The organism is Planctomycetaceae bacterium (assembly GCA_041398825.1).
Classification (GTDB): Bacteria; Planctomycetota; Planctomycetia; order Planctomycetales; family Planctomycetaceae; genus F1-80-MAGs062.
In genome coordinates this window covers 519,041-576,711 of the sequence record JAWKTX010000001.1, presented here as the reverse complement: position 1 = coordinate 576,711, position 57,671 = coordinate 519,041, and the positions used below count along the sequence as shown (strand labels likewise).

The 57,671-nt window shown below is 53.9% G+C and carries 37 protein-coding genes (2 of these 37 running past the window's edge); 17 read left to right on the top strand and 20 right to left on the bottom strand.

Annotation, left to right across the window (positions count from 1 at the left end):
- From R3C20_02035 to R3C20_02025, 3 genes are all read right to left on the bottom strand, one after another.
- Nucleotides 1-839 carry the 5' portion of a hypothetical protein gene (locus tag R3C20_02035; protein MEZ6039256.1) on the bottom strand. The gene continues 1,120 nt to the left of window position 1, outside the view, so 839 of the gene's 1,959 nt are visible here — the first part of the coding sequence; its start codon is at nucleotides 837-839; the stop codon falls past the left edge of the window.
- A 240-nt stretch (nucleotides 840-1,079) separates the two neighbouring features.
- Nucleotides 1,080-1,517: a hypothetical protein gene (locus tag R3C20_02030; protein ID MEZ6039255.1), complete on the bottom strand. Its 438-nt coding sequence runs from the start codon at nucleotides 1,515-1,517 to the stop codon at nucleotides 1,080-1,082.
- A 71-nt stretch (nucleotides 1,518-1,588) separates the two neighbouring features.
- A complete protein-coding gene (locus R3C20_02025) occupies nucleotides 1,589-2,890 on the bottom strand; it encodes a prolyl oligopeptidase family serine peptidase (protein MEZ6039254.1) in 1,302 nt (433 codons plus the stop codon).
- Between the two features lie 430 nt (nucleotides 2,891-3,320).
- Between R3C20_02025 and lepA the strand changes: the two genes are divergently transcribed.
- The gene (lepA, locus tag R3C20_02020) at nucleotides 3,321-5,123 is read left to right on the top strand and encodes a translation elongation factor 4 (GenBank protein ID MEZ6039253.1); all 1,803 of its coding nucleotides are present in this window, start codon (nucleotides 3,321-3,323) and stop codon (nucleotides 5,121-5,123) included.
- 136 nt (nucleotides 5,124-5,259) lie between these two features.
- Nucleotides 5,260-5,712 carry an FHA domain-containing protein gene (locus tag R3C20_02015; GenBank protein MEZ6039252.1) on the top strand — a complete coding sequence of 151 codons (453 nt, stop codon included), beginning with the start codon at nucleotides 5,260-5,262 and terminating at the stop codon, nucleotides 5,710-5,712.
- A gap of 118 nt (nucleotides 5,713-5,830) precedes the next feature.
- On the opposite strand, the gene R3C20_02010 is transcribed toward R3C20_02015, so the two are convergent.
- From R3C20_02010 to R3C20_02000, 3 genes are read right to left on the bottom strand one after another with little or no spacing between them, the layout of a single operon-like run.
- Nucleotides 5,831-6,622, bottom strand: coding sequence for a hypothetical protein (locus R3C20_02010; GenBank protein MEZ6039251.1), 792 nt, complete (start codon nucleotides 6,620-6,622; stop codon nucleotides 5,831-5,833).
- A complete protein-coding gene (locus R3C20_02005) occupies nucleotides 6,619-7,806 on the bottom strand; it encodes an AAA family ATPase (GenBank protein ID MEZ6039250.1) in 1,188 nt (395 codons plus the stop codon). The genes R3C20_02010 and R3C20_02005 overlap by 4 nt, the downstream gene beginning before the upstream one ends.
- On the bottom strand, nucleotides 7,803-8,456 hold the full coding sequence (locus R3C20_02000; GenBank protein MEZ6039249.1) for a hypothetical protein: 654 nt from the start codon (nucleotides 8,454-8,456) through the stop codon (nucleotides 7,803-7,805). The genes R3C20_02005 and R3C20_02000 overlap by 4 nt, the downstream gene beginning before the upstream one ends.
- Nucleotides 8,457-8,528: 72 nt before the next feature.
- Between R3C20_02000 and R3C20_01995 the strand changes: the two genes are divergently transcribed.
- The 3 genes from R3C20_01995 to R3C20_01985 all read left to right on the top strand — a co-directional run bounded on the left by R3C20_01995 (nucleotide 8,529) and on the right by R3C20_01985 (nucleotide 15,026).
- Nucleotides 8,529-9,119 carry a sigma-70 family RNA polymerase sigma factor gene (locus R3C20_01995; GenBank protein ID MEZ6039248.1) on the top strand — a complete coding sequence of 197 codons (591 nt, stop codon included), beginning with the start codon at nucleotides 8,529-8,531 and terminating at the stop codon, nucleotides 9,117-9,119.
- 7 nt (nucleotides 9,120-9,126) lie between these two features.
- Complete coding sequence (locus R3C20_01990; GenBank protein MEZ6039247.1) at nucleotides 9,127-10,584, top strand: protein kinase; 1,458 nt, start codon at nucleotides 9,127-9,129, stop codon at nucleotides 10,582-10,584.
- A 113-nt stretch (nucleotides 10,585-10,697) separates the two neighbouring features.
- Nucleotides 10,698-15,026, top strand: coding sequence for a thioredoxin domain-containing protein (locus R3C20_01985; protein MEZ6039246.1), 4,329 nt, complete (start codon nucleotides 10,698-10,700; stop codon nucleotides 15,024-15,026).
- A gap of 92 nt (nucleotides 15,027-15,118) precedes the next feature.
- Here the strand turns inward: R3C20_01985 and R3C20_01980 are convergent, their stop codons facing one another.
- Nucleotides 15,119-17,212, bottom strand: a complete 2,094-nt coding sequence (locus R3C20_01980) for a prolyl oligopeptidase family serine peptidase (protein ID MEZ6039245.1) — start codon at nucleotides 17,210-17,212, stop codon at nucleotides 15,119-15,121.
- Nucleotides 17,213-17,580: 368 nt separating this feature from the next.
- On the bottom strand, nucleotides 17,581-18,339 hold the full coding sequence (locus R3C20_01975) for a site-2 protease family protein (GenBank protein ID MEZ6039244.1): 759 nt from the start codon (nucleotides 18,337-18,339) through the stop codon (nucleotides 17,581-17,583).
- 186 nt (nucleotides 18,340-18,525) lie between these two features.
- Here R3C20_01975 and R3C20_01970 point away from each other — a divergent pair, with 186 nt between their 5' ends.
- Nucleotides 18,526-19,518 (top strand): hypothetical protein, encoded by a 993-nt coding sequence (locus tag R3C20_01970; protein ID MEZ6039243.1) that lies wholly within the window; start codon nucleotides 18,526-18,528, stop codon nucleotides 19,516-19,518.
- 52 nt (nucleotides 19,519-19,570) lie between these two features.
- Here the strand turns inward: R3C20_01970 and dnaA are convergent, their stop codons facing one another.
- Nucleotides 19,571-21,448 carry a chromosomal replication initiator protein DnaA gene (gene dnaA, locus R3C20_01965; protein ID MEZ6039242.1) on the bottom strand — a complete coding sequence of 626 codons (1,878 nt, stop codon included), beginning with the start codon at nucleotides 21,446-21,448 and terminating at the stop codon, nucleotides 19,571-19,573.
- 516 nt (nucleotides 21,449-21,964) lie between these two features.
- Here dnaA and R3C20_01960 point away from each other — a divergent pair.
- Nucleotides 21,965-23,233 carry a protein-L-isoaspartate(D-aspartate) O-methyltransferase gene (locus R3C20_01960; protein MEZ6039241.1) on the top strand — a complete coding sequence of 423 codons (1,269 nt, stop codon included), beginning with the start codon at nucleotides 21,965-21,967 and terminating at the stop codon, nucleotides 23,231-23,233.
- A gap of 106 nt (nucleotides 23,234-23,339) precedes the next feature.
- On the opposite strand, the gene R3C20_01955 is transcribed toward R3C20_01960, so the two are convergent.
- Entirely contained in the window at nucleotides 23,340-24,635 is a 1,296-nt protein-coding gene (locus R3C20_01955; GenBank protein ID MEZ6039240.1) for a hypothetical protein, read from the bottom strand.
- 510 nt (nucleotides 24,636-25,145) lie between these two features.
- Here R3C20_01955 and R3C20_01950 point away from each other — a divergent pair.
- Nucleotides 25,146-25,472, top strand: a complete 327-nt coding sequence (locus R3C20_01950) for a hypothetical protein (protein MEZ6039239.1) — start codon at nucleotides 25,146-25,148, stop codon at nucleotides 25,470-25,472.
- Here the strand turns inward: R3C20_01950 and R3C20_01945 are convergent.
- Nucleotides 25,469-27,649, bottom strand: a complete 2,181-nt coding sequence (locus R3C20_01945) for an Hsp70 family protein (GenBank protein MEZ6039238.1) — start codon at nucleotides 27,647-27,649, stop codon at nucleotides 25,469-25,471. The two genes, R3C20_01950 and R3C20_01945, sit on opposite strands and share 4 nt — an antisense overlap.
- Nucleotides 27,650-27,740: 91 nt before the next feature.
- Entirely contained in the window at nucleotides 27,741-29,147 is a 1,407-nt protein-coding gene (locus R3C20_01940; GenBank protein ID MEZ6039237.1) for a neutral/alkaline non-lysosomal ceramidase N-terminal domain-containing protein, read from the bottom strand.
- 1,291 nt (nucleotides 29,148-30,438) lie between these two features.
- Between R3C20_01940 and R3C20_01935 the strand changes: the two genes are divergently transcribed.
- The 9 genes from R3C20_01935 (at nucleotide 30,439) to R3C20_01895 (ending at nucleotide 45,295) form a co-directional block, all read left to right on the top strand.
- Nucleotides 30,439-30,786: a hypothetical protein gene (locus tag R3C20_01935; GenBank protein MEZ6039236.1), complete on the top strand. Its 348-nt coding sequence runs from the start codon at nucleotides 30,439-30,441 to the stop codon at nucleotides 30,784-30,786.
- Between the two features lie 1,484 nt (nucleotides 30,787-32,270).
- Entirely contained in the window at nucleotides 32,271-32,606 is a 336-nt protein-coding gene (locus R3C20_01930; GenBank protein ID MEZ6039235.1) for a hypothetical protein, read from the top strand.
- Nucleotides 32,607-33,727: 1,121 nt separating this feature from the next.
- Nucleotides 33,728-34,090, top strand: coding sequence for a hypothetical protein (locus R3C20_01925; protein ID MEZ6039234.1), 363 nt, complete (start codon nucleotides 33,728-33,730; stop codon nucleotides 34,088-34,090).
- 29 nt (nucleotides 34,091-34,119) lie between these two features.
- Nucleotides 34,120-34,356, top strand: coding sequence for a hypothetical protein (locus R3C20_01920; GenBank protein MEZ6039233.1), 237 nt, complete (start codon nucleotides 34,120-34,122; stop codon nucleotides 34,354-34,356).
- A gap of 2,661 nt (nucleotides 34,357-37,017) precedes the next feature.
- The gene (locus R3C20_01915; protein MEZ6039232.1) at nucleotides 37,018-37,260 is read left to right on the top strand and encodes a hypothetical protein; all 243 of its coding nucleotides are present in this window, start codon (nucleotides 37,018-37,020) and stop codon (nucleotides 37,258-37,260) included.
- Between the two features lie 484 nt (nucleotides 37,261-37,744).
- Nucleotides 37,745-38,224, top strand: coding sequence for a hypothetical protein (locus tag R3C20_01910; protein MEZ6039231.1), 480 nt, complete (start codon nucleotides 37,745-37,747; stop codon nucleotides 38,222-38,224).
- Between the two features lie 15 nt (nucleotides 38,225-38,239).
- Nucleotides 38,240-39,154 (top strand): hypothetical protein, encoded by a 915-nt coding sequence (locus R3C20_01905; GenBank protein ID MEZ6039230.1) that lies wholly within the window; start codon nucleotides 38,240-38,242, stop codon nucleotides 39,152-39,154.
- A gap of 34 nt (nucleotides 39,155-39,188) precedes the next feature.
- Entirely contained in the window at nucleotides 39,189-42,221 is a 3,033-nt protein-coding gene (locus tag R3C20_01900) for a hypothetical protein (GenBank protein MEZ6039229.1), read from the top strand.
- Nucleotides 42,218-45,295, top strand: a complete 3,078-nt coding sequence (locus R3C20_01895; protein MEZ6039228.1) for a hypothetical protein — start codon at nucleotides 42,218-42,220, stop codon at nucleotides 45,293-45,295. The genes R3C20_01900 and R3C20_01895 overlap by 4 nt, the downstream gene beginning before the upstream one ends.
- 422 nt (nucleotides 45,296-45,717) lie before the next feature.
- Here R3C20_01895 and proB read toward each other — a convergent pair whose 3' ends face one another.
- The 8 genes from proB to R3C20_01855 all read right to left on the bottom strand — a co-directional run.
- Nucleotides 45,718-46,854, bottom strand: a complete 1,137-nt coding sequence (gene proB / locus R3C20_01890) for a glutamate 5-kinase (GenBank protein MEZ6039227.1) — start codon at nucleotides 46,852-46,854, stop codon at nucleotides 45,718-45,720.
- A 110-nt stretch (nucleotides 46,855-46,964) separates the two neighbouring features.
- Entirely contained in the window at nucleotides 46,965-48,617 is a 1,653-nt protein-coding gene (locus tag R3C20_01885) for a hypothetical protein (protein MEZ6039226.1), read from the bottom strand.
- Entirely contained in the window at nucleotides 48,614-51,178 is a 2,565-nt protein-coding gene (locus tag R3C20_01880; protein ID MEZ6039225.1) for an ABC transporter substrate-binding protein, read from the bottom strand. Before R3C20_01880 ends, R3C20_01885 begins: the two co-directional genes overlap by 4 nt.
- On the bottom strand, nucleotides 51,178-54,207 hold the full coding sequence (locus R3C20_01875; GenBank protein ID MEZ6039224.1) for a PQQ-binding-like beta-propeller repeat protein: 3,030 nt from the start codon (nucleotides 54,205-54,207) through the stop codon (nucleotides 51,178-51,180). The genes R3C20_01880 and R3C20_01875 overlap by 1 nt, the downstream gene beginning before the upstream one ends.
- 94 nt (nucleotides 54,208-54,301) lie before the next feature.
- Nucleotides 54,302-55,816, bottom strand: a complete 1,515-nt coding sequence (locus R3C20_01870; protein MEZ6039223.1) for a protein kinase — start codon at nucleotides 55,814-55,816, stop codon at nucleotides 54,302-54,304.
- A gap of 8 nt (nucleotides 55,817-55,824) precedes the next feature.
- On the bottom strand, nucleotides 55,825-56,256 hold the full coding sequence (locus tag R3C20_01865; GenBank protein MEZ6039222.1) for a biopolymer transporter ExbD: 432 nt from the start codon (nucleotides 56,254-56,256) through the stop codon (nucleotides 55,825-55,827).
- Between the two features lie 67 nt (nucleotides 56,257-56,323).
- Nucleotides 56,324-57,025, bottom strand: a complete 702-nt coding sequence (locus R3C20_01860) for a MotA/TolQ/ExbB proton channel family protein (protein MEZ6039221.1) — start codon at nucleotides 57,023-57,025, stop codon at nucleotides 56,324-56,326.
- 52 nt (nucleotides 57,026-57,077) lie between these two features.
- Nucleotides 57,078-57,671, bottom strand: the 3' portion of a protein-coding gene (locus R3C20_01855; protein ID MEZ6039220.1) for a hypothetical protein. The gene runs 315 nt beyond the window's last position; 594 of the gene's 909 nt are visible here — the last part of the coding sequence; the start codon falls outside the window, past its right edge; the stop codon is at nucleotides 57,078-57,080.

Below are 57,671 nucleotides of genomic sequence, written 5' to 3'. Positions count from 1 at the left end.
TCTTTCTCTTGCTTCAGGTATTCGACCCAGATTCCGGCGGTTGAAGAATCCTGCGCGACCTGATTCGCGATCAATGCCCAGCGTCCTTCCATGTCCCTCGCATTCCATTCTGACCGACTCACGGGTTCCCTGGCCGTTTCCACGGACGTCAGAACCGTTTTCCCTGCAGCCGTGTCGTCCATCGGTAATTCGCTATGTGGGTGCCGCAAGGTCTTTTGTTGTACAAGAAGACCGTGTCCACCAAGACTCTGCACTTCCAGGTTGCGAATCTGACCATCGACGATGTTGTAGAGACACCGTAAGCGAGGGCGACCATTCAGCATCACAATGGTCCGCCGAAATCCTGTGGATTGAGTCTGCGGGTCAATCGTAATTTCCAGTGGAAACATTTCTGTTGTTGTTGCCAGAAAATCGATCCTGTTATCGGACCCCAGTTTCCGCTCCGGAATTCTGCCCCAGCGTCCTTCCAGAACTCGCCCCGTGACAACGGTGCCATTATCGAATTCCGTGACAACTCGGACAATATGTTGACCACTGAGGATCAGTCCCAGTTCCTCAGCGGTGTAGCGGTTGCTTCCCTGAATTCCCCGGTAACCGCCAATTGGTTCGACGTTCGCGCCGGTCGCAGAGATCCTTATCTTCAGGTTTTGAGACTGTTCTTTGTCAATACGGAACCCCAGATCAGCAAGCGATCGCCGATCGTCGTCGTCGATGTAGGCATACCCCATACCATCTGCGGGTCGCTCATCTGACGCCGAATTGTCAGGTGCCTGAGCGTTCGATGACGGGACAATGTTTCCAAGCAAGCAACCAGCAAGCATCAGTGACAGGTAACGCATCTTCTTTTCCCCCAGTGTCAACTCTTCGGAACGACTGCACGATAGAGTTCTCGTACGCAGCCTCAAAGATCAGGAGGAAATGAAACGGACTGCTTTACAATTGTTTTACAACGTCCGGCTTTACAGGGTCCGATATTGCGGGGTCCCTTATCGCGGGGTCCGGCTCTACAGGGTCGCGAACCATGCAGGCATGCAACAGGGGTAATCTGGGTGTCTGTCCGTGCCGAGGGCCCGGATACTTTAATAGTTAAACAGATCGCTGCGTTTTCGATGCTGCCCGGAAGCAGAATTGAATGCCTGAATCACTTTGTTCATTGTGTTGCGAGTCAGCCATCGCCCCTTCATCGCTCGCGAAACCATCTTGTGCGTGATCTGTTCGGTTGAAGCTGCCACCAGATCGTGAGGTTTAATGCCGAGTTCTTTCATCAGATCAGCAATTGGCTGTGGGCCGAGGTCTCTTTCCCGGACCATTCGGGACGGTTCCGCCGATGCATCATCCTCCGGGGGCACCTGATGCGGTTCGTTGCCTGAAACTCCCGTGGTGAGACCATTCAATTCTTTTGGCGCAGCGTCGCCCGATTCGTCACAGGGACGAAACTGGTGGGTGCTTGCAGTTACTTCTTCGGTCACTGGCTTACAATCGTCTGTGGCCACAAAGTCGTCCCGGCTGGATGTCATGAACAAATTGGATGGCACGCCTGGTGTCCCGTGAGGTTTGCACCAGAGCATTCGAAGTGACGCGATGATTATTATTTGCAGAAAATCACTTCGGTTGAAACCATAGCCCCACGATTGTCAGTCGCTGAAAGCAATGCAACGGTGGCAGAATCCGGGAGCTTCGCTGTCACCTCATTCCTGTCAGCCTGAAATTGCGCGTCGACCGATTGCCACTTTCGACCTGACAGCAACCCATCGTCCGTCGTGTAGTGAAGTTGCACTCGATCGATTGGTACGACGCTCGACAGTTGAACAATGACTTCGCTTCCCTTCTGGACAGGTTTCCCGAATGTCGGCAAGGCTTCTGTTCCCAGCAGATGATGGTCGATAAAAACACCGATTTCCTTTGGTTCCCATCCCGGTGGATGACCGTGACGCATATCGACTTCAATTCGAATCTGCTTTGAGCCTGGCACCAGATCGAAACTGCGAGAATAGCTGTTCAAGGGATAATGAACGTCGTTTGTTCCGTTCACGAACAAAATGGGAACCCGGCACTGTGGCAACCAGGCTGATGGGTCATAGTTGTTGATCCAGTCCTCTCTCTGGGATTGACTCAGAGAATCAATTTGTTTTTTCTGTACAGATTCACCTTCGTAAAGAAACCCGCATCCGTAAACAGGCACTGCTGCCTGAAATCGATCGTCGAGAGACGCAACAAGGCACGTCATATAGCCGCCCCAGCTGATGCCGGTTACGGCAGTCTTATTACGATCAATTTCCGGCCAGTTACGAAGCAACGAATGAGCCCGCATCACGGCAGCGACAGAATGAAACTGCCAGTCATCGCTGAGATCGCCGCCAACATTCTGAAATTTTTCAGTGTGGCCGTGTTCGGGTCCGCCATTTGGCAGCCGAGTACGAATAATCTTTCGATGGTCACGTACGACGATCAATTCTTGTGTGTCCGGATCAAATTCAGGAGCCGCCGGTTGCCTTCCGGAAAGATCCATCGCAATGGCAGCGTAGCCTCGTTTTGCCCAAAGCTGAACCCACTCTGCGAAGGCGGTGCCCCCACCGCCATGAATCAACACGACCGCCGGGAGGTTACGATCCAGTTGCGGGTTGCCAGCGAGACTCCCCGGTGTAGCGTAGAAGGCAAAAACCTCTGTTGGCTTCCCGTTAAAAGATTCATTTGTGTAGAGAAGTGAGCGAATCGGTGCCGTGTCATTGACCCATCGGTACGAAGGAACGTTCTTCCATGCTTCCAGAGGCCAGGGGCGTTTGTCCGTTGTGGAATCACGACCTTCTGCACGCACTCTGCAACTGAATATCAGGAAACAAACAAGCAACAGAAGGCAAACCGATTCGAATCGTTTCAGGACTCTGGACATAGTGAATCCAAATGAATTCAGGGTTTCGGATGATGTCGATTTTGCCCCTCGGCGTTTCCGGGTGGGAAGAGCAGGGGGCCGTCAGTGTAGCGAACCGCCCCCGGGGTTCATCAAATGAAGCGAAATGTTTGTGGATTTGCACGAGGTCACTGGCCCCGACGATCCGTCGCAGAACAGCCTTTCTTCTGTCACGGTGGTAATCGAGCGATTTCCGTCGCTCACCACCGCAAGCAGCCATTTGCAACATTTCGGGGAAATCCGGCAATTTCTCCGCAAAGGGCCCATCGGTGAGCTTGTTCTCTGCGGCAGGATTCTGCGAATTCGACGCTCGACCGATGCCTACTGCCTTCCGTAACATACGCGGCAGTTTTGCCCGGTCATTTTCGACAGAAATCGCCGAAACAACCCTTTCAACGTTGTCGCACGAATTATGGACCCGAAGTTCATTCGCAATTTCAGCATCATTGCTCACATCGACCATGGCAAGAGCACACTGGCCGATCAGTTGTTGCTGAAGAGCGGGACAATTACCGAACGTGAATTTCGGCAACAGATCCTGGACGATCTGGATATCGAACGCGAACGTGGCATCACCGTGAAAGCGCGATCGGTGACCATCAACTACAAATTCGAAGGGGATACCTACGAACTGAATCTGATCGACACGCCCGGCCACGTCGACTTCCATTATGAAGTCAATCGAAGTCTGGCCGCCTGTGAGGGCGCGCTACTGATTGTTGACGCGTTTCAGGGAGTTCAGGCGCAGACGGTTGCCAACGCATACGCAGCCATCAACGTGAATCTGGAAATTGTCCCCGTTGTGAACAAGATCGACCTGCCAGTGGTTCGTATTGACGAAGTTCTGGAAGAAGTGGAAAGCGTTCTGGGGCTGGATGCCACCGACGCGCTACGGGTCAGTGCAAAGACCGGTCAAAACATTGAAACCGTATTCGAAGCGATCATAAAACGTATTCCACCGCCTACCGGTACAACGGATGTGCCGCTGAAGGGGTTGATTTTCGATTCCAAGTACGACAATTACAAAGGTGTGATCACCTATGTCCGTCTGCTGGAAGGCGAAGTGAAAGTTGGTGACAAGGTTCGATTCATGCGTGCTGGTATGTCGGCGGACGTACTGGAGCTTGGACAGTTTCGCCCCGACATGAAATCCTGCGGCCATCTCGGGCCGGGGCAGGTCGGCTATATCCTGACAGGAATCAAGGATCTAAGCCTGGTCACTGTCGGTGACACCGTCACACTTGCACAGGGGGGGACAGCATCGCCGTTGCCGGGTTATCAAAAGCCAAAACAGATGGTTTTCTGCGGCATGTACCCGATCGACGCGACGGGCTTTGAAACGCTGAGGGAAGAGCTTCAGAAACTGTCCATGAATGACAGTAGTTTTTCATTCCTTCCTGAAACGTCCGATGCGCTGGGATTTGGTTTTCGCTGTGGTTTTCTGGGCATGCTGCACATGGAGATTGTGCAGCAGCGTCTGGAAAGCGAACAGGACATGGACCTGATTCAGACGGCCCCCAACGTTACGTACGAAATTGTGACAAAGGATGGTCAGACACTGATCATCGACAACCCGCAGGATGTCCCGGACGCCGGACAAATTGAAGAGTTTCGTGAACCCATCGCCCACGTCAGCTTTATCGTTCCTTCCGAAAACGTGGGTACGATCATGCAGCTTTGTCAGGATCGTCGCGGCATTTTTCGCAACACGGAATTTCTGGGACCGCAGCGAGCCCAGATTCACTACGAATTACCCCTCAGTGAAATCGTGTACGACATGTACGATAAGCTGAAGAGCGTGACCCGCGGTTATGGAACGATGGACTACGAAATCATCGGCTTCCAGGCCGCGGATCTCGTCAAGATGGACATCCTTGTCAAAGGCAACAAGGTGGATGCTCTTTCCACGATTGTTCACCGATCAACGGCGGATCGTCGGGGACGAGCTCTGGTGAAACGCCTGAAGCAGGAGATTTCCAAGCACCAGTTTGAAATCGCCATTCAGGCGGCCATCGGCATGCGAGTCATCGCCCGCGAAACGATTTCGGCACTGCGCAAGAATGTCACCGCTAAGTGCTATGGTGGCGATATCACCCGAAAGCGGAAACTTCTGCAGAAGCAGAAAGAAGGCAAGAAACGAATGCGCCAATTCGGGGAAGTAGAGATTCCTCAGAAGGCGTTTCTGTCGGTTCTGGAAGCGAACCGTGACGAATAGATGGATCTGCCCGGCTGGATCGACCGAAATGCCTCTCGCTGGACTTTGAGAAGTTGCATTCCGAAATCCCGCTCGCTCAAATTCAGGATGAATTCTGTTTGTCCTGTTCCCTGCAGATCAATGCGAACGTTTTACGATGCTTGCGCAGCTGATTCCAACCACCGGCGGAAAGCCTGTCACGCTGACCAAAGACATTACTGTCGTTGGTCGCAGCGCGAAGTTGTGCGACCTCGTCGTTGAACACACCAGCATCTCGAAAATGCACTGCATCCTGGTGAAGACGGATGGGTTGCTGTACATGCGGGATCTTGGCAGCACAAATGGAACTCGAGTGAACGGGCAGAGAGTACTGCGAGGCGCGCTTTTGCCCGGGGATCAGTTGTCATTCGCCGGAATGAGTTACAAAGTCTATCTTGGACCAGATCGCCCAACCTCAGGTGTCTCCACAGACAGTCGCACCGAAATGATGCCGGTGATCACCGATGAATCCTCTGCCGAGGGATTCCTTCCCGGAAAGAAAACCATCCGAAAGGGAGGCAGCAGAAAGGCGCGCAGCCTTGGCGATTCTGATCTGCTTCCGCCCGACTGACCGCACATCGCAAACTTGTCAACGTACTTGCCATCGTACTTCTCAAGACTGTCATCGTGTTGGTCTGACGAAGCAAGCCTGCTCCGGCAAGAATTGGCACATGAATCCGTTCGGCTGATCAATCAGAACCAGCCCGCAGTCCTGCACGTGTGCTCCTGATATTCGTTCGAAGAGCAGGAACAAAGTCTGATGCACAAAGAAAGTTCAGACCATTATCGGGATGCCAGATCCAGAGAAGATCCTGCAGCCCGGGATCGGATGGTTCGACATCAAGGTTGCGTTCAAACGTCGACCGGAGTGTCTGAGTATCGACAGCAGGCTTCCACGAACATCCCAGTGGTACGGCAATGTTGTCCTCCATCCAGAAACGGTCTCCCGAAAGAGGAGGCAGCGGATCACCAGTAATTGCAACTCGAAATTCAGTGGTCGAATCAACCTGTTTCAGGATGCCGAATCGACAGCACTTCAGCCGTAACTCAGGTGCATCGACGGCCCATAGTTCGAACGCTTCCCAGCTCGTTGTTAACAGGGACGCGGGTCGTTCTGTTTCGCTTCGAACGAGTGTTAACTGAATCCGCGGAATGCTGAAGTGCATCATTCGGGATACTGGCAGTGAGACCGCAAGAACCTCTGAAGGCTTTTGCCAGTTCAGTTCCGGCAAACGCTCTGCAGGAACATGCTTCCCGACCGGAGTCAACCGATTCTGATCATCACAAAGCAACAACGGACCCTCTGCAATGGGTGCAAGCAACCGCCAGCCTTCGTCTTCGTCGCCATCAAAGCGAAGCCACAGCAGATCTTCACGAATGCATGAGAGAATATTTTCGTTCGTCCGCAATGTTGCGGCTCGAAATGACTGCGAGAGAGGCATCCGTGCAATCATCGTTTTCTTTGGTTCAGGTGCAGTCATGCGCTAAGTTCTTCCAGCATGCTGCGGACACGATCGCGCAGAAACAGGCGAGATTCGTCATTCTGCACCCATTCAATTCGCGACAGAAGTAATCCCAGTCGATCGCGAATCCACGACTTTTGATTCGAATCCTCCAGAGCGGATTCCAGGTGCCGGGCAATCTGATCAAGATCACGCGACAGGTGTTCCGGACAGGGAGCTTCGATGGCGGCCGATCGTGGATGGACATTCCTTTCGGCACCAAAAGATGGCTCAGCATCCGCCTCCGCAGGTTCCGTCGCATTCCGGATCGTATCGTTCACAATCTTTGCCAGCACTTCGATCTGTTCCATCGTGTCCCAGATATAACGCAGAACCCAAAGATCTGAAATGGCCACTTTTGTCCGTCCGCACAGCATTGCACTGGCCGCTGCCAGACGCTGAAGCCTCACAGCTCTGCGATCGGAAATCTCTATTCCGGCATGCCGAAGGCGATGCACTAGTTCGACGTATGTATTTCGGACCTCGCTGACATCCATCGCTGAGATGCAATTCTGCATGAATCGCAGGTCATCCATTGATATCCGATCAGCGGGTGCGATTGCTTCTGAACGCTGAAGATTCCAGCCAGCTTCCAGAACGCTGGTCAGCATTTCCGGGGCAACATTGTCAGAACGTACTCGAAGAAGAAACCGATCAAAAAGGGCACTGAGCGCTTCGTCTTCCGGGAGTCGATTGCTGGCTCCGACGGTGAGTACGAAGCCCAGTTTTCGTGTTTCTTTTCCTCGCCGAAACACACGTTCATTCAGCGCCATCAGCAGGCTGTTCAGAATCGCACTATTGGCGTTCAGCAACTCATCCAGAAAAACAACATCCGCTTCCGGAAGCATGCCTTCCGTATTCGTCAACAAGTCTCCTTCACGCAGTTTGCGAATATCGAATGGTCCGAACAGTTCAGACGGTTCCGTGAACCGCGTCAACAGGTAGTCGAAGACACGCCCATCCAGTCGTCGGGCCAATGATCTGACAATCGCACTCTTTGCCGTTCCCGGTGGTCCAAGCAGAAACAGGTTCTCGCCGGCGACCAGGCAAATGCCGAGCAGATCAATGACTTCGTCCTTGCCGACGTATTCGCACTTAAGCGGGTCAATCAGCTGGTGCTGAACGCGTCCGGCGGTTGCGATGGCGTCCTGTAGTGTTGTCATTTCGGGTTGTCCATGAATGGCTTTGGCAGGATTTCGAACGGCCCACCGGCTGCAGCAACGGCCTCACGCACCAGCTCGCACTCTGTCCGGGAACGATCCTGCTGTGTGATGATTCGATCGACATACATTCTCCACAGCGATGGATGCCGCAAAGCAGGAGGCGTCGTATTGACACGCAGCTGGCGGATACCAACACTTGACAGAGGCCAGGGCTTCATCAGTTCGAGGATGAATTCGACAAGCGGGTCATTTAAGGAGAGGCGCTGTGCTCGCTCAAGCAGTTGCGGCAGGAATCGAAAAAGCATGTCGACACTGTAGTGATAAGCAGGTTCACCATGCATCGTGTATTTTGCGAGGAATCCAGCCTGCTGCACGATATGCGTAATGTCCGTCATTTCGGTTTCGCGATAGACAATACCCTGACAAATGGCAAGTACCACTCTCGCCGCATCTGCTGCGACTTCAGCCAGAAATGATGGTGGTTCGCCAGGCAGCTGAAGACGCCAGGTGGCTTCTGCAGAATGGAGTCGTTCCAGGGTACGCTGGAAGTTGGGCATCTGCTTCTGCGTCCCGTGCTGCAATTCTTCAGGCACCAACCGTGGCACGGTCAATTCGCCGGTTTCGAAAAGAGTTTCCAGAAAGTTCAACATGTGATGTCAAATGTTGCGAATTGCCGTGTGTATTACAATGCGGCTCGATTCAAACAGAAATAAAAGGCCTTTATGAAATCTCCGGACACTCGCCCCAGTTTACTCCTGCGCGTTCGCAATGCGAATGATGCGGCGGCATGGGACGAATTTGTTCAGATTTATCAGCCACTGATTCACCGATTGGCTCGCATCAAAGGATTACAGACGGCCGACGCTGATGATCTTGTGCAGCAGGTCCTGCTCGCCGTTTCCCGTGCAGTCGAACGATGGGAAGTTGATGCCACGCGCGGAAAATTCAGAACCTGGCTGCGGACAGTCGCCAACAACGCAATACTCAACGCACTGACGCGCAGATCGCCTGATCGAGCCTCGGGAACTGACGAAGTTGAGCAATTGCTCCGGCAGTGTCAGGTGCACGATGAAACCCATTCGGACCTTCTGGACACCGAGTACCGTCGCCAGCTCTTCCAGCAGGCCGCAGCCGCAATTCGCAGCGAATTCTCTGACGACACCTGGAACAGTTTTTGGTTCACCGCTGTTGAAGGATTAGAAATCGATGACGTTGTGACCCGGCTCGGGCGCAGCCGCGGCAGCGTCTACGCATCAAGAAGCCGAGTGATGAAGCGACTGAAACAAGAGATTGAGAAGTTACAGGAGGAATGAGTCTGGTATGAAAATGACCTCCTGTGACCCGGCCCTGATTGCAGCCTTTCTGGCTGATGAGCTTGATGAACAACAGCAGGCCGATTTCGAATTGCATCTGGACACATGTGTGACCTGCTGCCGCGCTTTGCAACGGCAAACAGCTCATGCCTCCTTATGGAGCGACGCTCGCAGTTTTCTGAGCTCATCGGAAAATCCCGTACGCACACCCGATGATCCCGTCCCATGTGATGCAACAATCGCCAGCCTGAAGTCACCCGCACCAGTAAATCTGGACTTTCTTTCTCCAACTGATGATCCACATATGCTGGGACGTTTTGCGGGCTACGAAATCTCCGGTGTCGTCGGCCGGGGTGGAATGGGTATTGTACTGAAAGGTTTCGACGCTTCATTAAATCGCTATGCCGCCATCAAGGTGCTGGCACCTCACTATGCCAGCAGTGGAGCCGCCCGACAACGTTTCGGGCGGGAAGCCCAGGCGGCAGCGGCTGTTGTTCATGACAACGTGATCGCCATTCACGGTGTCAGCGAATTCAATAATCTGCCGTATCTGATTATGCCTTACATCAAAGGCCAATCGCTGCAGAAACGCATCGACCGCCACGGCCCGCTATCCATTCCGGAAATCCTGCGAATTGCCATGCAAACCGCTCGCGGACTCGCGGCAGCCCATGATCAGGGACTTGTTCATCGAGACATCAAACCCGGAAACGTTCTGCTGCCGGAGAACGTGGAACGAGTACTCATCACCGACTTCGGACTGGCTCGAGCCGCCGACGATGCCAGCCTGACGCGGAGCGGAGTCATTGCCGGCACACCGCAATACATGAGCCCTGAACAGGCCAAAGGGGAAGGCATCGATGCTCGCAGCGACCTGTTCAGTCTGGGCAGCATGATGTACGCCATGGCCACTGGTCACCCGCCGTTCCGAGCCGAAACGCCCTACGGCATTCTTCGAAGAATCACCGACCATCCACACCGCCCGGTGCAGGAACTTCGCACAGATCTGCCGTCATGGTTATGTTCTGTCATTGATCGACTGCTGGCCAAGGACGCGGCCGCCAGATTCACATCAGCTGAAGTTGTCGCACAATTGCTGGAAGACTGTCTGGCTCACGTACAGCAGCCGTCGCAGGTACCACTACCCAAAGTACTGCAGTTGCGAATCACTCCTGAACATCCTGGTCGCAGAAGGCTGCTCGGGTTCATGGGGCTGATGTCTGCGATCGTAATCGCGACGGCAGCGCTATGGATGTCAAAGTCACAATTCAGATCTTCCCCTGAGAGTACACAGGCTTCCAATGAATTTGAATCCGCTGAACCTGGCGATTCAGAAGAAGCACTCACACCAACCAAATCCAGCGTTTCGGATGTTCCCGAATTCGATCTCGAATGGGACAACTCCAGCAAACTCGATCAACTAGAAGCGACCCTGAGCAATCTCAGGGAGACACTGCGAGACTAACCCAGTCGCGGAGCGACGACAGCCCCTTGCCTTGCCGGAGACGAGAGTCATCGGACACCAGCCAAAAACAAGCCAAACCCCCGGAGGGGCGACAGCAGAAAGGGAATGCGACCATGATTCACCGAATTCTTCTGATGATATGCCTGTTTGCATGGCATGCTGAAATTGCCTTGTGTCAGCAACAGACTCCTGAGGCAGCTCAGCAATCAGCGACGGAAACTTTATTGCCGAATGCCGGTTCGACATCTCAGGCTTCTGCTACGAATGTTGAAGAATTCCTTCGCATGGAGATCGTCAAGGCAGAACTAGATCTTGAGAAAGAGAAATCGCAGTATGGCCCGACGCATCCCAATGTGGTCCGCCTGGAACAACAGCTTGAACGCCTGAACGCAAAGCTGCTCGAAGTGCAGAATGAGCACACCGCTCGACTGGGCAGATTGGCGGGAACGCACACGCAGAATACATCCCCACTCGCTGCAGGTATTGAATCGCAACCCGCCGATCGAACGGCTATGGAGGCTGCTCGGGAGGCCGCCGAAACTCAATACCAATCTGCCGAGGCCGCATCGCGTCAGGCTGCAATGGAATACCGAAAAGCAGCAGCTCAGCAATCGCCGGATGCAAAGGCAGTTGCGGCCCTGAAACAGAAACTGGAGAGTGCCGTTCACACGGCGTTTGAGGCGCAGATGAAGCTTCAGCAGATACGACTGCAACTTGCGGAACTGAACCTGATCGAAGTCAAAGAGAGATACGAGCGGCGAGAATCCCTGGCGGCAAAGATCGTCGAACGCCACGTAGCGGATCTTATGCAGGGCGAAGGCCTGAACAGGTTGTCGTCACCGGAATCCACACTTTCCAACTCCGTGAACATGGATGCAGCTCTGGACGGAAACTGGACACTCAGAAAGATCACGGGGACAGGGATCTGGAGTCATGAATCCAACCTGCAACTTCGCACGTCACCGACGGAATGGACAATGATTCGAGGGACTCACGAGAGCAAGTTCAATCGGCGACTGAACTATGATGTCGAACCATATCAGATCGATGTCTTCCGAGTGAACATGCCGGACGCCCCGCCGCTGTACACTGGCATCTACAAAGTCGAAGACAACACGCTGACGATCGCGTGGGCACCGAGCGACGGTTCTGCTCCACGCCCTGTCGACTTCAGCGGCAGTGTGGGCACGGTTCAGACGTGGAAACGTGTGAAGACACTGCCAACGTTTGCCACGCCGCAGGAACTTGTGGATTACGTCAGCGAAATCAACGGCGAAGATTCGGAGGCCCCATCGAAGACTATGGAACAGCTTTTCGAGATTACGACGGACGACGAGATCGACCGCTTTGCCGGCCTGATGCTGCGAACCACAAGTATGATGCAGATGGCCGCTGGCCTGGGAGCTGCGTTTGGCAATGCGGAGGGAGCAGAGGGAGCCACAGAGCAGCAACAGGTGGCCGCTTTTCTTCAGGCAGTTGGCCGAATGAACCTGATCGTTGATAAATACCGTCACGGCAAACCGTCGCCGGAAGCTTTGGCGGCTTATCAGGAAATGGCGGGTGGGTTGAATATGTCGATGCTGTTTCAGGGAGCCCGGCCATCGCCCACACAAAGTGTCGAGGAGTATTCCAGGAAACTGCGTCTGGCCGCGGGTGTACTCAGTGATCCAAAGTCATTCGCAACGGAACTGACCATGGAACTTCAGAACCTGCAGACAATTCAGACGACCGACGAAACAAAAGTGACCAATGCAGAACAGAAATCGAAGCCTTCCTGGCAGGTCACCGTTAACGGCGATACAGCCATTGCAACCAATCGTTCAGTCGATCGGGACTCATCGAACGGTGTGACAGTCACATCAGCTCCCACACAGATGGAACTGATCAAAGTCGGCGACACCTGGAAAATTTCCAGTCTGATTCCGGATAACGTGATCATCGAAATGCAGCAGGGCCCTACCGTCACCAGTTCGTCCGAAAGCAGCGAAACATCTTCGCCGTCGATGGCTCCGGCAGCATCCTACAGTGGTACCAACGCCGCCGTTGCGAGCACCAACCTGGTTCCGTTCACGCAACTCAACAGTTCCAACACCACGATAACACCAGTCTATACCGAAGAGCAAACGTCGGTCGCCATGGGAACGAGCGCCACGAATGGAAAGTACATCAACCGTCGCCTGAAGCAGGGTGAACAGATTACTGCCGACATGCTGATTGAAAAACCGTCCCCGGAACAGATCCGGGAATTCTGGCTGAACGAAGCGATCGCGGGGCGTGACGTTGTCGAATCAATGCGGCCACTTCAATCCAGCTATCATCCCACGTTTTTGTACGCCATGGAGTTTCCTTTCAGCGCGTCATACGCCAGGAGATTCAACGCGAAACTTCCCGACTGGATCGACGACTATCTGCAGGCTGCTACAAATTGGTTGCAACAACGTGCGCCAGTGGATTGGTCTCAGGAAGAGCTGAACATCCTGCAATCAATGGGAGAACTGATCCACTACCAAACCGTCAACGAAGGACACGACCTTTCGACGATAAAAGAACTATTGACGACATTTGTTTCATCCGACTTCAGTGCAATCTCCGGCGACTTGACCAACAGCCGCGAGAACAGCAAAGCCGCGCATTCGTCGTGGCTGCTGGGTGAGCTTGCACGGCTGGATGGAAAACTACCAGACAAGGTTCTGGCGTCTGAGCCACTTGACGAAACGGCGGTCAGGAAACTACAGCTTCTGAAAACAATGGCAGAAAATTCTGCTGACGACACATGGATCAGCCAGGAACGACGGCGTCTGTTTGGGTTGGCCGAAGAAGCCCCGGTTCAGGCGTTGAAGCTGGTGCTCACATCAAAGCCCATCTCCCATCAGGGACTGCTGGAAAGCTGGATCTTTGCGATTTCGTCGGAAGAAACATACGGCGCGTGGCGAAGCGCCGGAGACGAACATTTTACACCGCCACTGGATCCGGTCGTTGCCATTGCAGTTGCTGAATTGCTGGCAGGAAAAGACGAGGTGACGGACAACAACCTGGCACTCCTGTTTCAGCAGCAGCATCCCGGTTATATGTTTGCCAGACATGTGGATGACCTGCTCAGCAGCGAACTGGCCTATCGAGATTCCGTACTACAGCTGCTGGTTGGAATTTACACAAAAACGAAGAGTCCACTACTGAAGACAAGTATCGGAAAAATGGCCCCATCCGTTCCCGTACGAGCGGGCGAGGGATCAGCGACGTCCGCGACCAGCACTTCAGCACCGGACGCGGACATGCAGGCCGAATTCCTGTTATATTTTCATGCGGCATATTGCGCACCCTGTCAGCAGATGACACCTTTGATTCAGCGGCTCGCCGATTCAAAGACAATTGCCGTTCACATGCTGGACGTATCGAAGAATCCAAAGCCCGCCAGACAATTGAACGTCGATAGAATTCCAACCTTCGTCGTTATGCGCAAGGGACAGGTCATCGGACGGAAATCCGGAGTTATGTCTGAAGACGAGCTGAACACTTTTGTAAAGTCTCCTGCCATCCAGTCCGACACGGAACAAACGAACCAGAACACGATACAAATCAAACCGGTGGACAATGAAACGGCCAGTCTGAACATGCTCGGTGCAGAGCAAAGTAAAAACTCGCTCGAAACCTGGCTGAAGGACATTCGCTCTATTGGTTCAGACACCGCGGCAAAACGTGGTGCGGCGCTGGCGGAAGTTGAAGCGGCATTGCTTGCCGACGATGTTGCTCAGAACATCACAGCTGCTCAGGCCCTGGCTCAGACCGGTGACGTGAAGTTCGAAAAGGCAAAGTATCGCGAACGACTTCTGGAATTGTGTCAGTCATCGAACCCGGATCTGGTAACGTTGGCGCTGTACGCTTTGTACAACACGGATCGCAGGCCCGAAGATCTGGCTCTGGCTCAGGATGTCCTTTCAAAGCCGGAAGCTGCCCGCCCTGGACACTCGATTTCTCATCTACTGATGATGTTTGGCGATGGAACAATCAGTGGCAAATCCGAAGACATTGTGCTGGATCTGTTGAAGTCTTCAGATCGCAGCATTCGACGGGAAGCTCTGCGAGGACTCTGGGGAGCAAAGACCAGTGATCAACTGATGACTCAGGTGATCGAACTGGTGGACACTCCGGAATCTCATCATGACGCCATCTACTTTGCTCTGGCGACGAGCCCGGACAAAAACGAACCTGTCGTCGACAAGCTCATCGAAGTACTCAGCGATCCCGACTGGAACAACTGGGATCGAGCACTCTGGGGACTGGGTTACGGAGTTCGTGAAGCTCAACAGCAGAAGGTGGCCGAGGCCATGCTGCAGATGTACGAAAACCGCAGCGACCCGAAGACTCGCGAAAAGTGTGCGCGGCTTATTGAACAGTACGGCACAGAAGAACAAAAGAACGAATTGCAGGCGGTCACGAAGTAGCCTCAGTCCCCGGACAAACTTCCGGCAATGCGAGTCTCCATAAGTCATGGTTCTCGATTGAGGGACGGGGCCTCTGCAAGATCGTTCCGACATCAACGTGCCGTCAATTTGTGGCCGGGCCAGTGGCTTGATTCTGAAACCTTTGCGGCAAATTCAAACTCTGGTTCCATCGCATCAACCTGGATATCGCATTGCGTTAATGCCAGCGCGACAAGTTCTTCCGTTGTGATTGTTCTGTCCAGATTCAGTATGGCGGTATCTGATGTTGAATCATTGTCTCGTTTCACAAGAGACAACATCTTCACGGGCTCGAACAAACAAGCCAGCAAACATACGTTGGAATTCGATGATGTTGATTGCAGTTTGATCGCGATCGCCTCGTTGTTCATCCGCAACATTCGGATGGCGGAACAAACATCCCAGATGCGCATGGTGTCGACGGTCGTACCAATCAGTTGAAATCGACGTTTGATCTGAATCTGCTTGCGATCGTCACCTTTCCACTGATTTGGGCCGTACCCCCGCGTCCAGACGAAGGCGACGGCATGATCTGGTGTGACCTGCTGAATCAAAGCATCGATGGAATTCCCGGTGTTTCCAGCCGTTTTCGCATCGGCCTGAAAATAACTCTGCCAATCGTTCCAAAGCTTCGTATCACCGGGGATGACAGTAATGGATTGACACGTTTCCAGCTTCGTCGTCGGATTCTGCAGAACGTCGATGGCGATGGGGACGAGTGGCTGTGATTCCGTTTCGTATCGCGTGACAGTTACCTTGCCCGGCGGAACCGCTTTAAGGGGCAAGCCGGATTTGTCGACAGCATATTTGTGTTCATGCGAGTCTGGCCACGACTGCAAGCATTGGAGGGCGATCTCGTGGATGCGTTTATTTGCTGTTTCCGGCTGAAACTGGTTCACGGAGCGATCAGAGATTTCTCCCCCGGGACTCTGAGCCGTCGGAACGAATATCTCGTCAATTCGCGTGTTCTTTTGATTTGAGGGAAGCGAACTAAATACCTTCAGTTGCGGAGGTTCGAAGAAGTTCACGGCCAGCGTATCAATCATGTCATCGTTATGGCGCAGAAAGCGGTTCATCCAGCGAAATGCATGAATATGAAGTTCCTGTGTATCTTTGTGAGGGCCTTCGGTGATCTGCAGACCAAAATGATCTGGTTTCTGATACAGGTCATAAATGTGACGAACCTGACGATGGATTTCGATGACGCCTTCGAGCGGAAAGATCGAATCCTTATCGGTGTTGGACAGCAGCAGTGGCCGCGGTGCAACCAGCGCTGCGACGGTGGCATAGTCCCAGCGATGGGTGTTGACCATGTACATGCAGTCGCAATGACCTTCGACACATCCGTTGACAACATGATCTCTTAACGTCGTTGTGCCCGCAACAGGGACAGAACACTGAATACGTTCGTCCAGAGCCGAGATCCACCAGCTATACGCTCCTCCGCCGGATCTGCCCGTGACACCAATTCGGCTTCCATCGACTTCGGAGCGACTCTGGAGGTAATCCAGTGACCGAATACAGTTCCACGCTTCCACGCCTGCAGGCGTGTAACCTCGGGAATTCCACCACCAGCGGTTGTAGCGGTACGTGCCGTGGTGAATACCCTCGATTTCTCCCAGCTGCAGTGTATCGATAATCAGGCAGACATATCCATTGCGAGCAAACCAGCTGCCGTGTCTCTGATACGAAGTCTTGCTGCCGTAGCTGACATCCTTCACTTTGTTATTTCCGTGACCACAAACGTAAAGAATCGCGGGTAAGGGGCCGTCGGCATGCCTGGGAAGATACAGATTGCCGGTCACATAAAGTCCGGGCATCGATTGAAAATGCACGCGTTCAACTCGAAATTCATCAGAATCACTGACACCTGTCGTCACCGCATTCAGTTCAGTTCGTTTGGGAAGCGGTGAAAGCCCCAGCATTTCAAACAGCTGCTGCCGAAGCTTTGGTTTTGCAGCTGTCCACTCATCCAGAGTTTCATAATTGAACAGGGATTTGGTCTCTTCAATTTCTTTAACCTGGTTCTCGAACCAGCGTGCGAGCTGTGGATTTTCTGTCAGCAACCGATCTGCTCCATCCGCAGGGCAGGAAACGAAGGTTGCAAGCACTGCCGTCGTACTGATCAGAACAAGCAGAAACTGAATTGTCTGGATCGTTCGTTTCATCGTTCAAAGTCCTTCGATGCTGATGGAGGGAACGTTAGCTTAGCTGTCCGTTGAAAAACCGGGACGGGCACGCAGGACGACGGGAAACCATCGTGTTTTCAGGTCGCCTGCTCGAGCCAGTCCCGTTCTTGAACAGGCTGTCAGGTTAGCGGTGTGTTGAGAGTAGACCTGGCAGGAAATCAGGCGCATCAGCAAGAGACAGGTTGACCGAAGTTTTCCGAGCATCATTCTCTCACTGGGAAATGCAGTTTCTTTTTTCACAGGTTGTCAGGGCAGGGGAGGTCAGACGTCGAAACACCGTTCCCGGGCATTCCCCAGGAATCCTTTAAACGGCGAGCTGACACTGCCATTCTGATGTTCATTGCCATTCAATACCGCCGGATGTTGTTGTATTCGCTGACATGGTGTGCGCACAACAGGCCGAACATGATGATCAGGAACTTGGGATCGGGCTGAATGGCGTCGACGTTAATCCCCGGCACCATCCATGACGGCAGGGGAATCACATTTGCCGGCAGCCCCTGTGAATTCTGCTGAAAACAATACGTCCCCCACAATGCCACGAAACCCGATGAGGCAATGCAAACCTGACGAACGACGGTTTCCGGTGAGCGAATTCGATAGTGGTAAAGAAGCGCTGCCATGATGTTTCCTCCATCCAGTGGAAGACACGGCACAAGATTCATGATGTTCCAGACGAGGTTCGCGAAGAGCATGATGTACATGGCGAACTCAAATCCGGGACTCTGGAAAAACAAGTCTGGTGAAAAGTATGTGATGGCCCACGTCACAGCAAAGAGTACCAACCCAGCCCCGGGGCCGGCCGCCGACACCTTCACGCGGCGCCAGGTCGAGAAGTGGGTTGAAGTGGCATAGCCACCAAGAAAATAGAGTACGATTTCGGATGGATAGCCGAAGCGTCGTGCCATCAGTGCGTGGCCGAGTTCATGCACCAGGACCGAAATCAGCACACAAAGCACACCAATAAAGATGAGCTCGGGCCTGCGATTTGCCGGCCCCCACACCAGCCAGGCCGATGACAGCCAGAAAACAGGGTGTATTCGTACGGGGATTCCGAAGATCTGGAAGCGGACATCGAATTCCGTTTCCCCAGCCATTCCAAACATTGATCTGATCCTGAAAACGATTCAGCCGTTGTGGTCGAGTGTCTGCAAAGGATACAGTCCACTCAGGTCAACTTGAAGAAAGTGTGGCCCATCGTTCTGCCATACTCAGTATTCTATTTCAGACTCTGCTGTTTTCAGGGTGTCTCTGTCGTTGGTCACACCCGTTAGAAAAGGGATCGTTCGTTCGTGGGCAGCTTGTTTCGAGCCTTGATGAACCTGCCACTGTTTCAATCCATGCTGCGCCCGGTGACACGGGTTGTAGTCGGATTGATTGCAATCCCGTTTTTTCGGTTCGTCATGCGCCGGGTTTTTCGCCTTCAGGATCTGAACGATGAACTCGAAAAAGATCTCGAACAATGGTTCCGCGGCGCGCTGCTTCTTCTGGCGGCAACGGCAAACATGGAGCATCTGCTGTTCGGCTGGATGAGCAACGTCGACTGGCTGGATAAAGCCGACTGGTTAACGATGGGTCTGCGGCTGATGCTGGCCATCGGCGTGATTGAGGCGATGCCGGATCAGGAGATCTTCGCCGTCATTCATCCCGGGCCCCCGAAGCTGAAGCCCGGCCGCAACGTTTTCAAAGAAATCTGGGAAAAGAAGCGGGCCATCGTGAAGGGCGTCATTTGCCGCCATATGAACCGTTCCTCACCCGTTCTTGCGATGATGTGCGCGATTGTTGGTTCGAATCTGCCTGCGTCCATGGATTCGAATCAGGCCATGATTGATCGTTCACAGTTGATCTCCTGGTCGATTGCCCATCAGGCCACAGGATCTGTCCCCGCAGACTCTATCATGGCAATCGATACAATTTCACACATCATGCCTGACGCGCGAAAAGCATCCAATGAATTCGAACGACACTGGGAACGGTGGCTGGTCGGCTGGACCTGCTACCTGCTGGCCATTACGCAGTATCTGATTATTGGACTCGTCACATCCAAAGACAGAGCCATGGATGTACTGTCCGAGTTCGATCGGGCAGTCGCTCAACGGCGTGAAGAACTGATCGAAGAATTTCAACTACAGGACAAACTCACCAGTCCAACCGAACAGGTTACTGGTGCCTCGCCCAAACCCGACGACGACATCGAAGATGCGGGCGCAACTGCCGGCGGCAATGCACCGACCGACGCAAAGGAGGAACGACCGGAGAAGGGTGACGAAGCCGCCAACATTTGAAAACCGCTCATCCTGAATTTCGCAGCCCGGTCCACAATGACCACGGCTGAATTCAGGATGCCATCGCTATCAGGCGTGCCTGTAGTTCTTCGATGACGTCCGGCACAGACTTGCCTGTGCAGGAGGATGGCAGGGGCATCGCAGCTTCAGATGAAATCAATTCAGCAATTCGGCGTTCGGCCGCCACGACAGTACTGTGGTCGCGACCGCCAAAGTAAAGTCCGATTTCCCGATACGCAGACTTCGTCATACGGCGGGAAATAAACATGGCGATCGACCTTGGGAGACTGATGGCTTTTCGTCGAGTCGATGATCGCAGATCTGAAGTGGAAACCCCAAAGGCTTCGCAGACGACACGTTCGACATCACTGATGCGAACAAGCCGGTGACATTCCTGAGTCAGTTCGCCCAGAACTTCCCGGGCGGTCGCCAGTGTAATGCGACGACCATTGAGACTGTACTGGCCATCCAGACTGTTCAATGCCCCCTGAATTTCGCGGATATTTTTTCGGCAGCGTCGAGCAACGTATTGCAGGACATCGTCAGAGAACTGCGCCGTCAGGTTCATCGCAGTCGAACGTGCAATTGACAGACATGTCTCTTCATCCGGATTTTCGATGCGACAAACCAATCCTCCCATAAAACGAGTGGTCAGTTCTTCGCGGTGTTTCGTCAGCATGCGTGGATGCCGGTCCGAAGACACCACGACCTGGCCACCGTGTTCGGTCACCTGCACGATTGTGTGAAGAAACTCTTCCTGCGTTGCCCGTTTATTGTCGAGAAACTCGACGTTATCGATCAGGAGCACATCGACGTTTCGAAATCGCTGCCGGAATGACGGAACCGTGCGGCTGGAAAGCGCCGATGTAAAGTAGTTCGTGAAGGATTCCGTGGTGAGGTACATGACCTGAGCATGAGGGCGACTGCGGCGAACTTCAGAATAGATTCCCTCCAGCAAATGTGTCTTGCCCGTGCCCGTGCCACCGTAAATGTATAACGGATTAAATCGTTCACCCGGAGCTGATGCGACCTGACGCGCGGCCAGTGCCGCAAGGTTATTGCTGTCTCCATTGATGAACGTTGCAAACGTACGAAATTTCCTGCGAAGAGCAGAGCCGGCCGGCGATACAGCCTGACCTTTGCGTGCCTGAGCAAATGGGTTGACGGCAGAACCGCTGCTGTCTGACCCGGATGTCGACGGAATCTGGTTTTCTGATGAAGCGCGATCAGCGACGGATGGCACTGAACCGGCCGACGCCCCGGATTCATCGGCCTTTAACAGCGATGCGTCAACCTCCAGCAAAAACGAGGCGGATGGCCCCAGAACGGTCTGAGCGGCGGCGCTGAGCTGAGAACGAAATCGCTTCAACAGCCAATTCAGAATGAAGGGGTTCGGAACGTGAATCAGCAACTGATCGGAGGAGACTCTGATTCGGGTACGCCGCTGAAACCAATGGGCGAAATCCTGATCACCAACGATGTGACGGATTGCATCAGCCGCCGTCTCCGATGAAGGGACGCCGATACCGGCCGACCTTGCAGAATGAGTCGAAGCGGGTTTCAACAATGGGACCGAATTGTCGCCTTGCCCCGGCTCCGGTGAGCTATGCTGAAGCGTGCGAACGAGTCCTGAAGAAGACGGATGAAGAATGACCGTGTGCGGGTCCGTCGTATCGCGAGCAGGCCGACGGCGGGACGCATTGACGGCAAGCCGAGTACGAATGTTTCGCCGTGCTGCGGACGCAGCCGCGCGGACTTCCGCTGTACCCGATGGAGTATTGCCTGACGGAACGTTGACCGTTGGAACGATGGCAGAAGCGTTTAATTTTGATGGCGTTGCATGGACGTCATGAGGCTGATGAATCGATTTTAAAAGTGCAGGCGCAGGTTCAGCGCGTGCAGAGTCGTCGTGACCAACGGGCTGCGTCATGCCACCCCTCCGTTCCGGCAGCGCGCAATAAACCACTTCCAGGAGACGCGGCTGTGCAGAGCAATCGCGTAGCCTGAATCAACGGTCAGGGAAGATGCGGCGCTGGGAAATTTGACAGGAAAAACTCGCGACGAGTGCAGAAGTCGTCACGAGTTGCTTACTCACTCAACGGCGGCGATGGTAACGCGATGAGAGCGAGTGTCAAACGTGTCGAACCCGTTTCCCGCCTCAACTTTCGGCCCTCTGAACCTAAGTGTCGAATTACAAAGAGTCTTCGATTTTCGAACGCGAAATGTCACCAAATTTCGCACTCTTCCGGCCACAGACGTTGACATTTTTGCGACGCGCGCAGGCCTCGGTTTTTCACGTGAAATTCACAAAGCTCGAAGCCCCAAAGGGAATCACAGAGCGTGCCGAAAATGAAAGCCGCCTTATCCAATCGATTCAAAGCTGGTATCCTCTCAACTGGATTTTCACTTTCCCTACCATGAAGAATTTTCCGAATTGGTCAGTGTCATGTTTCGTATTCCATTGCATCGACCTCTGCTTCGTCCGGAAGCACATCCGGGAACCGGAGTGGTGCGAGTCCTCCTGCTGATGGTCATTGCAGGGGCTGCAACAACTTCGACGGTGATTCGGGCCGACGATCGTTTTGAAGATCAGCGGAATCGAATGGTCGATATCGCCATCGAGGCCGAGGGAATCTCGAATCCATCCGTACTGAAGGCCATGCGGACGGTGCCACGTCACGAATTTGTGCTCAGCGCGCAGAAGCGACAAGCCTACAACGACACCGCATTACCAATCGGTCATCAGCAGACGATATCGCCGCCCTATGTCGTAGCCTACATGACTGAAACGCTGGACCCCCAGCCCAATGACAGGGTTCTGGAAATCGGAACCGGCAGCGGCTACCAGGCAGCAGTACTGGCAGAGATCGTCAAAGAGGTCTATTCGATTGAGATTGTCTCTCCGCTGGCAAAGTCAGCATCCCGCCGACTTCAGGATCTGGGCTACGAGAATGTCCATGTTCTGGACGGAGATGGTTACAAAGGATGGCCCGAACACGCCCCCTTCGATCGAATCATTGTGACCTGTTCTCCCGAAAAGGTGCCTCAGCCGCTTGTGGAGCAACTGAAGGAGGGAGGTCGAATGATCATTCCTGTCGGGGAACGCTACCAGCAGGCGTTCTATCTCCTGAAGAAGGAGAATGGTGAGCTTCAACAGGAACGGCTGATCTCTACATTGTTCGTACCAATGACTGGCGAATCCGAAAGCCAGCGACGCGTTCAGCCCGAACCAACCCGGCCAGAGATTATTAACGGAACGTTCGAACAGGATGAAAACGATGACGGCCGCGTCGATGGCTGGCACTACCAGCGACATACGGAAATCTGCATGGACGAACCGATGGAGGGATCCCGATGCCTTCGATTCAGAAACACAGAACCCGGCGAACTGGCGCAGGCTCTGCAGGGCACCGCAATTGATGGTCGAACAATCGGAAGCATTCAACTGCAGTACTGGGTTCGTTTTGAAGGGCTTCTCAACGGTGCAGCTCCGTACGAACGGGCTTCGATCAACGTGCACTTTTACGATCACATTCGGAAAGAAGTTGGCTCCGCCACTGTCGGAAAATGGAGGGGCAGTCTGAACTGGCAACTTGCCCGTTCGAATTTCGCCGTTCCAAAAAACGCGAGAGAAATGATCATTCGCATCGGCCTGAATGGTGCAACCGGAACCCTTGATTTCGACGACATGAAACTCATCCCGATCCGCCGCTGAAACTTCTCCCGCGTCGATTTCCGCCTGTTTCTGATTCGCAATCGCTGCGGATTCGCGGTCGTTGCTGGAGGCCGTGTCATCACCGAACGCCTCATCGCTACAGCTGCTATCGTTTGTCATCCGCATCGATAAGCTTCAGAGCTTCACGAATCAGGATTGGTCCGGTTCGTTCCCCCAGGCTGGTCCGCGAAACATAGCTGTACCGATCGAAGCTTTCAAAATCGACATCTGTCAGGATGTAGCCGAATGCATCATTTGTAAGCCCGAACAGCATTGCATTTTTGGATGTCATTTTCCGTTTCAGGTAGAAGCCAATATTTGGCAACGCTTCCCCTGGCACTGTCAGAATTCTCGCATCGCCTAACCTGGCAAGACTGATGCGAGTTGTGATGGACCGGTCGGCAGGGTCATGGGGATACTGAAGCGGTGATCCCGCAATAATCGCCCACATCTGGGCTGAATCTACCGGGAACTTCACGCGAGCGGTTCGGCACGAGATTGACGGCGATTTCTGTGTCGGAGCATTCTGAATGATTCGAAGTGCCTCCTCCGCCATCAGCTGACCAATTCGTTCACATTCTTCCCATGTGCGGTGATCGCTCCAGACAGCCTTCACCGGGTCTTTCAGTTGGCCCAGATCTCTATTGTCGGCTGTCACCATGCCGCCCTGAGCACCGTTCATGAAAACGACATTTCCCCCCGTCGATTTCTCAATGCGGTCGTACATGGGACCAATGCAATCGGGGCTCAGAATTCCGGCGTCACTTCCCAGAACTTCCGGATGGATGGCATAGTTGACCAGCGTCGCAATGACGCTGTTGTCCGCGCGAATGGCCTGAATGACTCCCATTCTTCGATCGTACAGCGCGGGAGCATAGTAGTTGTAAGCGATTCGTTCGGCAGCAACGTCCGTATTCACTCGAAGGCTTGCCGGCTCAAGCGTCCGGTAAGCTTCGTTCAGGGCGTCCGCGGTTTGCTGACAAACGAAGTCCATGAAATCAAGGTCGCCAGTATGACCACCTGAAGGCAACGGAAATGCATAACAATCGGGTGCACTGTGTGTATGGCTTGCACCAATCAGGATGTTATCACCCTCTATTTGCGGAACTTTGGCTCGTACACGATCGCCCAGTACGGACGGGAACCCAAGCAAATCAAGTCCGGCGATTCCGATGGTCGTTTGACCGTCAGAAAATACGATGGCCCGGGCCGTGATTTCTCCCTTTTTGATCTCTGCCGGATTGGGGGCACCAACACCACCGGAAATCGGCAACAATGGGTCGGGTGTGATAACTCGCCGCGCCGTGCCAACTCTGAACCCCTGAGCGTTCAAGGATTCGACGGAATACAAAACCAGAATGGCCAGCAAAAATCCATAGATCTTTATCTTGTTCTTACTCATTCGCTTTTGATCTCGCTCGCGAAAAGGTTGGGGAACTGAACGACACCGGTTTGACCAGGAATGGATCGAGACACTTCTCACCGCATCAATTTACGAAGCGTTTTCACGATTCATGGAAAATACCAATGGAGAATTTCGTATCTTACTCTCGGTCCGGCAACAATGGGGAGTTTCCGGAGCTTCATGCTGCGATCATGGACGATGCCTTCTTCGCATTCTTCTTTACTATGAACGAACACGTACTATGAACGAACACGATGGACAAAGCGACAGAATCGATCACTGACATGCCCTTGCTAAAGCCATCGCAGCACCATGACCGCAGATTGAGAGGAGACTGGCAATCAGCGGGATGATTCTGCGGCACACATTATTACGACTGGTATGGCTGGATTTCTGCGGATGCGCTGTCGCTTTCTGTAACCACAGGCAACAATCAAACGGTCTTTGATGTGGCATTTGCTGGCGTCACGCTGACAGCCTTTTTTATCGGGCAAGCGACAGGAACCTATGAAACCCAAAGAACTTGCGAAGCAATCTCTGATCTGGACCCTGATCTTTGAGGCCATCACGTGCCTGCTGCGATTTGGTGCAAAGCTCGAATCAACCCGGGATACAGCTTCGACTATCGGTCGAGTCACAATGGGCGTTCGCATTCATCACAGCTACATAGGCCTTGCCATGATTCCCCTGGCGATGTGGATTGAGAATCGCTGGCCAAATGCAAGTCGAACGGTGTTATGCATGGCAATTGGCCTGGTGCTCAGCGATTTGATCCATCACTTCATTGTGCTGTGGTGGATCACTGGCAGTCCCCAGTTCGACCTGTTCTATTAACCTTCGTCGACCAGATCCCAGAATTCTGCTTCCGCAGGGTCGACCGGCCTGGCCTTGCGAGGCCTGGGCTGAGGAACCACCTTCCCCGGCTTTGAAGTCGACTGAGCTGGTTTGCTTCTGGAAGGTGATGGGCGGCCTTCCTGAACCGAAGGTGATGGGCGGCCTTCCTGAACCGAAGGTGATGGGCGGCCTTCCTGAACCGAAGTCCCGGGCCTGCGTCGGGCTCTTTTCTTCGCCCCCAGAACAGTATCGCCTTCTGCAGCTGGATTTGACGTCTTTTTGACGCTGGCCCGAGCTGGTGGACAACGATGGCATTTGCCTGAACGATCCAGTGGCTCTCCACAATCGTTGCAGAGCAGCACGGGCTGAGAGGAATCGGCCTGCGTCCCGGTTCCGCCCATCAGATCGGAAAGTTCTAACAGGGCAGAGTGCGGCGAAATGGCTTCCAGATCGAGCGACTCGTCATCGTTTTCTCCGTGGTCGGTATCCTGCGTTTGCAGCGTCGTTGCAATTTCCGCCACGCTTGCCAGAGCATCCTGGTCATCGCCATGACGATTCTGAGCGGATGCAGATGGCCTCTTTTTTGTCTGTCTGTTGGCATCTGCAGAAGTCGCTGCCCGCGCAAGCGCTTCGTCACCTTGCTCCGTGCCGACTGTTTCAAGCTGCGCCTGCATGTTCTCCTGTCGAATAATGTCCACTTCGGCCTGAATACCACTCTTAAGTTCCCGGGCAGACACGTGAACCCGAGCCTGATGATCGTAGCTGATGGTCACTTCAATTTCCGTGCCCTCGGGAAGATGCAAAGGCAGGTCAGTGATCCGACAGGCGCCGAGTATGGTGTATGGCTGATCAAGACTTGTCCCGCTCTCAACGATCTGCACGTTGACGCGGGTTTGATTCTGAACGACCGTGCCGAAAACGTGTTTGACCGATGCAGGTAATGGTGTGTTCGCAGCCATCAGATAATGGGGAATCCGCAATCCGGTCTCGACATCACGAATCAGGATTCCAAGGTGCCTGGCGCAAACGCTCTGCTGTTTGACTCGCGCCAGACGCTGAGACGTTTCGGTGTTAAAAACAGTTCTGGCATACTGTGAATTTGCCAGCAGCATTCCGGCATACAGAGCCGCACCATGCGCGATGGACTGATCGGGGGACAGGGTGCTGTTCAGGGTTCGGCCGCTCAACTTCTTCAGGCTGTTTCGAATCATTGGCATTCGAGACGAACCGCCGGTGGTCAGAACAACATCGATGTGAGCCCATCCCATTTTGTTGTTTTTCAGAATGCGGCGTGTGACAAGTTCAGACCGTTCCAGGAGTTTCTGACAGCCGTATTCGAATTCCGTAAGCTCAATTTGATAGGTTCTTCGATTTCGCCCATGCTGGACAGTGACAGCTGCACGCGGGCGTACCGAAAGACTTCGCTTTGCCTGTTCGGCCTCAAGAGATAGAAACTGCAGGCTTTCCTTATCGGTGCGAGGGTCGTCGGCAAAGTCCGCGATGAATTTTTCCGCAGCCATGTCCACCAGCACCTGTGTCCAGTCGAGTCCTCCAAGCTGCAGGTCGCCGTCCGCAGCAACGACGCGTACTGAATCCGTCGTGTATTTAACAACGGCAAGGTCGAGCGTGCCGCCTCCCAGGTCATACACCAGCAGTTGCTGATCGACAGCAAGTTCCGCGAAATGCAATCCTTCATGTCCCAGCACATGGCACAACGCTGCCGCAACAGGCTCGTTGATCATCTCCACCTTTTCCAGGCCTGCCGCGTAACCCGCCTGAACGGTCGCATGGCGTTGTGCATCACTAAACTGGGCCGGGACTGTGATGACGGCTTCCTGAATCTCTCCGATTTGTTCCTGAGCGGCCGAGATAAGCTTCCGCAGAATCATTCCCGAAATGTGCGCGGGAGTATATCGGGCATTTCCAATCTTCCAGTACTTGCTGGAATCCCCCATGAATCGCTTTGCATGCTGGACCACTCGGTCCGGATGCGCGATTGAATTCCGCAACGCTTCGGTGCCAACGACAGGATGATCCTGGTCGAAAAAAACGACAGAAGGCGTCGCCAGTTCACCCTCCTGATTCGGAATCGTCACCGGTTGTCCGTGTTCGCTGAGATACGCGATGCACGAATAGGTTGTGCCCAGGTCGATTCCGACAGCCTGCGTTTTCTTCATCGTTCTGTTTCCGGTCCGTTGAAAGTTGCGGGCCAGCCTATCTGCCACTCGTCATTACGGAATTTGACCGGGCGTCTCCGCAATGTTCCAGTTATTCGCGGCCGGAATTCGACTTAAGCTTGTGAACCGTGCGCACGATGTGCTCTTCGACCCGATCGGACCAGACGGTAGGCAGTCCGTAGTAGATCATGGAAGTGGCACCTTCGTAGCCACCCTCCATCAAGACACGCGCCGACGGAATGTACGCCATCACATCATTGCTGTAGCCCGCGACCCATGTTGTGGGACCCGGCAATTCATCCTTCAAACGAAGACTGTACTCTACTGTCACTTCACCGCCCAGTATCACCATATCCAGACCATTTCCAATACTCCAGAGCTGTACCGGATACGGATACGTGGAAGCCAGCTTGCCGTCCGCTTCGAATGTCTTCATCAGCCGTCGGGCGCGCCGAGTGATGTACACATTGGCGTCATCCAGATCTTTTTGCACCTGTGACTTTGTTGGAAGCGGTCCAAGTGCAAGATCGATCTCGGTGTACGTCGACTTTATCGAGCCCGTCACGTTCGTCATAGGAGACGCAAGAACATCTTCAACACTGGCTGCTATCTGTCGGCCGTACTGTTGAGCGAGTTCTACGGTACGACGCGGCAGGGGGTTCTGGTCCGCACCACAGCCGGCCCAGAACAAAGCAACCGCATTGGGGTGATTCTTTTCCAGCTCGATCTGGGCAAACCCGGGCCAGTCGCCGCTCCAGTCCATCAAACTCAACACCGTGGCATGGCAGGCATATCCAAAAACGATGGCTCGCAACGCACCGTCCGGATGGCGAACCGCCAGAACAGGGGCCGAATGATCAACAGGCCCAACCAACTGGCCATTTTCTCGGAGCTTAGGGACGTCCGCCTCTCGATTATTCCTGCGGTTGACCGCCAGCGAACAGTGCCCCTCGCCATACTGGATCACGGCAGGTTCGAGCGATGCGATCGCCTTACCCACCAGATGTGTGACATCGCCGATGAGCTTGTTCGTATAGTCGGTAATCAACTGATGCTGGTCGTCTCCAAATTCATACATCGTGATCAGATTCTGTCCGACCACCGGTCCGGAATGGGTATGCGACGTAGAGATCGCAATCTGACTCCGATCCAGATCGTGCTGTTCCTTCAACGCCCGACAAATGCTGGTCGAGGTTCCTCGATCAATTCCAACCAGGTCCAGCGTCACCAGCACGATTCGGTTGCCCGATGGATCATCAATGACGATCGCTTTTGCCCACAAGTCGTGGATCTTTCCTTCTGCCGGCGTCTTTCGCGACGCATAGCCGGACATCCACATTGATTTTTCCGGTGTAATTACGGTCGCTGCAACGCCCGCCTTCCACCCGGAAACCGGACCTGCTGGCTGGCTCTCAACCTCCTGCGCCAACGTCCATGTCGGTGCGACAAATGACAGCACTGCGAACACCAGACAGGCCAAACCGGGATACGTCTTCATGGATCACCGAAATTCTCAGATTGTCTTGTGGCAAAAAAGCGGTCTCCGGATTCTGGCGAAACAGAAGAGCATTAGCAACAGGTGTTGCCCAAACCGGGCTGTCGCCCGGAAGAATACAGCAACGGACTCACGAGTTGTGACAACGCAGACCTTGAGCCTGGGCCCGTGCGCAGTCAGACGGCAGTGATCCACATGCCACCCCGAACACTCATGATCTGAAACCTGGTGTGATAAACAGTACGTGATCTCCGAGGCCTTAAAGTAATTCGGCAGGCCAATGATTCATTGCCAGGTTTCAAAAGGGACTGTGATCTCGGATCAACGTCTACTTAGCGGAGATCGCCCAATGGCTTGGACTCATGCAGAATGACATTCCTTCCATTGTCGATTTTGTGAACTAGAGATTAGGCTCTGGTAATGGTTGTACCCGAACCTCCACAACTACCGCCCATCGGCAGACGCCGCTGCGTATTGTGGTATGGATCAGCCATGATCGAAATGGCGGCAGTTTACCTGTTCGGCCATTTCTCTCATCGCTGCTGTGCTGTGTTTCTGCCGGTGTGGTGATGTGATGTGTTCAACAGTACGCAGTTCAGACAGGAGGAGTCTACTGCCGTGCGACCCGGCAACGGAATGCGAGACTGCGGATCGGTTGATGGCGCTTTGGCAGCCAAAGAAATCTACAAACCGTTTGAGTGGAACCTGCAGTCTATCCCAATGAGTCCGCCAACTATCCTAAGTAGGATCGCCGATTCTGCAAACACTTGTGAAGCGAGTGTTGACATGCAAACCTCCCGGACCTAATGCTTGGTTGCGAACAATACTCTCCTGTCCTCCCGTTCTTTACACAGGGTTGCACATGACTGCCGAGGGTGACAGTGAATGACCCTTGAATGCAGCGATCCAGGGCGCTGAAGACGAATCATGAACGCCATCGCAGCTTGCAAAAGCCGCACTGCCGAAGCCGCATTTCACGCGGTTGAACTACTGGCGGTCGTTGCGATCTGCTTTTATGCCAGCCGGTCAATGGGAACGCGTTGGAGCTCGGTCGGTATGACTCGCTGTGCTGCCTTGGACGAGCAGCAGCCACTTTGTCAGTGCCAATCAATCGGCAGCGTATATCTCTCCAATTCTTCAATAACCGATCCTGCACAGCCGTTCGGCGAAGAGTCTCCAGTGGGCATTTTCGCCCGGAGTTAACCGCTTCACAGCTCTGGACTACATAAGACGGACTCACATGCTGTCACTTATGTCTCCGGAATTCGTTCTGTAGGCAACCGGGAGTATATCGGTGCATAATGCCAGTTATATCAAGTTTGTCATTGCAGGAGTCGCCGTCAGTGGCGCCAGCATTTTGTTCTGCGATTGGGACAAGTATTTCGGACGTAGGCTAGCCCAGCAAGAGGTTTCAATTGATTCGGCTTCCAAAGAGTTGCCGCTCGTGAAGGTGTTGGAGGAAGCTCCGCTTTTGAAACCGGAACCGGACTCACAGTACTTCAGTGCTTCAGTGCAGATACTGAATCAAGGCCTGACTTCGGCCAAGATAAACTCGATCCATCCGGTGCGGTTGCACGTCAGCGACCGCGGACGCAATGGTGATACCAGCCGGCGGTTCAGTCGATCTAAGCGTTCGCGTTGACCCGAACAGGCTTCCGGGAAATGCCCTTCAAACCGATTACAGCAAGGGGGTTGTCAATTACCGAACTTGGATTCGAATTTCTGGAGAATTCCTCACGGATAGTGGCACAAATTCCCTCTTATTGACGCCGACGGGGAGTGTAAACATTCCTGTGTGGAGCCCTGATCGCAGTTTACAATTAGGCGAATTCTCGGCTGGTGGCGAGCCGGAAACAGTCACTTGTGAGGTCAGTGCTGCTGAGTCCGTCTGTGAGCTGAAGGTGCTCAGTCGGTTGTCTGGCGTCTTCCCGGTTGTCGTACGTGATGGACTTAATGCCCCGGGCCCGGGGAGCTGGAAAATAAGCTGCCGCATTCAACCTGCAGAGTTGCAAGCAGAGGAGCTCGACAGTCTCGATCGGATGAAGTTTCTCTTCTCATCAAAGACCGTCGCGGGCGTCGTCGAGGATGTTGAGATCCCCGTGGCGATCACCCTGAAACCGCTTCTCGGGCCTGGATCCTCCTACAGGATGCTCCAGCCGTTGAGCCCAGTGTTGCGAAACCCTTTCACGTTGCGGCTAGTTGGATACCGAAAAGCTCAGCGGCAGGTTACTGCAGGTTGCGATTCAGCCCAACAATGACGGAATTGAATTACTAAGCCACGAAATGATAAAGCCCGGAATATACAGGCTGCAATTTCAGATAACGTCCACAAAACCGCGGACAGAGTTACTACAAGTCCCTGTCGACGTAATGGTCTTCAGGAGAAACTCGCCTCACCACATTGAAGCTTGCGGTCGTTTGCAGGCTTTCGAGATCATCTCCCACTGGGAGCCTTCCGAATGACTCCTAAGGTTGAGGACTGCGTTCTTCGCTGTCGTGGTGCTCACGCATTTGATGCATCGCCTCTGCGGCCATATGCAGGTTCTGAGAACAAATGCGTCGCGCAACAACTGGTCTGTTTCGCTGTACACTGCGAACAGTTGAATCTAACCGTACAGTAGAGGCAAATGACTGAAAGTCGAAGGATCTCGAAGAAGCCGAAGAACTCATTTCAGAGGCGACATCCGATTACGCGATTGACTTAGCCGCGGACGGTTCGGCATGAATTTCGCGTCGATTATAACCAACACAACCGCAGCCTCACTAAGTGACGATGTTCGACGGTGAGCGTGCCAATTTCTGCAACTCCACGCAGTTAAACTTCCAACAAAGTCATTGACCTTTCCGAACTTACGCATGGACCTGCAGATTGAAACGATTCGCGAGAAGACGCTTTTCTGGATGCTCGATGTTTTCCACGGCCTGATTTTGTAAGTGACAGAGAGACACCAATTGCGGTCCCGAATGGAAGTGGGAGACTTCAACAGGTCCGATACTTAAGAGAGGGACAAAGACTTCTGACCCGTTCTATTTGATCCCGATTACGGCCTCAATGTCAGCCAGATGAGTCAGCCTTTCTCACCGAAGAAATGGGACGGCCCATCCGCACCATGGTGACGAAATACGATGTCATATTCGCAACCGCAAATGAATGGCTACCTCAATCGGAGCCTGATTCACCATAAACAGACACAGAAGTCGGTTGAAGTGATTGACTGGGAAAGCGTTACCTCGTTTCCGGAGGATCTATTCCAGCCGCCGAAGGATTTCCTCCAACCCGGCATGGCAGTAGGCAAACCGGGAGAAAGCATCAAAGTCGTCGCATCCAATGGTGCATTGATTACTCCCAGAAATCACCACCAGACTGAATCAGGTTCGTGGTCAGTGGGTGCCCGGGTAATATTGGTGGCGGGAGCATTCGCTGCGCTGCTCTACTGGCAACGTCGTCGCCATCCAGCGTGACTGGGCGGATACCGATCAGCTCATGCAAAAGGATTGGTACTCTCTACTGTCGATTGCGGGTGTACTTTTGGTTTCGGGGTCCGCAATGCGACAGAATTTCCACAATAAGCGCCGTCAGTGAATCCAGGCGCAGGAGCCGTTCGTTGACGACTGAACACGCGACAGGTTCAGGAAATACGGAGTAGAAAGGCCGAGGATGTCCGAGTGGCGAAGTACTCTAATCGATAGATTCTCGTATTCGTCGCTGATGTTTGCATGCCTGTCCGTGTATGCGCTGTTTGCAACATGTGCAAATTCACCGACGATAGACAGCCTGGTCATTTGGTTGGCGGATTGTCGATCTGGAAATATGGTCGATTTGACGTCTACAAAGTCAATCCGCACCGCTGATGAGGATGCTTGCCAACGTTCAGCTCTTGTAATTGCCCGGACCTGCGACGGACTATTCAGGACTTCCATGCAGATATCGACCGGAATTTGCTTGGGCGGCAGTCTGATTCATTCAAATTCCGACCAGTGCGATTGGAACCTTGCGGTTTCGTTTTACTGGTCTTTCCGTTGTTGCTGATTAGCATCTGCATGAAGTAAACCGAGAACTTCACCACAGTAAAGCGCCGTGCTACTTACCGGAATCGCGGCAGCTTTGTCGCCAATGCTGCTCGGGCACGGAAGTCTGGTAACGCCGGATGCCGCCGCGTGCGGCAGCTGGCGTTTGCCCTCTATACCTTCCGCAAGTGGCTTCTACATTCACTATAGACAATGCTGCTTTGTGTGGAGCTGCCGGGCTCGCTTTGCTCTCGAAGTTCACATGGATACCCGTCTTCCCTGTAACGGCGATTCTAGTCCTGCCTGTCTGGCGACGTTCCGGGGGTGGGGCCTTGAAGTGGCTTTGGCGCGACGCACAACACCTGACAGCGGCCGCTGTCATCGCAGTCACCATCATCAATATCACATTCGGATTCGAAAGATCATTTACTCCACTCGGCCATTCATGGCTCATAGTCAGTTCGTCGTCCATATTGGCTCGAATGACAAGATCGCACGGTTTCAAATCGATTCTCCCAGATCCTTGAGGCTTTCCTGTTCCATTGCCCATTGAATACGTTCTGGATTGTTAACAGATGCAGATTGATTCTGTGGCGAACTCCGAAAGTTACTTGATGGGAGAATGGAAGGACGGCGGGTGGTGGTATTATTACGTCATCGCGTTGCTGGTCAAAGAACCTGTCTCAACACTATTGTTGGGGATTTGTGCATTTGCACTGATCGTCTGTCAGGCCGCTAATCCACTTCTCGCGAAACGGGAATCTCCAGGATCGTCCGGTGGAACGAAGTTGCCGGAATTGCGTGAGACCGTTTTGCTGTTGACCCCTGCAAATTCAGATTTCCCTTGTCAGCTCGGAAACGCTTTTAATCGGCACTACGATACGTACTGCCATGCTATCCGTTTTTGTACATTCTTATTGCGCGAATCGCTCACCTAGCAAACCGATTTGCCTGGGTGCCGTCGGTGATGACTTTAATGATGGGATGTCAATGCGTATCTGTGATTGCGCACGGAAGCAGCTACATTTCATACTTCAACGAGTTCGCGGGTGGCTCTAAGAATGGGCACAAGTGGCTTATGGGCAGCAACATCGACTGGAGGCAGGACTACTTTCGTTTGTTGGCGTGGCAGAAAAGTCATCCGGAACGCGACGCATTGTTTCTGATTGGGCCGTGTGCGATAACCCGGCAGATTTGGGATTAAGAACACGGAGGCTCCGCCATTCCTTCCCGGGCGTCCTCAGCACAGAAATGCGGATGGGGTCCGGGGGCCTGCTCCCGGTTGGTATGCGGTCAGCTTGAGCTCCTATTACGGGCGAAATACGATGCGGGAGTTTGACTACCTGCGGCGGATGGCAATTGACGATCGAATTGGGGATTCCCTCTTGATGGTTCATGTTTCAGAACAAGAGGCGGCTTTACTCGGCGGAGCTTCAAGCGGAAGAAAGAATTGACTTTCCGACCTGTGGCCTCGGACTCCAGTGCCCTGTGAAACCTATCGGTCGGGTCCCGGATTTGGCGGTGAAGTGGAGACTTTCCAATCGATATTCGCCAGATTGCCAGAATCCGTTCCGGATTCATTTTCATCCAGACACTGGGTATTGACTCTGGCAGCATGTGCCCGGAATATTCAATTGCTTCCGCCGGAAGAACCTTAGTCGTCTCTAATATGTTATTGTTCAAATTGGCCTTGATTCCTCACCATCATGCTTCCAATCGTCGACTGTTGGAAAAGGTGGTGCAACAAGCTGTTCTGGCAGTGACTCATCAACTACAACGAGAGCAGTCTCGACGCCTGAATAATTGCGCAGACCGCACAGATCAATGAGCTCTGAAATGCCGCACCGGTTCCCTTGTCTGCCAGGTGCCGCGTACGCCGAGGTTTTTACAATCTAGCGCTGCTGGTCGTTGTAACGGTCATCGGAATCCTATTCGTTGATAATCCTGCCGTGCAAATGGTCGGAATCACCATAAAGCATTGCCGGAACAACCTCGCCAGGTTGCAATTGCCTCATTGAATTTTGTCGAAGACATCAGCAATTCCCCGGCAATGGATGGGGTTTTGGCTGGCTGGCGAAATGGTGTGCCGCAGGAGATCACAGCCGGGCGGATGGATTTATCAACTTTACCGACCTTGATCAAACAAGCATGGCCGTTGGGGGTGACAGTGATCCTGGCTTCGCCGTGAGTTGAAGACGCTATGTGAAACACCGTTGCTGCTGATGAAATGTCCTCCCGACCTCTCAAAAGGGACCGCCGTCCAGACGTTGGGCTTATCGAAACGCCAACGCACCTTCTTAAGTTGTTCGAACAGATTACGCGATCAATGAAGGAGACTTTCACCCGACTTCGATCGGCCCAGCGACTCTTGCAGAGGGTGACGACCCAGCCTATCTGGACTGATGTTACAAAGGCAGCGTAAGTTGGCTCAGGCCGGAGCCGACAGAGGACATTACCGACAGGACATCGAATACAATTCTCTGGTGAAAAGTATGTAAGCCACAGGCTACTCGGCTGCATTCGATCGAGGTATGACCAGTCACTGTACTCTGGTGTGGATCTTGATTTGGCTCGTTGGTGATAGAAACTCCGGCAATGGATTCTGATTTCGTTGCGGAACGCAGCAGAAGTGCTCATGCGCCGGGGATGTTTTCTCGCGTTTTGCGACGGATCTGCGGGCTGTGAGCTATGAAATCGATTCAGTCGTGTTTCGCTGGCTGGGAAATCGAAAAGACGGCAACGTCGCAACATTGTTGCGAGAGTGCTCTGGAATAGGGTCGACCGACGAGAACGATAAATGGATTCGTGAGCTGCCTTCGCCTGGCATTTCCTGGCCACGTGAGCATCGTTTTGGAGGTCGACACAGGAAACACTGCGGCTCAAACGATTTACGTGGTCAGTTTCGGAATCACGCTCAAATCTCAAATCGTTCTGGCCAATGGGAGTGCAATGGAAGGCCAGCGGAAAGGACAAGGTTCATAGTCGATCATCATTGCAGATGATCAGGTCGAACCGCGAAACTGACGCCATCTGAAGCAACATTGCTGGTACTTTAGCAGTTCGGGACGAGGCGACGCAGCTTTTTCAAAGGCATGATCCCTTCGAACGCAGCCAATGAAGGTTGGGGTGATCAGTGTCGAAGGTTTGTTACGGTATCTTTTCAGCGGATGGCTTTCTTCGAGATTCGTGAATCGATGAAGAATCACACTTCAATATTCAGATTCCCTGTCTGAATGAGGAGAAATCCTTGCCAGAACGCTGAAGCGTGGCTCTGCAGGCATGACCGACCCATTGCAGTTGTTAGTTATTGATGATGGCAGCTCTGATGGAACGGCAAAGGTAGCTAAAGCTTGAATCGAGTTGTTTCACACACTCGCAATCGAGGGCTTGCGGCGGCGGTTCACTACCGGGCTGGATGAATGCCTGCGGATGGGGGCGGACTCATCGGAACACCGATGGTGACGGGCAGTATCCGGCGTCGGAGATTCCTCGTCTGCTGAACCGATCCTGCTGGTCGAGCGGACATGGTGATCGGGGATCGGCGACCGAGCGAGGACGTTCGCAGTTCGTGGCTGACGCAACTACCGACTGCAGCCGCACGGTCAGTTGGCTGGCGGGGCGAAAGTACGGTCAGCGGGTTTCGGTATGACTCGCGGAAGCGGCTATCAAGATACGTAACCGGGTTCAACTACACCATCGAAACGGTGCCGCACAGCCTGTTCGAAAGGGCTGGCCATTGAATTCGTGCCATCCCAACCAACACGGTGACAGACCTTCGCGGCTGTTCCGCAGTATCCCTCAATTTTGTCTTTCGCAGCGGACTGACGATGCTGCGTGTCATATGTGTTCGTCCGCTGGCCTGCTGATGACGATCAGTGCGGTGCTGGCAGTGATCGGTACCATTCCGGTTCTGCGTTTTCTGATCTTCTGGATGTCGGGGACGGCGATGTGGTCATATTCAGTCGCTGGTTTTAGGAGGCGTCTTTCGGTCCTGGCCGGTATCACATCGGTAGCGTTGTTGGCGGATCTGATGGCTGCCAATCGACGACTGCTGGAAATGACCTGGAAAGGTGAAGCGATGGAATGGAGGCGTCACGTGAAGGGTTGAATCACTTAGGAGTCATCATGACCGCTCGGAATCTGGCCTTCACTGTAGCACGGACCCTTGATGAGATTCACTTCAACAAACCGAAGAGTCAATAATCTCCGTCATTAAACCGAAATCATCAGTATTCTTGTAAACTCTCTGCAAAGTGGATGTCATCTCACGAGCTTCTTGCAGGGGGGGAACACCCACTACTGGTTCTCGTACAGGAATCAACACTGAACGCAAGTTCCAAGGGCGTTAGGGTTGTCGTCTTCGGCCTAAACGAAGAACAGTCGATGAAGTGTCAGCCGCTGAAAGCTTGAAGAAGTCTGCACGATTTAGGCCTGCGTGTCCGGCACAATCGATACCAACTGCAGTTTTCGGCACAGCCGTGCAAACGCCTCGGCTGAAGAGTTGGTGTGACTGTTCGCAACGTGATTGTTTTACCGATGACTCATACGGCGGGCAGGGATGCGGGCAGTGTGCTGAATGGAGTTTTTGAGTAATGCGGGGTCGAATCAAGTTCGCGAGTCTGCCGGGCATGCGAGTGCCTGGGTCGCTTCTGGCAATTACATGTGTCGTTGGGTGTCAGGGAACGCAAAACCTGGTGAATTCTGATGTTCCTGTAGGTTTCGAACTGCCCGAAACTCTGAGCAACATCGATCAGGACATTGCAGCCAGTCGGCCTGTTGGTGACTCGCCCTCTGGTGACGCCGTACCGGGTGGTCGCCTGCGTTTGTTGCATCTGGTGCATTGGCGGTCCAGTGGCTGGAAGCGGGACAAAGCGGTTGACGCAATTCGCGATGCCGGTCACGATTCACACGCGTTTGCATCCAACAGCCTCCAGACGATTCCGCCTTCAGGTGACCTTTCGGCCTCCCACCACAAGACACGTTCGACATCTGCGGGTTCCGAAGATGCTGGTGGACTGCCACCCCGGATCGTCGTGATCTCGCCTGATGATGGTTCAGGTTCGAGGTCGTAGAATGAAGTGGAATCGATGGAACACCTGAACCTCGCTCTCGGATTCATGGGTTTTCTGTCTGTCGGCACCTTCTTCCTTACGCGCCGCATTGTGGAAAAGCTGCCGGTCCGATGGCTTGATGGGATGGCCATTTTCATTCTGATTCTGATTGGCCTGTACTTCCGTTACATCTGGTGTCAGCTCTGGATTGTCCGGTGGATCCCATTACCGTCGGTAATCGTCCTGTCGAACTGGTTTCCGGTGCTGCTTGCCATGCTGGCGGCTGTGTTGTGGAAGCGGCAGGCAGGAGCATCATTTCTGCGAAGGGTGCCCATACAGGCAGCCCTGATTGGCGTGACCATCTGGACGGTAGTTTACGTCATTCCACGCGAACCGCCCGAGTGCGGAAACGAATGGATTCCGGCAGAGCCGCCGGTACCGTTTCGAATCTGCAGACAGACGACTCCATTCACATGCTCTGCCGCATCGGTGGCGACCATCCTGGAATCTCTGGGTGAAGAAGCGACTGAATCTGAAATGGCTCGACTATGTTTGACGAGCCGCGGGACAACATGGCTCGGAATGTATCATGGCTTGTCGATCAAGTTGTGGGGCACCGGCTATCGCGCTGAATTCTTTGAAGGATCTGTTGACGATCTGATTGAGATCGCCGGGTCACGACCAATCCTCCTGTGCTGCCAGCTAAGTGCGGCCATGGCTGAGGAAAAGCCTGATTACCGGGAGCAGGATGGGTGGATCATTGGTGTCCAGCATTCAGTGGTGTGCTTCGGAGCCATGGGCGACGACTTTCTCATCGGAGATCCATCGCAGCAAAGAATGGAACGGTGGAATCGCGAAGAGATGCAGGACCTGTGGACAGGCACCGGGCTGATGGTCACGGGGAACCAGATCACGCAAGCCCCGGAAGTGGCCTCAACGCCTCGCCGATGATTCCCTCTGATGGATCACGATTTTAAAAGGTTGATTGTCAACGCCATTGAACCTTCGTACCTTTGCCGTTGTCGTAACGGCAGGGCGAAATTCGGAGCAGGCGTTGGGGGTCCATGTGAAAACGGTACGGCGATACTTCGTGACGGATCTGTCGTCGTACTTTTGGTGGTCCGCCCCGGGTGGCGAGCTGTGCTGGAGCGATGGCACGTCCATTTCGTTCCATCAGGAAATCTCCTGCCTTCTGAATCGAATGCTGCAAACCGATCGCTTCGCGGATATTTCCTCCATCGCATTAGCGCTGGCAGCCAGCAGAAAATCCTGGCCCGAAATTGTTGCTCGGCTCAGTGTAGTCGTGACAGCGATTCGAAAGGCCACAGAGTCACCCTCAGGCATCTCCCGACGAGACGAACTCACCGCGACATGGCTATCGACCACCACACAGCTTGGATTGCTTTCAAAAGCAGCAGAGCAGGGTCATTTGACGCTGGATGAGCGCATCGAACTTCTGTCTCACGTGCTGAGCTGTCGTGACACCTCCTATAATGAGGCAACCCGACGGGACCTGGTGCAGGCCTTCGACGCACGCCTGCCAGAAGACTGGCTGGACGTCTCAAATCACGACGAACTCACACCATTTCAGCTACCCAATGATCCCAACGCATTTGATTTCCGGAAACTGCCAAAGGCTGACCAGACACAACTGAGTTTACGAGTGCTGCGATTGCTGCGAATTGCACACAACCTGGCACAAAGCATTCCCGGTGACACACCCGAAGCTTTGATCAGCCTGGTTCGAACGGGCCTGAGTCATCCGGCAGGCATACAGCCAACAGACGCGCTCCTCGACAGCCTGCCTCCGGCAGTCCGCATGCAAAAGCTGCTCGTCGATCTGACGAACGACTCAGAACTGGGTGGACTCGCACGCGTGGCGAAGCAGTTAGTGGCAGCCATATCCCTTCCGCGGCACATCTCAGATCCGGATGACCGACCAATGGGAGGTGTCTCGGACATTGCAAACCGTGGAAGCCTGGACAAGCTCCTGTTAAGCGAACTGGCTCAGGATGATCTTGCGCTTTCTGTTCGACTTGCGATGAATGAAGCGCTTTACCTTCGCCGAGAATCGCCCCCTTCGCCACAGCCATCGACGCGGTTTGTTTTGATTGACGGAAGTCTGCCCATGTGGGGCATTCCCAGGTTGTATGCAACCGCAGCCGCTATGGCACTATACGTCACCAGCGATCAGTCCACTGAGGTACGTTGTTTCCGAACCGAGGGCCGGCGATTCGGCGACGACTGGAATATCGTTTCGTTGCAGCCTGACGACACCGCTGTTGAATCTACACTCATCTCGACAGACGGAATCGCTCTTCACCTGAGCGGACTCGCACCGAATGCGTTTCCCACAAAATCCCTGGACGAATTCTTCGAGACAGTCAGGATGGCCCCTGTCGTTTCTGAGCCGGTTGTGATCACAACACCCGACGTCGTCGAATCGCAGGAATTTCGACAACGACTGGAATCTCAGTGGAACGATGAGGCATGGCTGATCGTTGTGCAGAGAGACGGCCAGCTGGAAATACTTCGATGGACTCGCCAGGGAACCTCGCTCCATCGTCGTCTGAGTTTGCCGTTGCAGCAAATCATTGTGACAAGTGATGCCTCACACCTGCGTGCGACGGAAGCGTCCCTGGATTTGCCCGCAATCTGTCACCTCAGATCCTTTCCACTTCGGTTATCGCATCACATCCGGACGGACAGAATCTGGAGCTGGGGCAAAAGTGTTGTCAGTATCACGGATGATGGACGACTGATGATCTGGGATTCTCCTTCTCATGGTGCTCAGCAAATCGCCGAAGAACTTCCGGTTTCGACGGGGGACCGATGCTTTCTGCTGAACCGCTGGGGAGGCATCTTTTCCCTCCTGGCATGTCCGCAAAACAAAACAGCGACATTGATTCAGATTGAAGGTCAGCAACTGAAGGTAACTCTGCAACTGGTGGAACATACGCTTCCCGAGGTGACGGAGGTTTGTCGTTCTCCCGATGGAGTCCTGATGTTTGGCCAGGATACTGCCGGAAAAACGATGTGTGTCTGCTTCGATTATCCGGCGGGTACGGTGGGCAAAGCGCTACGACTTCCGGACAATGTGACTCGCAGATGCGGGCGTTGTGTTCGAACCACGGATCGCGGGTACGGATTGCTGTCCGCGACCAGCTCACCAGGACAGTCATTGTGGTCTTTCCAGCGGCTTCCGGAAGCAATACAGCACTGGGACATGGCAGAACTGAGCGCAGGTCGGTATCTGGCATTGAACGACAAGTACCAACTGGTCGACCCCGATGATCCGAATGCCTACAGTGCTCTACGAGCTCTGATGAAGCAGCGTACGATGCAGGCCGAACGGATTGTGATCGTCTCACCAGACGGAGATCTGGCTCTCCTGCGACTGCGGAATTCAAGCAACGTCATCGTCGTCGACCTGAAGAACGAAACGATCGCAGTAGAGCCTCGTACAACGGAGAATCCGCCGCAGATGTTGCTGGACGGTGTTGAGCGACGACGAGCGGAACAAGCCATTCGTATTCGTCCGCTCCATTATCGGTACCGTCGAATTGGCTCGGACGGACGGCGTCTGTGGCTGCAGTCCATGAAAGCCGGTTACTTTCTCATTGAAAATCTGGCGGTGAACGCAGTGGGGCAGATTCAGCTTCGTCCGGCAACAACTTCTGAGGCCAATGTCGCGAAAAGCGTTCCGATGATGTCATTCGATGATCAGGAAGGCACAATTGCCATGCGAATCAAACTTCAGCGGGCCACATGGCCGGGGAAGAGCCAGGCGTGGCTTGATACTCGCGGGCTGCTCCATCTGAAGTCCGCCATCATGTCTGTGCCCGAAGTATGCCTGGTTCTGCGAGACCATGCGATTTCCGGATGGATCTCAAACGGACACGTTTTCGGAGATCCTTATTACATCGACGGAGGACTCGCAATGCCGGACCTCAAACGAATCGACGCATCAGAAGCGTGGCTGGCGTACATTGTTCCACTGCTGGAGTCGATGTCATGAAGATCGCCCTGAAGTTGGTCCCCGCCGTTGATGGTTTGTCAGCCACGAACAAAAGGACAACGGATGCCGGAATCGACAGTCTGGCATCGAAGGCGGGCGTATTTCTGTACGGAGAGGATGCGACATCCTGGATCGAAACGGTCTGTTCCTGGGGCATCGCATCAGGAGATGTCAGATTTCTCCCCTTAACATCGCTGTCTATCCGGCAGGCTCCGCCCCTGACTCCGTCGCAGCGCATCATCGGTGTACTTGTCGTCAGCGATGCAATTTCTGAAAGGGCCGCCGCCATCAGACAATCCTGGGAAGAAGCCGCAGTTGGCCGATCAGCAGGTTGTGGTAATCTCACCACTTTCCCACCTCAGTTTTATCGACAAGTGGCCGAGCGAATGTATGCGCCGGTCGATGCGGCGTTGAGTCCACAGGTACTGGAAGCCGAACTGCTGGACTTACTCCCTGCGGACGCGCAAAGCATGCTCGTCTGGCATCCATCCGCAGGATTGATGCAATTCGAATCGCATCAGATACTTTCGTTGTCTGACTTTCTGGCATCGCCGCCGATTACCCCATGTGAACGCAACCTGGCCAGGTACGGCGAAGTTCTGAACGATTTTATTCGGGGTCTGCATGCAGAAACTTCGTCTGAAAACCTGTCGGACATTCTGGGAGGCGGTCAGGATGATATTGGTACGCAGGCTGACCAGTTATCCGATGCACCTCGTGCACCCGATGAAGTGGGCCTGACGGGCCTCCGAGATGCCATGTCGTCGATACAGCGGATGACGGCTCGAATTGTCCTTGGAGTTACAAATAACATTCCAGCTCGGGAAGGGGGAAGCAGAACGCTGACTCGCCTGCATGAATGGGCGGCCGGTCTGCTGAACAGCGGGATGTCGCCAATGCGTGAAGGACGCTCAGGAAACACCGGACGGAATCCTCCCACTCCGCATCTGACTTCGCAGCGAGAGAACGAACTCAAAAGACTGCTGAACCTGTTACAGAATGACCCCGATGCAGGATTGCGTTATGCACTGCCATTGTACGGCAGCGGATCGCGCGGACTTGCTCCACCATCAGGTCGGCTGGGGCAGAGAAACACGCAGTTCAGCCTGAATCAACTGGGAGGTGGGGGCCGAGCAGATGTCTGGGACATTCCCTGGCAGTATCAGCTTCAACTGCGTCAGCGGTACCAGGAGCTGGCCCAGAGAGAAATGCGTCTGGGCAATTATCGTCGCGCGGCCTACATCTACGGGACACTCCTGCACGACTTAAACAGTGCCGCCTCAGCACTGGAGACCGGCCGCTGCTTTCAGGAGGCAGCGACCATTTACAAGTCTCATCTGAAGTTGCCCCTGAAAGCCGCCGAATGCCTCCGGGCGGGTGGGTTCTGGGACGAATCCGTCGCTATTTTCTGCGAACACAATCGATGGATGGATGCCGGTGAGCTTTATCTGCAAATGGGAGAACCTGATCTGGCAAAGACGATGTTCAGCCATGAAGTCACCCGCCGTGTATCATCTGGTCACTATCGATCGGCCGCAGAACTGGCCGAATCGCATCTCAACGATCCCGAACGAGCTATTGAGATTCTGGAGCAGGGTTGGCAGTACGATACGGCACGACAGGATTGCCTGAGAGACTTGATGAGCCTGATGGGGAGTCGCGGATGGCACCGGCGAGCCATGGATTCGCTGGCTCGAATTCAACAGGACTGCGATCAGACGGTATCGCACCGTGCTGATGCGGTGCTGGTTTGCGGCGAGTGTGCAACGACATATCCGGATGCATCGACGCGCGACTATGCCAGAAAGGCCACCTGGTTACTGGCCAGTCAAATACTTTCGAGTCCCTTCAGCCATCAGAACTACGCCGCCCTGAATGCAGTGCGAAGACTTGCCAGCGAAGACGAGCTGTTGCATCGAGACGCAAGTCGCTTCTCCATGATCCTGCGCAAACGGGATTCTGATCGAACTGAGCACGTTCATAAATCCGTTCGAAGATCAACGCGTGCTTCGTATGTCGCAGAAATTCGTCCCGCGGGTGGTGTTCTTATGCCGGTCGAACATGGAGGCAAACGCACGACGTGGCTGCAGATGGCGCAACTGGAACAGCACATTTTCTGTCTTGGACGGTCTGTTCACAATCATGTGATGGTTTCTCGCTCGCCTTATCCCGTCGACAATAAATTCATGGTTTTCAAAGGCCCTGAATGGACGTTGAATGACCCAGCAGTCGCACCCCAGGCGTGCCAACTGGTGCTCGATCCGTCGGACTCCCAACGTATTTACCTTCAGCAATTCCCCGGGCGAACGCCCTGGAACTTTGCCGTACGTAAGCAGACAGACAATCGTGACAGCATTGTGAAAGTCCTTCCGCCTCAGATTGGGACAATCCTGTCAATGACCTTTGACAAGAGTGGTTGTGGCTGGATCCTGATCGCCACTGAAGACGGTGCTTTGCACCTGGAATCGACAGGGGACAACGGTCGCGTGAGGCGGACATTCATCGTGCATGGCATTGAGGCGCCATCAATCAGGGACGTTGATGAGACACTGTCCAGAGAGCAGGGGGAATCGTTTTGCTGCAGCATCTGCCCATTCGATGGACTCCTTGCCATTGTCTACGGTGATGTGCTTTACACCATTGAGCCTCCTGCGTTTGAATCAATGGATGCCGGAGGAACGGGTTCGCTGGAAGCACGCAGGATCCTCCGCATCGAGCCGGTTGGGTGCGTTGCTGTTTCCCCACGTGAAACAACGCCTCGACTGGCCATGTCTCAGCAAACAGGCGCCGTAGTCGCCTGGCCTGTGACGGGAGATTCGTGCCGTATTGCTCAGGATCTTTGCGAACCACTGCTGGCATGCACCACGAATGGAATCTTCATTGCGGTTTGCCCGGAAACGGGACGAATTGAAGCGTATCGCTGCAATAAAGGGCGTGCAGAATTAGTCGCAGAACGTGAGGAGGGGCTACAGCTTGGCAGCCTTGCAGCGGTGTGCTCCGGGCGCCAACCTGGCGACTTTCTGCTGCTCAAAGACAACGGCAAGTTACATCGCTTCAGGATACCTGCCAGATGAATCGGGCGAAGCCTCCTTTCCAGATGCGTGAACTATCAACAGAACTGACCTCTGCGTTCACCTGCAACAGGTCGCTTAGTCCTTTCCTCGCAGCAGCACGTAACCAACACAAATACACAGTGCCAGCAGCATACTGTATTCGCGCGGATCCATGTGCTCGGTGCTCCGCCATACGATCGTACGGACCTGAACTAGCCAGGACAGAAATGAGCTGAATGCAGAGAGGAACATACGTCACCAGGTCCCGTAACGTCGCTGTGAATCCGGACAGGCATGGTTCTGAAAATGCCGATATTTGTCGGTAATGCAAACGCAACCAAGTCTGCGTCGCTAATGAGAGACATGCATGGCAAATCTTCAACATGTTGCGACTTCAGCGGGGAGAGGGAAACCGACCGTTCAGAATATAGGGGTTCTGCGGGCTACTTGCCGGTCAGGGCCAGATTGTCACGGTGAACAACCTCTCCAAACGGCACATGCCCAAGGTTGGCAGCAATCCGTTCCGAGCGACATCCAAGGATCTGAGAAAGCTCCTCGGACGAATAGTTGACCAGACCCCGGGCAAATTCGACACCCCGCGGCGAAATCAGACCAACGACTTCGCCCGGCTCAAAATCCCCGCGCACTTCCACAACACCGACGGCCAGCAACGAGCGACCATTGTCCCGAACAGCTCGGCACGCACCGTCATCCACGACAATACAGGCAGCTGGTGTCGCGGTAAATCCAATCCATCGTTTCCATGCAGGCATGGCATTGCCGGACGCCAGAAACAGCGTCCCGGTTGCAGTACCTTCTCTGACAGCGTCCAGGACATGGGGCTGCTTTCCACTGGCGAGCACGACAGATTCTCCCATGCTGGTAGCAGAAAGAATCGCCTTCAGCTTGGAACCCATTCCGCCACGGCCGCGAGAACTCTGTTCCGCCGCAACCATCGACAGTAACGATTCGTCTGGCCTGGAAACCAGTGGAACGACCTGGCTATCCGGATGCGACGGAGGGCCGTCGTACAATCCATCAATGCCCGACAGGATGATCAGCAGTGGGTTCGGCAGCAAAGTTGCCAGCATGGACGCAAGCTGATCATTGTCACCCACCGCAATTTCACGAATGCTGACCGTATCGTTTTCGTTCACAATGGGAATCACATCAAATTCAAACAGCGTTCGAATTGTGTTGCGGACGTTCAGGTAACGCTGACGATTGCGAAAATCATTGACGGTCAACAGTACCTGGGCAGTTCGATGCCCCGTCTCCGCAAGTGCGTCGTCCCAGGTCCGCATCAGGTGTGGCTGACCAATCGCAGCTGCGGCCTGCAATTCCGGCAATGAATCCGGGCGTCGATTGAGGCCAAGGATTCCGATCCCCGCCCCCACGGCACCGCTGGATACCAGAACGACCTTACGTCCTGTCTTGATAATTCGATCGATCTGTGCCGCGATACTGCAGATTCGATCGCGATCCAGGCGGTCGTCATCTGTTGTCAGTACATTCGTCCCAATCTTGATGATGACAGAACGACAGGATTGAAACACTTCATTTCGAACGACATCGTGCATTGAACGAGCTCAACATGGTCAAATCATCGATGCCGAACACATGCCAGCCTCCGAGCGATGATGAATCGACGGCTTGTATCAGGCTCGGCGATACTCAACAAGAATGATTGCTACTGAGCGGCTTGAGATGCATTTTGTTCTGCAAGTCTTCGAAGCTGATCCAGCTCCTTCATTTGTTCAACTTGCTTTTCTGATGCAAAGAATCGATCCAGAGACGAACTCATAGCACCGCAGAGTCTGTCCACGTTGCGCACCGCACTTCGATTACGAAGCTCGTTCGCTCGATCCACTGCCGGTCGGTGAATTGCGTTCAACTTGAATTCGAACTCTTTCTTTCCCGGAAGTGCCTCCAACTGCTGTATGAGCTCTTCGAGACGGGCCTTATCTCCGGATTTAGCCGCCTGCCGCGCCGAACCTCGCAGGACAGCCTGCTGGGCGACGATATCCACCAGTTCGTCCCTGAAGAGATACAGTTCTCCTTCGACACCCAGGCGAATTGAATCATCGGGCAGCATGACAACATCGTGATCCAGCAGTCCGGGAGCGTAGGGGACGCGAGCCAGCAAAAGACTGCCGCTGTAAACATAAAGCCAGAAAGTTGGATGTTCCGGATCGACCGGAATACGAATTCGCCCCTCTCGATCGCTGACCAACCGTACGGATGGCAGGTCAGACTCATCGCGATACCGAAGCTTTGCAACTTTGTCCACACGATGGCAAATCAACGGCCTGTCCTCTCGCATCCGCAGAACAAGCTGCACTTCACTTGAATCGGCCATCGGTCGCTGCCGCAAAGCAATTTGCTGTATCCCGCGGCCTCGGCCGCCGAAGGGCGCGAATCCGTGCGAAATCAAGACTCCCTTAATTCGACCGTGGTCCACAAAATGGGGGTTTGGATCAGGTGTCACGCCTTCAATCGAAACGTCCTGGTCATCCGCAGACAAACCGGTTGCAGTCAACTCACGATTCACCTCTGTGACGCGCACATACGTCAAATCAAGCTTCTGCAAATAACGCAGTTGCTTTGGATTTCTGCGTTCCATATGACGCAGGAAAGGGCGAAGGACATCGCCAACGACCACCTGTGCCGCCGAGGAATCGGGGGGAATCAATTGCCCGGCCTGCAGGAAGAACTCCAGCTCGTCAGATCCTCTCACTGGCGCGGACAGGAAACTTACTGGACGAAAGGAATCACGAATCAATCGAGCGGACTGATCTGCAACGGCCCTCCAGTCCTGGGTAAATGTCGTGCGGGTTGGCGTGAGTTCCTGCACACGCACATCGTATTCTCTGCAGCCAATCTGGAAACCACCTCTGGATGGCTCCACAATCACCAGCATTACTTTTTCGAGTTCTGTTGAACCGTAGCGTTCGTGCATTGCTTCGTTTGTAAGTTCGCGCAACTGAACTTCCTGCCCTGGTTGCAGCCAGTCAGAAACGACAACGTCACGAACCCACATCGAACCGTACATCCGTACGACGGCCTCATCCACAGCGTCCCGGAGCCGAAGTGAATCAGCCTGAGAGAGCGTTCCGAAGAGCGGAGAACCAATTTCAACGCGCACAACATAAGGTTGTAAGGGTATCGGCGGTGGAGGAGGCGGTTCCGTCTTTTCGACTTCTTCCCCCCCGGCTGCTGCTTCAGATGGCACATTCGCTTCTGTGACATCTTTTTCCTGAGCCATCGAAACGGCACCAGCAGAGAACATCAGCAGCAACACGAACTGCAGCGGCATGAAACGACAGACAGAATTTAACATCATGGTCGCACCGTCCAGTGCTCAGCATTCTGATACGTAGACACGGGATTCTCTGAAAAGCCCGAGACGGATTTCTGAAACACCATGTATTCATCAATTTCCCAGAGCGGAATGATGAATGCCTGAGCGGCAATGTGACGGTGAATCGTGAACAGCCGATTCTGTGCTTCCAGAAAGCTGCTTGCATAATCAAGGTTAATGACTTCCTGCCGCATCCAGTCCGGGAACGGATCAAGGCGGCGAATGTCGAAGCTTGTGTCATTGGTTATGAGTGGCCAGAGATCCAGTAACGGTTCTTCCATTCGAGCGCGGCGGTACATCAGATCCCATTCCGTGTCCGGCAATGGATCTCCATGTTCGTTCCCGACAATCAGCTTCACGTCCAGACCGATTTTTTTCCAGTAGACCAGGATTCGTTCCGCCGCAGCAACAGCACCATCATTGGGTTCGACCACCATACGCAGCGGCGGCAGTCGAATGTAATCCACCTTCACCTCACTGCGGAATTGTTTGGAATCGAACTCCTGACCAGCTTCCTTCGCCCGGGCTCTTGCTGCATTCTCCAGGACCTCAATTTCTGCAAGTTTAAGCTGGCTTTCTGATGCAAAGCGAAGCGCAAAGGCCAGTCGAAGGTCATAGCGCGGTACATCTTCAGACGGATTTGTCGCGTAACTATTTTTTCGCCAGGCAGAACTACTTGTTCGTCCATGCCGCATTTCCGGATCCTTAAGAACCACATTCCTGAGGATGGACGTTCGATCGATTGCCAGCGACAAGGCTCGACGAAGCTGCGCGTTCGGGATGTTCTCGGACATCGGGTTCAATGTGATCACATGCGAAACCGGAATAGACTTCCGAACAGTTACCAGAGACGGAGCCGCGCGAAAGGCATCAATTTCCCAAGGCAGTACCGACGGCAGAAAATCAATCTCACCGCGAAGTAATGCCTGAACCATCTGATGCCGATCAGCAAATCGGCGTTCGATGATTTCTGCTATGTGATACTGCGAATTATCCAGCCCGTCCGGCTCCTGAACCGAGCGACGATAGACTCGCGTGTTCTCATCTCCGGACACCTGAACAAATCGGGTTGAAAGCAGTTGCGAGCCATCATCCAGAGTCGGAGAAGAGACGCCGGTGTCTTCGGTGCTCCTGCTGACGGTGACTGGAAACCTGAGAAGTGATTCCACGTTCAGTGGTACTCGACTAAACTTTAAACGCAGTTCGGTTGGCGAACGAACCGAGAATTCGCTCACGAACGAAGCGAGTCGCTTGTCGTAGAGTGGACCATTCGGATTCAAACGTTCTCCCAGAGCATCCGCAATCTGATTTGCCGTCAGGATCGGCTGCGATTGCCAGTGAGGCCGCGTACTGCGAAGTGTCATGACCACCTCCCGACCAAGATCGGAGGGATCCCACTTTTCAAAGAAGCTTGACCGGAAATACGTAATCTCGTCAGCAGCCGTCGGTTCGAACAAAGGGACGGCGGTCAGCTCACGATGGCGTGCATCCGCTTCCAGAGGTCCGGGGAAATTGAACGACTGATTTCCGAACGAATCAACCGCAACTCTTAACGTTTGGTGTCTCGCAATCAACCGACTGTAGGTGGCGCGGGCATTGCCCGTGGTTGGAGATATGGCTTCCGCTTCGCGGGCCAGCGCAGAAGCCTCGGCGTTCTTTCCCTGATCAGCAAGTGCGACAGCTTCCTGAAGCTTCGCAAGTGACAGATCCAGAATCTTCTTTCGCCAGCTTCTGGCTTCCGCATGTTCGGGGAAATGTCGCTCAATGCGGCCAATAAGGAACCGGGCCTTATTGAAGTTGGATTCATCCACCGCCTGTTTGATCATTGGACTGACGATTTCCCCGAATCGTGGCTGCAGTTCAGGGTGTTGAAGATTTCTGGCGGCCAGTTCATCCAGCAATGCTAGAGCCGCGTAGATATCTCCATCCTTTGCCTTGAGTGCCGATTCGGTCAGAAGCAGTTGCTCGAAACGAGGCTTTGTCTCTGACCAGTTGGGCATCTCCTGATCAACTGCCAGCAGCATGTCGTAGGCTTTTCGAATCCGGCCTTCTTCGAGCAGCTTGTCGACTCGACGCAACATCAACTCTTCAAACAGGATGACTTGTCCAACCTGAATGAGAGGAATCTGGTATTCCGCCACTGGGTCGTCGGGAAGAGTCACAATCAGGTATTTCAATTCATCCAGCCGCTTACTCCGTTGTTCCCTTTCGGCCGCATTCTGAGGGCGCTGCGCCTCCAGCTGTTTCCGTTCTTCAACGCGCCGCTGAAGCGTATCGGGGCGTGGAAACACAGGATTAGCGACGACAACAGTGCCATCACGGCTGAGAACGATCCAGTCGAATTCCTTGTTCTTTAGATCTGCCTGAATCAACTCATCCGCGGAAGGCAGCTGCATGTCTTCCAGCTTTGGCAGCGTGGTTCGATCCGGCTGACCTTCCTGCGCAGCAGCGACGGGCAGGAACAGCAGAAGCAGAAGAACGGCCGTTCCGTATCGGACCAGACTCTTGAACGGTTCGAAGATTGTTTGTTTGCCGGGCAACATCACTTTGTCATTTCTGCTGGAAGCTGGTAGAAACTTCCATCAATGGCAACTGCAAAATACCGTCCATTCAGCAGGACAGGTCCACGCTTCAGCCGCTGACCAAGTCGAACAGCCTCTCCGGAAGGCAAACCGTCTGCTGTCAATCGAACCAGCGTCCCGTCTGTTCGAGCCAGTAACAGCTCTCCCGACGAGAGGCGGTTTGGCGTACCCGCCAGACCACTGCCTTCCAAGTCTGTCGAGCCACATTGCTGCAGCCCGTTGTCAATCGCAAATGTTCGCAGCTCGCGGTTGGCCAGATTGATGAAGACGCGATCACCACTCACGAAGGCAGACTGAGCAGGGACAGCGCCAAGGTCAACTTCCGCGAGCACTTCCAGTGATGAAGCCTGCATCATCACCAGCTTGCCTTCCGCTGATGCGACAAACAGCAATCCATTGCCAACGGCCGGAGCCACATCAATCGAATGCACGGTTTTAGTCACACTGATTTCAGCCAAATGCGGTCGAGGATTGTCACGATACTCCACGCGGATCAATTGATTCTGCGCATCGACTGCCAGCACCTGGGTGTCTGACACTGCCGTCAGGCTTTTCCAGCCGGATTGTTCTCCGCCATTCTGAGCAGATCGATAATCTTCTGAAGCCCCGGAGGAATTTGCCGTGAGGTGAATTCGCCCCGGCAATCCAAGCACCAGTCCCGCGCTGATCGTAACTCCATTCGTTTCCGGCGCTGCCGCGAGCGGCCATTTCCTTTCGAATTGCCCTGTAGGACTGAATGTCCAGACCGCCGGTTCATCGTCACCAGCCCAGGCTGCCAATCGTCCGTCCTGCAGGCGAAGACCATCGATGGCCGAGGCAAGCTTGTCCGGAAGCCGAAATTCACTGACCGTTTCCGTGGCAAAGCCACCCTGAGCAACACTGTCCGGAGTCATCCGATACATGTGACCATAATCCGTCAATGCCAGAAGTGATTCACCTGTCGCGGATTCACCAACGGCAATGACATTGGAACCGGTCACTGTTCTCCAGATCCCGACCATGCTCTCCGGGTCCGCGCGCGTGAACTCCACAGATGAAAGGGTCTCGCGGCGACTATTTAAAAATACGCCTTCATCCAGAAACTGAATTGGCTGCAGATGGATGCCTTCGGCCGTGGTTCCGGAATCCAGCAGCAATGCATTTGTTCGTGTCTGAAACTTTCGCAGGTCACGACCGGCAAGCCAAAGTTGGCCGCCCGACCCTGCGAGAAGAAACATCCGGGTCTGAGTACCGCCCTCAAGCTGGTTCGCACCGATACGAGACAGAGGAGTCTGTTCAGGATCATCCGTGATGCGAAAGGCCGTCACACGTTGTGGTGATGATGGAACAAACAAGTCGCGGCCGCGAAGCAGGCAGGGATCACGCACGACACCATCAACAACTTCACTGTGTCGAACACTGAGCCGCCCTGTGGATTCCTCGAGACTGAGCACACGAATTCGACACTTGTCTGCAGTGTTATTGTCGCACAAAACGTAGACGTCACCTGCCGGAACAATGGGAACCTGCACCGCCCCGGGAGAGTAATTAATGTAGGAAACTGCAGTGCATTTGAGCGGGTTCAAACCCAGGGTGTACACCATCATCTGGTTCCCTGGAATCAGCAGGGAACGCCCATCGCGGGTCAGGGCGGGGGGACCGACAACGGGTTGAGTAAACGTCAATCGCACAGAGGCTCGACCATCCGAAACGGGGAACTGCCAAAGCTCACCTCGGTCGGTTGTCAGATAAATCTGCTGCTCATGGATAAGAGGCTGTCCTACCGGGCGTCCTTCGATCGATTGCCGCCACAGCAGACTACCGTCGGCTTGCCGCAACATCGCGATCTCATTTGTCCGCGGACTGTGAAGAAGCAGACCATCTTCACTGCCTTTCACCGGAACAGGTGAAAACGCCGGATTCTCTCCGATCACGCGTTTCCAGTTTGGCCGACCGGTTTCAGAGTCCAGAGCAAAGACGCTGTCGATGCCCAGTCCGAACACGCTGCGTTTCTGTGACACACTATCCGTTTCAGAGGTCAGAGTCAGCGAAAGGGAACGGGCGACCGGGCCGTCATCTGAAGTTGAGGCTGGCGTCCCGACACTCGTCTGCACGACCAGGTCCTGCTCACGCGTCAGAATCTCTGTCAGCAACTTCGCGACATCGGCATCATCACTCAACACCGGATACTGACGGATCAGCGCTTCGCGGGAAGCCAGAGCGTCCACCGTCCGGCCAGCCTCAAGGAATTCCTTGATCTGTGCAACGGCGGTGTCGTAACTGCCGCGTTTTGCAATTGCGGCTTCGGCGATTCGCTGACGGCGAATCAATTCCTCTTCACGATCCTTGGGGACTCCCTGTTCACCGTAAAACTGCTGAAGCTTCTGAAGCGACTTAATACTGATGTCCAGAGGTTCCTGCTTCTGCAGGATTTCACCAACGCGAGCGCCAGCAAATGCCAGGCGATCGGCATATCGCTTCAGGTTATCGCGTTCTTCATCAAAACCGGTCAGGTCCTTCCCGATCCGAATCAGGTTTTCGAATTCTTCGAACCCTTTCGGAACGTCCGGTGTGGTCGTCATGATGTACTTTTCGACCCGGGACTTATGCAGTGTCAATCGCACTTTGTCGGACGAAGGGCTCTCCGGATAGACCTTCATGAAATTCAACAGAAGCTGTTCTGCTTCGGCATACTTCTGCTGATCGTAAGCCGTCATTGCCTCTTTGAGCGTTCTCGCTTCGTCTTCGCGACCGATGATGTAGTAAAAAATCCCAGCGAGCAACCCGAGACCAAGGACGCCCCCGGTTAATATCAGGACGAACGGAGACCGGGTTACTTCCTGCTCACCAGGTCGCGCAGCGCCGCCCGCGATGCGGTCGCCAAGCTGAGCCATCCGACCGCGTGCCAGGTGCTTGCGACCTTTCTCGCGCTGCTCCCGGACTTCCTGCTCTTCTACTGCTTCGACGTCGTCATCATAGAGTTCGTCGTCGTCGTATTCTTCCGCTGCCACTTGCTGCTTCCATCCGGTTCCACGAAAGCTGCACGAGTCTGAAACCCGGAGCTTCGCTGCTCAAAAACTCACGTTCGTAAAATTCAACTCAGCCCTACAAAGGCTGCATCTTGTTGTTGATTCTCTGAAATCCGGCCTGAGTCGCGGCATCAATTACAATAATCCGCATTTCATGAATGGATTCCGGGTCGAGAACCAGTTCGAGGTCGGTCACGCCGGCCGCATTCCCTTTTTCCTGCTCAAGCAGAGCCAGCACTTCTTCGTAGTTGGTCGCCTTCTTGCCTTCCACATACATCACATTGTCAGGATACACCTCCACCTTGACCGCTCCTGTTGTCGGCGGCTCAATCGTTGGGTTTACGGACGCACCTTCCTGATTCTTGGCGGGGGGAACATCAAAACATTTCTGCATGCTGAAAGATGCTGTAATCATGAAGAAAATCAGCAACAGGAACGTCACATCCACCATGGGAGTGAGATCCATTTCTTCAAACTCTGTGGTCGCCTTTCGCGGCTGGTATTCGTCTTCCTCATCGTCCCACGACGGCAATCGGCGAACAGGGTTCTCTTCAGCGACCACCTCCACAGCTTCAACAATCGGAGTTGCTGAGATCGCTTTCGTCGCGGCTGACGAACCCTTGCCCCTGATTTCAAAGGTATCGGCAGCCCGGGCAACCGGAGCACCAGAACGAGCCTTTTCTTCATCCGCCAGACGATCCAGTTCATCCAACCGAGGCAGTTTAACCAGATCCAGCGAACGTCCCTGTTTGTGAGCTGTAATCAACTTCTTTAAATCTTCCAGCACTTCACCCGCTGACTGATATCGCAGTGAGCGTCTCTTGGCCATCATCCGATGCACCATGCGGCAAAGAATGTCCGGCAGTGAGGCCACCTTCTCCTTCAGCGGAGGAGGGGCCGTGTTCAGATGCTGAACGGCAATCTCCATAGGAGTCTTGCCTGAAAACGGGGTCTGGCCTGACAGCAACTCATAAAAAGTCACTCCCAGCGAATAAACGTCAGACCGCGGATCCAGCTCCTTACCGCCAACTTGTTCGGGACTCATGTACAGCGGCGTCCCCATCGTGGTGCCCTCACGAACGGGCTTACCTTCCTCGTCCGGATCGTGCAGTTGCGCAAGACCGAAGTCAGCAACTTTCACTTCTCCCTTTTTGGTCACCAGAATATTTTCCGGCTTGATATCGCGATGAACGATGCCTGCCTGCCCCGCTGCTTTCAAAGCGGATGTCACCTGGCGCATGACATGAAAAGCAGAGGACAGATCCGGACGACCCTTGGACTGAAGTATGGCAGCCAGAGTCTTTCCCTGCACAAGTTCCTGAGCGATGTAATGCAGATCCTCTTCCTGCCCAATGGTGTAGACCTGCACGATGTTGGGATGATTCAACCCGGCCGCCATCATCGCTTCCTGCTTGAAGCGATCGACCATCTTTTCCCCCGACAAAGCCATCATCTTCGGCTTCATCACCTTGACGGCAACGTAGCGTTGCAGGGATGTCTGTTCTGCCAGATAAACGTCAGCCATCCCGCCGCTGCCCAGATGACGCAGCAGATGAAACTCTCCCAGAGTTTTATCCGTTAGATCGCTCACGAATACGCCTACTTTCTGTCCTGCACGGCAAAGTGATACGTGACGTTCTCAATCTCAGCCAGCGCAGATTCGACATCACCAATCATACCATTCGGAACTTCTCGTTCTGCCATCACCATGATCTCCGCTTCTTTCACGGATGCCTCCTGGGCGATCGCCACTTTCAGCTCTTCGATATTCATTTTCCGGCCTTCCAGCATAATTTCGGGCTCACCACCGGCCGTCAACGGCGGGCTGATGACAAGCTCCAGCATGGCAGAAGGATTCTCTGACAACCCGGAAAGTGCAGGGGGGATGTCACGATCGGGCGTGGCCTGCATCGTTGAGGTGACCATGAAGAAAATCAGAAGCAGAAACGTCACGTCGATCATCGGGGTGATGTCGAGCTCGCCTTCGGCAACCTTCTTTTTCTTCTTGAACCCGCTGTCGTCATCAAACACAACAACACCTCAACCTGAAAGCCACAAGACCCGAAAACAACGACACGAAAGGTTGTCGGAATACAAATCACCGACGCGCCTGAGCCGCCTCGAGATCGTCAAGGAACACACCCAGACTTTCCTGAACCGTGTCCTGCAGCTTTGTCATACGGACGGATGCAGCGGCTCCCAGGACCACCAGAGGAATAGCAATCGCCAGGCCTGCAGCCGTGGTGAAAAGGGCGAAGCTGATGTCTCCCGCCAATGCACTTGGCTCGATCCCCGAATCCTTCGCTCCCGCAATCTTGCCGAACGCGTTGATCATCCCGACGACGGTACCAAGCAGCCCAAGCATCGGAGCAGTCTTGACAACCGTCGCCACCCAGAATGCCATCTGCTCCATACTTGCCAGAACATCACGTTCAAACCGCTCTCCCATCAACTGGCGGACCTTCTTGATCGGCAGGTCACGATTCAACACCGCGATCTGGATCAATTGAGGAACTGCGCGCGCCCAGAGTTCCGGTGTGTCACAAATCTGCTGCACTCCTTCGAAATTACCCTGTTCCAGCTGATCTCCCACATCTTCCAGAAACGCCTGCTCTGCAGCAGCACTCGGGAAACGCTTCTGACCGACGCGCCGCATCAGCAGTATCACGCAGTAAAGGCCAAAACCAGCTGAACCGGCCATACCCACCCAAATGAAGTTCTCCAGGAACGTAAGGATGGGCCCGATATCCATCTTGGCCAGCGGAACAATCCGATCAAACGACAGTAAGCTGGTCTGCATAAGAACTTCAGATCCTGATTCTTTTGACTCAAAAACAATCCGAGGGCAGATACTAACGTAATTTCTGATCTACGACACGGAAGACAAACCCATTTCCGTGAGGACAAACTTCAAAGACCGTACTTCGAATCTCGTCCGGAGTCCGGCCCGCAAAACTCAATTCTAATTCGGCTAACTGCGACTCCAGTTCCGGCGGATAGAAATGAACGATTGTGTCACCGATCACATCCAGACCGAACTTCTCAAACAGGTCCAGATCGGCCTGCCGTCGATCATCCCCTGACCACGAAAAACACAGTCGATTCGCTTCCCCTGAATCAGGCGTGCGGCGAACTTTCGGATTCACGCTGCTCAGGTGCGAAATGAAAACGGGATCACCGGATTTCGTCTTTGCCCCCAGCTCAATACCGAAATCGTCCAGAAGCTGAACGTAGACATCCATATCAGTGAGATCCGGGAATCGAACCGACCATCTCTGAGCAGCTGCCGAATCCCTCGATCGCGCAAAGCCAATCGCAGAACCCAGGCCTCCCTGAACGCCATCGACACCACCAGCAGGCTTTTCCGTCACACCAGCCGAAACAAACACTTCGTCAACCAAAAGCCACTCACTGGACGGTGCGGCGAACACAGATTCAATGGCAAC

What these genes read in the sequence shown, in the direction of transcription:
- R3C20_02030 (MEZ6039255.1), bottom strand. Translation starts at nt 1,517, where the DNA reads ATGACATCCAGCCGGGACGACTTTGTGGCCACAGACGATTGTAAGCCA.
- R3C20_02025 (MEZ6039254.1), bottom strand. Translation starts at nt 2,890, where the DNA reads ATGTCCAGAGTCCTGAAACGATTCGAATCGGTTTGCCTTCTGTTGCTT.
- lepA (MEZ6039253.1), top strand. Translation starts at nt 3,321, where the DNA reads ATGGACCCGAAGTTCATTCGCAATTTCAGCATCATTGCTCACATCGAC.
- R3C20_02015 (MEZ6039252.1), top strand. Translation starts at nt 5,260, where the DNA reads ATGCTTGCGCAGCTGATTCCAACCACCGGCGGAAAGCCTGTCACGCTG.
- R3C20_02010 (MEZ6039251.1), bottom strand. Translation starts at nt 6,622, where the DNA reads ATGACTGCACCTGAACCAAAGAAAACGATGATTGCACGGATGCCTCTC.
- R3C20_02005 (MEZ6039250.1), bottom strand. Translation starts at nt 7,806, where the DNA reads ATGACAACACTACAGGACGCCATCGCAACCGCCGGACGCGTTCAGCAC.
- R3C20_02000 (MEZ6039249.1), bottom strand. Translation starts at nt 8,456, where the DNA reads ATGTTGAACTTTCTGGAAACTCTTTTCGAAACCGGCGAATTGACCGTG.
- R3C20_01995 (MEZ6039248.1), top strand. Translation starts at nt 8,529, where the DNA reads ATGAAATCTCCGGACACTCGCCCCAGTTTACTCCTGCGCGTTCGCAAT.
- R3C20_01990 (MEZ6039247.1), top strand. Translation starts at nt 9,127, where the DNA reads ATGAAAATGACCTCCTGTGACCCGGCCCTGATTGCAGCCTTTCTGGCT.
- R3C20_01985 (MEZ6039246.1), top strand. Translation starts at nt 10,698, where the DNA reads ATGATTCACCGAATTCTTCTGATGATATGCCTGTTTGCATGGCATGCT.
- R3C20_01980 (MEZ6039245.1), bottom strand. Translation starts at nt 17,212, where the DNA reads ATGAAACGAACGATCCAGACAATTCAGTTTCTGCTTGTTCTGATCAGT.
- R3C20_01975 (MEZ6039244.1), bottom strand. Translation starts at nt 18,339, where the DNA reads ATGTTTGGAATGGCTGGGGAAACGGAATTCGATGTCCGCTTCCAGATC.
- dnaA (MEZ6039242.1), bottom strand. Translation starts at nt 21,448, where the DNA reads ATGACGCAGCCCGTTGGTCACGACGACTCTGCACGCGCTGAACCTGCG.
- R3C20_01960 (MEZ6039241.1), top strand. Translation starts at nt 21,965, where the DNA reads ATGTTTCGTATTCCATTGCATCGACCTCTGCTTCGTCCGGAAGCACAT.
- R3C20_01955 (MEZ6039240.1), bottom strand. Translation starts at nt 24,635, where the DNA reads ATGAGTAAGAACAAGATAAAGATCTATGGATTTTTGCTGGCCATTCTG.
- R3C20_01950 (MEZ6039239.1), top strand. Translation starts at nt 25,146, where the DNA reads ATGAAACCCAAAGAACTTGCGAAGCAATCTCTGATCTGGACCCTGATC.
- R3C20_01945 (MEZ6039238.1), bottom strand. Translation starts at nt 27,649, where the DNA reads ATGAAGAAAACGCAGGCTGTCGGAATCGACCTGGGCACAACCTATTCG.
- R3C20_01940 (MEZ6039237.1), bottom strand. Translation starts at nt 29,147, where the DNA reads ATGAAGACGTATCCCGGTTTGGCCTGTCTGGTGTTCGCAGTGCTGTCA.
- R3C20_01930 (MEZ6039235.1), top strand. Translation starts at nt 32,271, where the DNA reads ATGTCATATTCGCAACCGCAAATGAATGGCTACCTCAATCGGAGCCTG.
- R3C20_01925 (MEZ6039234.1), top strand. Translation starts at nt 33,728, where the DNA reads ATGCAGATTGATTCTGTGGCGAACTCCGAAAGTTACTTGATGGGAGAA.
- R3C20_01920 (MEZ6039233.1), top strand. Translation starts at nt 34,120, where the DNA reads ATGACTTTAATGATGGGATGTCAATGCGTATCTGTGATTGCGCACGGA.
- R3C20_01915 (MEZ6039232.1), top strand. Translation starts at nt 37,018, where the DNA reads ATGACGATCAGTGCGGTGCTGGCAGTGATCGGTACCATTCCGGTTCTG.
- R3C20_01910 (MEZ6039231.1), top strand. Translation starts at nt 37,745, where the DNA reads ATGCGGGGTCGAATCAAGTTCGCGAGTCTGCCGGGCATGCGAGTGCCT.
- R3C20_01905 (MEZ6039230.1), top strand. Translation starts at nt 38,240, where the DNA reads ATGGAACACCTGAACCTCGCTCTCGGATTCATGGGTTTTCTGTCTGTC.
- R3C20_01895 (MEZ6039228.1), top strand. Translation starts at nt 42,218, where the DNA reads ATGAAGATCGCCCTGAAGTTGGTCCCCGCCGTTGATGGTTTGTCAGCC.
- proB (MEZ6039227.1), bottom strand. Translation starts at nt 46,854, where the DNA reads ATGCACGATGTCGTTCGAAATGAAGTGTTTCAATCCTGTCGTTCTGTC.
- R3C20_01885 (MEZ6039226.1), bottom strand. Translation starts at nt 48,617, where the DNA reads ATGATGTTAAATTCTGTCTGTCGTTTCATGCCGCTGCAGTTCGTGTTG.
- R3C20_01880 (MEZ6039225.1), bottom strand. Translation starts at nt 51,178, where the DNA reads ATGTTGCCCGGCAAACAAACAATCTTCGAACCGTTCAAGAGTCTGGTC.
- R3C20_01860 (MEZ6039221.1), bottom strand. Translation starts at nt 57,025, where the DNA reads ATGCAGACCAGCTTACTGTCGTTTGATCGGATTGTTCCGCTGGCCAAG.